We start from the raw sequence: 57671 nt of genomic DNA, 5'->3' as shown, positions 1-57671 counted from the left end.
CCGGCAACAGAGTTTGCACCATGGTTTCCGCAAGCCGGCCTTCATCAAAGGGTTTATTGCGGGGTTCCTGGCAGGTTTGTGGTTTAGACGCTAAAAACGCATCGGTGTGAGTAATTGCACTCAGATCGAGCTGCGACTGTCGCTTAGTGCGACCATCAATTCGCTCTAACAAATCCACACGCCCCACCAGTTCATCGAGCGTGCGCACACCGAGTCGCGCCATCCATTCGCGGGTTTCTTCAGCCATAAACTTAAAAAAGTTCATGGCCATATCGACTGTGCCGATGTAGTGATCTCTGCGCAGTTTCGCGTTTTGGGTGGCAACACCGGTGGCGCAGTTATTTAAATGGCATATGCGCAAATATTTACAACCCAATGCCACCATCGGCGCCGTGCCAAAGCCAAAACTTTCAGCCCCCAACATAGCCGCTTTTACGACATCCAAACCTGACTTTAATCCGCCATCTGTCTGTACCCGCACTTTGCCGCGCAAATTATTTGCGCGCAGCATTTGGTGAGTTTCCGAAAGTCCCAACTCCCACGGGGAGCCCGCATAACGAATTGACGTAATCGGGCTTGCGGCGGTACCACCGTCGTAGCCAGAAATGGTAATTAAATCGGCATAGGCCTTGGCCACGCCAGCGGCAATAGTGCCGACTCCAGGCCGTGACACCAGCTTCACTGAAACCAATGCATCGGGGTTGACCTGCTTTAGGTCGTAAATCAACTGCGCCAAGTCTTCGATGGAATAGATATCGTGATGAGGCGGTGGTGAAATCAATGTAACACCGGGAACGGAGTAGCGCAGACGCGCAATCAGAGCATTTACTTTGCCACCGGGCAACTGACCGCCCTCGCCGGGCTTGGCGCCCTGAGCAACTTTAATTTGAAGCACTTCCCCGTTGACTAAATACTCGGGCGTGACACCAAAACGTCCAGACGCAACCTGTTTGATTTTCGACGTTTTAATGGTGCCATGGCGCGCGGGATCTTCACCGCCCTCACCACTATTGGAACGACCGCCAAGGGTATTCATGGCCTCTGCCAGCGCTTCGTGCGCTTCTGGCGACAGCGCACCTAAAGACATTGCCGCCGAATCGAACCGGCGCACAATATCTGCGACGGACTCCACCTCTTCAAGTGGTATTGGCTTGGCGGCAACTTTTACCTTTAACAAATCGCGCAAAGTAGCGGTTGGGCGCTCGTTAACTAAACCCGCGTAATCGCGCCACACGGCATAGTCGCCCGTCTGGACAGCACGCTGCAAGGTTTGCACCACATCGGGATTGAAGGCGTGGTATTCCTGACCATGCATATACTTCAACAAACCACCCGGCTGAATGGGTTTACGCGCCTTATTGGCGTAAGCCAATAACTTCGACTGATCAGCCTGCAGGTCATCAAAACCCGCACCGGCAATACGCGACGGCGTTTCAGGGAAACACAACTCCACCACATCGCGGTTCAAACCAATAATTTCGAAAAGGTAGGCACCACGATAGGACGCGATGGTAGATATACCCATCTTCGACAAGATTTTTAACAGACCCTTACAAATCGCCGTGACGTAACGTTTCTGTGCGGTGGCGGCGTCATCCAACATTTCACCGGTTTGTATCAGGTGGTTGATGATGGAGTAACTCAGATAGGGGTGAACCGCGGTTGCGCCGTACCCAATCAAACAGGCAATTTGATGTGAGTCACGCGCAGTGGCGGTATCGGCAATGATATTAGAATCGCACCGCAACCCGGTATTTACCAAGCGGGCGTGCACGGCGCCCGTGGCCAATAGCGCGTGAATCGGTAACAAATTTGGCTCTACGTTGCGATCGGAGAGCACCACAATCGCGGTGCCTTCGCGCACAGCAGCTTCAACTTCGTCACACAAATCAACGATTGCCTGACGCAAGTCCTTTTGGGCGGGATCGAAATAGAGTGAAAACTTGCGCACCCGGTAACCGGGCTTATCAAATTTTAAAATGTAATCGCACTTGGCCCAGGTCAATACGGGCGAGGTGAGGATAAGCCGGTCCGCATGATCTTCCACATGTTCAAAAACTGTTTTTTCAGCCCCGAGACAGGTTTCCAACGACATCACGATGGCTTCACGCAGCGGATCAATGGGCGGGTTGGTCACCTGCGCAAACTGCTGCCGGAAAAAATCGTACAAGCAGCGCTCTTTTTCAGACAGCACGGCCATGGGTGTGTCGTCACCCATTGACCCCACAGCCTCTTGACCGCCCTCAGCCAGCGGACGAATGACTTGATCGCGCTCTTCAAAGCTCACCTGAAAAAGTTTTTGATGTCGTAAAAACTCATCCATGGTGAATTGATTATCGATAGCAGGGCCATTGTAATCCGCGCGCAGGCGCGTAGCGCGCTTGGACAGCCACTGCTTATATGGCTGCGCCGACTTCAGCATGTTGTCGATATCTTCACTGAAATACAATTTGCCTTCCCGGGTATCAATCGACAACATTTGGCCCGGACCCAAGCGGCCTTTTGCCACTACGTCCTCGGGCTTATAGCCGTGCACACCGACTTCAGAGGCTACCGTTATAAAGTCGTCCTTTGTGATGACATAGCGCGATGGTCGTAAACCATTGCGATCAAGTGTGCACACTGCGTAGCGGCCATCGGTGATTACCAAGCCTGCGGGGCCATCCCACGGCTCCATATGCATAGAGTTATATTCGTAGAAGGCCCGCAAATCAGGGTCCATATGTTCGACGTTTTGCCATGCTGGCGGCACCAGCATACGCACAGCGCGATGCAGCTCCATACCGCCCGAGAGCAATACCTCTAACATGTTATCGAGACTGGACGAATCGGAACCCGTGCGATTAACGAGCGGCGCAATTTCATTTAAATCCGGCAATAAAGGCGATTGAAACTTTGGCGTACGCGCCACTGACCAATTGCGATTCGCGGTAATGGTATTGATTTCACCGTTATGGGCCAACATGCGAAATGGTTGGGCCAAGGGCCAGCGTGGCATGGTATTGGTAGAAAACCGCTGATGGAAAACACAGATGGCCGTCTCTAATCGAGCATCCGCCAGATCGAGAAAAAAGCGCGGTAAATCCACGGGCATCATCAGGCCTTTAAACGACATGACTTTGCTGTTTAGACTCGAAACGTAAAAACTTTCGTCTCCGGCCAATCGCTTTTCAGCCTTCCTGCGCGCCACAAACAATTTGGCATTGAGCTGTTCTTCAGACAGGTCGCTTTGGGTGTTAACAAACACATTGTAAAAGGCGGGCACTGACTCCAATGCAATAGGACCAAGACAGGCATTATCGGTAGGCATCAATCGCCAACCGACGACGGAAAGAGAAACAGAGGCTAGCTCTTCCTCTACCACGTTGCGCTGCTGTTGGGCCAGAACAGGATCTGTACTCAACATCAATACGCCAATACCGTAGGCGGTTGTGAGCGACGCTCCACACTCCGCTTGCGCCACATCCCGTAAAAAATTGTCTGGTTTTTGCAGTAGCAAACCACAACCGTCACCGGTTTTGCCATCCGCGGCAATGCCGCCACGATGGGTCATACAGGTCAGCGCCTCAATGGCGGTACTTAGCAGCCGATGGCTAGCCTCGCCATTAAGGTGTGCAATCAAGCCAAAGCCACAGTTGTCTTTGAACTCGTCTAACCGGTATAGGCCAGTGCTCATAAACAGTCCTTCAATCGTTGAGAATTTTACGCGCCGTGACCACTAAGGCCTCGCGTTTGTTCTGTAGGAAAACCACTAGCGGTTTCATCAGAGCGCAGTCGGCACCGCGAGTAGTAAACCCGCTAGACAGTGGCGCGCAATGGTGACGTTTGCTGGCGATGCAGAAAATGGCCGTGGTAGCGCGATTAAAATAACTACAGCTAACAACCTACTGTAGACAATTGGCCACCTCAGTGAATCGCTCTCAGGTTCCTCAGACCCCATCTGCCACCCAGCGTGCAGCAGTTTCTGCGGTTTTTGGGGCAAATGGGCGCAGAATGTTACCCGCTAAGACCTAGGCACGCAAGGGCGGCGACGCAACAAACCATCACGGGTAACGCGCACCACAGAAAAATATTGCTTACTTTAGGATTTAATTTTTATTTGCTGCTGCACAGAAGCCATATCGCGCGGCCAAGGGCCACTTTTTTGCAGGGATTTCGGCAATTTTTGAATTGCAGCCCGTGCTTCAGCCTTCGAGACGTAATCACCCAACACCACAACATACCAAGGCTCCCCCTTGCGGAGGGTGCGATAAACGCGCAGAGGCAATGCTTTGTGATTCATTACAAATTGATCAACGCCCGACTTTGAAGCTGCAGCGAGCACTTGCAAGGTAAATCGATTTGCTGGCCGAGCTAACAGGAATTGCTCGTCTTCGGAGAATATTGGCGCGGACTTTGGCGTTTCAACCACAGCCACTAGGGTGTCCTCTTCAGCTTCAGTGGACTTTTGCAACGCGCCACTGTGCATTAAGGGGTCTTCGCGCACAACGGCTTCGGGACTTGCAGCTGGCCTAGATTCTGCCAGTTGCTGGCTCACTGGCTTGCTGACTCTTTCAGGCGAAGCCGGTTTTGCCGCTGCGCCACTCTGTATCGAGTCGGGCGTATCAGTCGATGGTGCATTGAGCACCTGTACTCTGGTTGCCTCCGCGGCCGGTGACAACACAGTCACGGAGTTTGTCGCAGGCTCAGACGATGAATCAAGCCCCAGCCATGCGCCGCCCAATACCACTAACAACAGCACTAATGCCCCCAAATGCCAGAGGGGCAACGCCGTAGCAGGCGACTCCGCTGCAGCCATTTTAGCCAGCAGGCAGATTTCGGCCGAATCAGAAACGCGGTGTAGGTCTCCCGCTGTATTCATATACATTTGCTCATCATCGGACTCGTCAAAGATGGGGGGGCCATCGTACCCCGCGTTCGACATGCGAAAGCTGATATAGTCCGATAAAAATGACGGGGTGACCTCCGGCATTTCAAATTGCTGTGCTGCGCTTGCAGATTCCTGCCGCGAAAATTTGTCGAGCAGTACCTTTGACCCAACAGCGAGTAAGTGAAAGCAATTAGCGGACGCACCAACAGTTAAACTCAACAGGCAATCAATCGCATCGGCAGTCAGTGCCTCGGCATCATCCAGCAGCAGATATACTTGCAAATTGCCGCCACTAAAATCTGACCACTCGGCCAATCTACTTTTAAAATAAGCTTCATTAGCATCGGATTCAACGGCCAACCCTATGCCGTCAGCAATCCGAAAAAGGAGCTCTTCGGCACTACTTAACTCTGGTGCAGAGAAGGTGAACACATAATCTTGCTCTGCCAGCTGGCGCTCTACTTCGAGCAAGAAAGTGGACTTTCCAGACCCGGCTGGGCCGGCTACGAGGGTGGGAGCCTCGGCAAAATGAAGGAGGTGCAACACCTGAGACAATAGCGCCTGCCTACCGTGCGCAGGAAAAAATGCATCATCCGAAGGATCAAAAGGGGGCCGCTGTAAACCAAAATGAAGCATGTAATCGGAGACGCCATCTGGCGTACCTCTACGCAGCGGCGCAGCATCTATAGATGCGCTCGCATCGACTACTGTTCGCTCGGGCACTCCACTCATGTTTTCGTCCCTGTATTATTTTGAGTCAGGCTAACGCCTTTAACGGCGACCAGCAACCCCGCGCGCAATGGAGTTCGCTAACACCTCTCTCAACATTGCATCGGGCACATCTTCGGTAATAACCGCCTGACCTAACGCCCTCAGCAATACAAAACGCATTCGCCCGGTGAGCACTTTCTTATCTACCTGCATATGCCCTATAAATTGATCCACGGTCATTGTGTCGGGCGCATCAACTGGCAGTGCAGCTCGCTGTAATATATCGCGAACCTGCGTCACATCACGGGATGACAGCCACCCCATCGCCTGCGACAGTTCAGCGGCAATCGCCATGCCCGCCCCAACTGCCTCGCCGTGCAGCCATGTGCCGTAACCCATCTGTGTCTCAATTGCATGCCCAAAAGTATGACCCAAATTTAGCAAGGCGCGCATCCCACCTTCGCGCTCATCGGCTGCAACTATCCGCGCCTTGGTTTCGCATGAACGGGCAATGGCATACGCCAGATCACTGTGCTCTAAAGCCATTAAACGATCCATATGATCGGTCAACCAAGTGAGAAACTCGGCGTCCCCTAATAGCCCATACTTGATGACTTCCGCCAAGCCTGCCGATACTTCTCGGGCCGGCAGTGAGGTGAGCATGAGGGTATCTATCAGCACAGCTTTTGGCTGATGGAAGGCACCAATCATATTTTTACCCAGGGGGTGATTGATACCCGTTTTACCACCCACAGAAGAATCCACCTGTGACAATAACGTGGTGGGAATCTGGATAAAGTTCACGCTCCGCTGATAGGAAGCAGCGGCAAAGCCGGTCATATCACCAACGACACCACCACCCAACGCAACTAGCGTTGTGTTCCGGTTGTGCCGGTCCGCAAGTAGCTGATCAAAAATGCGATTCAGCGTCTGCCAGTGTTTATGAGCTTCGCCATCAGGCAAAATCACAACAGAGACGTCATATTCAGTTAACGCGCTTTGAATCGCGGGCAGGTAGAGCGGGGCAACCGTATCATTGGTTACTATGCAGACTTGGCGACTTTTAATATGGGCGGTTAGTAACTTTGTGTTCTGCAGTAGATCCGCGCCAATGTGGATGGGATAGCTGCGATCACCAAGTTCAACATGGAGAGTTTGCATGGACAATTGGCTTGTAGTTAAAGCGGCAACAATAGCAGATTTAGCTATCTACTTCAGCCACAGCGAAACAATTACTTATGGTTTCGCACCAAGTCAGCCATTTCTTGCGCCACCTGACGAGGCGGACGTTTTTCGGTATTGATGATATAAGTGGCCACTTCAGCATAGAGCGGATCGCGAATGGCCAGCAATTCTCGGATGCGAGATTCAGGATCGGCAACCTGCAAGAGCGGGCGGCGTTTATCTTTTGCCGTGCGCTCAAGCAGCTGCTCAGTCGATGCCGTTAAGTAGAAAACAATACCAGACTGCTTTAAACAGTCTCTATTTTCTTCCCGCATAACGATGCCACCGCCGGTGGCAATTACCAGCTGACCTTGCGTCGCTAAATCGGCAAGCACAACGACCTCTCGTTGACGAAACCCAGCCTCGCCCTCTACATCAAATATCCAAGGTATGTCAGCACCCGTTCGATCTTCGATCTCACGGTCTGAATCTTTGAAGGGGTAGCCTAGCTGCTGTGCGAGTTGCTTTCCAATCGTGGTCTTGCCGGCCCCCATAGGGCCGACAAGAAAAACAGGCTGACTCATTGAGTAAAATTGTCCGCCATAATGCGAGGAGTGATGAAAATCAACAGTTCAGTTTTGTTTTCAAAAGTAACATCTCGACGGAAGGCGCGCCCCAGATAGGGAATATCGCCAAGGAACGGAACCTTTGTTTCGCCCTTTATTTGCTCGGTTTCAAAAATACCACCCAGCACTATAGTTTCTCCGTCTGCAGCCAAAACCTTTGTTTTCAATTTGGTAACGTCTATAGACGGTATTCCATTAGTGACAACTCCCACGTTATCCTTGCTAACCTCTAATTCCATGATCACGCGATTATCAGGTGTAATCTGGGGCGTCACATCAAGCTTCAACACTGCCTGCTTAAATGATATAGCTGTTGCACCACTGGAAGCTGCTTCTTGATAAGGAATCTCAGTACCCGATAGGATCGTAGCCTTCTGCTTATCACCGGTAATCACTTTAGGCTGGGAAACAATTTCAGCATGCCCTGAATCTTGTAGCGCTGAAAGCTCCATAGCCAGATAAGTGTCATTAGTAATTATAGAGGCTGCGAAACTTCCCGCCGCGTTCTGCACGCCCAGATCAACGAGCATCGTGTCAAGAATTGAACGCTCATCATCGGTAGTTCCATCGCCATCACTATCAATGAAATTAGCTTCAGGGCCGCTACCTTCGCCAGTCATCAACCCATCTAGATTGCCGGTCCACTCACTTTTGGAGTTGCCATTGATACGAACCCCATCAGTACCCCAGCGTACACCTAGCTCTTCTCTAAAATCCGTATTCGCAATCACGATACGCGCTTCGATTTGAACCTGTCGAATGGGAATGTCAATCTCAGCGATAACTTTCTTGAACTCTGTGATCTTTTCTTCCGTGTCCGTAAGGATAATAGAGTTTGTTCTCTCATCTACTATCGCACGGCCTCGTTCAGACAGCAGTGAGCCCGTTGAGTTTCTATCATCTCCACTGCCACTTGACCCAGACCGAAAGTCTCTAGCGCCAGTATCGCGCTGTCCCTTGAACAGCTCGAATAACTCCTTAGCATTTGCGTAACGCACGCGAATATATTCCGTGCGTAAAGGTGCCAACTCTTGCAACTGACGCTGGGTTTCTAATTCTTGTCGCTCACGCTCAGCAATTTCTGCAGCTGGCGCCACCATTAACACATTGCCGATCTGGCGCTTATCCAATCCTTTGGTTTTGAGCACCAAATCCAAAGCTTGATCCCAAGGCACGTTATCTAGACGCAATGTAATGCGGCCGCTGACTGTATCTGACGCCACCAAATTGAGCTCAGTGAAGTCGGCAATTAACTGCAATACAGAGCGCACTTCGATATCTTGGAAGTTTAAACTCAACTTATCACCCACAAATGCAAAGCGGGCATTTTTATCTTCAAGCTCTTGCTTCGTTAAAGGCTTTAAACTGATCACATACTGGTTATCAGCCTGATAAGCGACGTAGTCATATTGCCCAGGTGCTGCAATAGTGACGACCGTATTTCTACCATCGAAGTCCATATTTACTTCGGTAACAGGCGTCGCAAAGTCAGTAACATCTAATCGACGTCGTAACTCTTGCTCCAAGAAAGTATTAATAAACGTGACACGAACACCACTCGAAACCTCATCCACATCAACTTCAAGGCGGGCATCAGACAGCGTAAACATCAACTCACCGGCCCCCTGTACATTGCGTGTAAAATCAACATCATTGACCTTGACACGGCTATTGTTGGCCTGCTCGGTGTTTGCTAACTTATTCACCGACGATTGAGCCGCAAGCGCAGACGTTTTACTTGCTGCACTTTTCGCTAAATAGTCGGATACATTATTACCACCCACCTCTAAAATAAACGTATTGCCGTCTACACGCGTGCTGTAGGGCGCCAGATCATCCAGCGAAAGAATAAGGCGCGTCCGGCCGCCAGCCGACACAACTGCTGCATTCTGTGCGTTTTCGAAAGATAGGGCGTATTTTTTCTGTGTAAGACCGCTCTCCGTTTCTGGAAAGTCCAGCACGATGCGCGCAGGCTTATCAATCGTATAACCATCTGGCTGAGCAGGTGCCTCATTGAACTGCAAGTGCACCTCAAAACGCTGCCCAGGCAACTCTGCAAAAGTGATATCCTGAATGGTACTGGCCTGAGCCGCCAAGGTTGCAAAAACCATGACTGCAATTGCAGCCATTTTGCAGCCAAGATTAATTAAAGTGTATTTGGGCGTTTTCATGGCTGCTATTCCTTATCCTCAATTCGTAAACTTCTTGGCCGCTCAACCCAACCGTTTAAGCCGTCAGAAACAATTTCAATAAATTCCACCTGCGCCTGATTAACTACTATCACTTGTCCGTGATTGCGCCCTAGGAAATTTCCTTCTTTCACTCTATGCACACCGCCTTGATCATCCGCGATCAGGCCCCATAGAACACCGTCCTTTTTAATGGTGCCAACCATTGCAAGCGCACTAACTGAATAGTTTTCGAGGTGCTCTCTCTCACGATTTAAATCAGGCTGTATTTTTTTACCGGAACTTCTTAACAGCTGCTGTAGTTCTACAACAGGACGATCAAACGGACTCCTTAACAACATGGCTCCGTAATTGAATGCTTCGTATGGGCGAAAAGCGGGCACAGGTTCAATAGGGCCTGCTTGCCTTGCTTTAACCTCGGTAACGTATGCACGAAGATCCGCATCATCCCCTTGAAAGCTACAACCCGAAATTAGTGCTGCCATATTAATAACGATAAAAATCTTCGCCAAAAATTTCATTCGTCTACTCCCCCTGCGACTTGTAGCGATATGTTTTCGCAGAGATATTCATTTCCAGCTGATTTCCTTCTTTACTGGGAAAAATATGATAGTCATGCAGCGTCACAATGCGTGGCATACTCGAGATGCCTGAAACAAAGGCGCCGAAATCATGATAACTGCCCTTCACGGCTATCCTAATTGGAAGCTCAATGTAAAATTCCGCAGCCACTTCGGGCTCAAGCTGAATACTTCCGATCGCCAGACCACTTGACGCACCCTTTTCGTCAATGTCTTCCAACAGGCCAGGCACTTCTGTATCGCTTGGCAACTGTTTTACCAAGGCGCCCAAAGATTGGTCCAGCTCAACCATTTGCTGCCGATAGGCGTCGAGGTTTGCAGCCTGCTGGCTTTTCACCTCAAATGAACGGCGCAACTCCTGCTCTTTGGCAACCACTGCAGCGTTGGTCACTTCCAAGTCTTTAACAAATAAAAAATAAGTAAGCGCTAATATGCCCAGTGCCAACAAAATAGCCAGCATTCCCTTTACCCACGCGGGCCAAATCCCAATCTTGTCCCAATCGACTTCGTTAATATCGAAGTTTTGAATCTGTTCTAGAGTGTCTGCAAGCGCCATTATTTGACTTCCTCTTGCTGCGAGCTCGGCACAGTTGTTCTAACTGACATGCTAAATTCGTTTGCCAATTCGCCTTCCTCGGGTGCGGCTTTTACGCTGGTGAGATTCGGAGCATCGAACCACTCGGACTCATCCAAGTTGCGCATCAACGATGAAACGCGATTATTGGATTCAGCAATGCCTTTAAACTCCACTCGCTCCCCGGTACGCTTAAGATCCAGCAAAAAAACACCATCGGGAATCGCTCGCGCCATTTCATCGAAGTACCGCACAATCACAGGTCGAGTTCCCTGTAACCCTTGAATTACTCGCATTCGATCGAGCAATTCTGCTTTACGTTTTTTCAGATCGCGAATTTCAGCAACTTGCTTTTCTAGCAACTGAATTTCGCGCTGCAATAATGCGTTTCGCTGATTTTGATATTCTATCGCACCCTGCACGCTAGACACCCAAAAGTACGCTAACGCTGCAGTGAGCATGAAAACCCCACCCAGAATGGTGAAGTATTCTTGTTTTTTCTCTTGGCGATATTGGTCTCGCCAGGGCAATAAGTTAATGCGTGACATCAGTCTTCGAAGCTCCTCATTGCCAAGCCAGTTGCGATCATCAGTGACGGGGCGTCAGAGGCCAGCGCGACGGCATTCACCTTTGGCGACACTGACATGCTGGCGAAAGGATTGGCGATGCTGGTTTGCGTTCCCAGCTTTTCTTCAATCAATTCCGCAAGCCCCTCCATAGCGGCAACACCGCCGGCCAACACGATATGGTCAACATCATTGTACTGACTGGATGAAAAGAAGAACTGCAAGGAGCGAGTAACTTGCTGCACTACAGACTCTTTAAATTGAACCAACACATCAGTTTCGTAATCATCTGGCAGCCCACCTTGCTTTTTCGCAAGGCCGGCCTCTTCTGCGGAGAGTCCGTAGCGACGCTGAATCTCTTCCGTTAATTGTTTGCCACCAAACAACTGCTCGCGGGTATAAATTGTTTTACCCTCTAACAGAACGCTCAAGGTGGTCATGGTGGCGCCAATATCCACTATCGCCACGACCTGATCCGAATCATCTTCCAGCTGGCGCGCCACTAGCGAGAAAGCGCGCTCCATGGTGTAGGCCTCGACATCGACCACTTTTGGGATCAAACCCGCTTGCTCCAGCACTGCTGAACGCAGATCCACGTTCTCTCGGCGGCAAGCTGCCAGCAACACTTCTACTTGATCGGGATTGCGCGGCGATGGCCCTTGGACTTCAAAGTCGATGGCGACCTCTTCCAAGGGGTAGGGAATATACTGGTCTGCCTCCAGTGAGATCTGGGTTTCCATGGCGTCATCCGACAAACCCGCAGGCATCTCAATGAGCTTGGTAATCACCGCAGACCCCGCCACCGCTACTGCAGCTAGCTGGGTTTTGCATTTGGATTGTTGCGCCACCTTTTTCACCACGTCTGCCACAACTTCCACATCGGCGATGTTTTTCTCCGATACAGCATTCGGTGGCAGCGCCCGGACGGCGTAACTTTCAACTCGGTAGCGCTCGCCCTGTCGGGACAACTCAAGCAACTTGACGGACGTGGAACTAATATCCAGTCCGATCACCGGTTTCGTCTTTTTCTCGAGAAATCCCAAAATTCCCATTTTTCTATCAATTTCCGTAACTTACGTGCAAGTTATGTTATAGCACTTTAACTTAAGCCTGCAACAATAGTGACAATATGTAAAGCCCGCAAAAGCCCGTATAATGGCCGCCAAATTGACGGGATACCCTAAGCTACTAATTCCTATGGAAAAAATATCCAAGAACTACCGAAAACTCCGGCTGCTGGGCTGGTTTGTTTTAGCCGGATTCAGCGCCACCGCCCTATCTATGGGCGGACTCTACCTCTATCTCAGCCCAAAACTGCCCTCAGTGGAGTCGTTGAAACAAGTGAAGTTTCAAACCCCGCTCAGAGTCTACTCCGCAAATGGCAAACTGATTGGCGAGTTTGGCGAGAAGCGCCGAAGCCCTGTGCGTTACGACCAGATACCTCAAGCCTATATAGATGCCATACTTGCGGCTGAGGACGACCAATTCTACAAACATCATGGCGTCTCCATTAAAGGACTTTTGCGAGCAGCTTCACAAATCTTACAAACGGGTCAGATTCAAGGCGGCGGCAGCACCATTACGATGCAGGTTGCGCGCAACTTTTTTCTAACCTTCGATCAAACCTTTTTACGGAAAGCCAACGAAATCCTGCTCGCCATAAAGATTGAGAACGAACTCACAAAACAAGAAATTCTCGAGCTTTACGTCAATAAAATCTATCTCGGTAACCGAGCCTACGGAATCGAAGCCGCCGCACAGGTTTATTACGGTAAGAGCATAGACCAACTTGACTTGCCAGAGCTGGCAATGATTGCCGGCCTACCGAAGGCGCCCTCGCGCTTCAACCCCATCGCCAATCCGCCGCGGGCAACCATTCGCCGCAACTGGATTATTGGCCGAATGCTCGAGCTCGGCAAAATCACCCAAACTGAACACGATGCGGCCATCAATGCGCCGCTGACAGCGCGCTTCCACGCTCTGGCGCTTGATCTAAGTTCACCTTACGTTGCGGAAATGGCGCGCCAGCAGGTATTGGAATTCTATGGGGAAGATGCTTACGGTGACGGCCTTAAGGTCTACACCACCATCGACACTCGCCTACAGGCCACCGCCCAACAGGCCGTAGTTAATGGGCTGCTAACCTATGACAACCGCCACGGCTATCGCGGCCCAGAAAAGAACTTTGCCAGCGACAATACAGACGCTGAATCGTTGCGACTTCGCTACGTAGAAGAGCTTGCACGCACACCTCATCTCGGTGGCCTGATGCCCGCCATCGTGCTTTCCGTTGCCGAGCAGAGCGCAAACCTACTGCTACCCGACGGCACTGAAACCACCCTCGACTGGGAGCAGGGCTTAGCCACTGCACAGCGCTTTATCAATGAGAACCGCGTCGGGCGAGAACCTTCAAAGGCCAGCCAAGTGGTGACCCCCGGCGACCTTATTCGCCTGCGCACAGACGCCGAAGGCCAATTGCAGCTTGCACAGGTGCCGAATGCGCAAGCCGCCTTTGTGGCACTCAACCCAGAGGATGGTGCCATCGTTTCCCTGGTGGGTGGCTTCGACTTCAGGCAGAGCCACTTCAATCGCGCCATTCAGGCTGAGCGACAGCCCGGCTCAAGCTTTAAGCCATTTATTTACACGGCGGCACTAGAGAGTGGCTTCACCCCTGCCACGCTCATCAATGACGCCCCCATTGTGTTTGAAGATGCAAGCCTAGAAGGCACTTGGCGTCCCGAAAATGACAGCGGGCAATTCTTAGGGCCCACCAGGATGCGCCAAGCCCTCTATCAATCGCGCAACTTGGTGTCCATTCGCATACTGCGCACCATGGGCATTGGCAACACCATAGAAAAGCTCGGCCGATTTGGCTTTGACACGAGCAAGCTACCCAAAGATCTATCGCTAGCCTTAGGTAGCCATGCCTTGACCCCTTTACAAATTGCCACCGGCTACGCCGTTTTCGCCAACGGCGGCTACCGAGTTGAACCCTATTTAGTGCAACGCATAACGGACGCCAACGACCTCATTCTGTACCAGGAAAATCCTCTGCTGGCCTGCCGTGATTGCCCCGAGCGGCAACCCAGCACGCCTCTGGAGGACGCCGCGCCGGTCCAAGAAAATGACGTACAGGAAGCGGAGGATTTGGCGACACTGCTGGCCCAACCGGCAGCCACTGCCACACAAGCACCGGCGCCAACCGCCCCTGAAGTGCGACTGGCGCCACAAATTCTGGACGAGCGCGACGCCTTCCTCATCGACTCCATGTTGCGTGACGTAGTCAAACGCGGGACCGGTCGCAAAGCCATGGCCCTGGGCCGCACAGACCTCGCCGGCAAAACCGGGACCACGAACGGCCCTAGGGATGCATGGTTTTCTGGCTACAACCATTCACTGGTGGCCACCGCCTGGCTTGGCTTCGACCAAAATTTCGACCTCGGTCGCAATGAATATGGCGGCTCTGCTGCACTGCCAATTTGGATTGATTACATGGCGGTAGCCCTGCAAGGGGTGCCAGAGAGCCACCGCCGTCAACCCGAGGGCATTATCACCGTTCGCATTGATGCCAAAACCGGAAAGCGCGCACAACCTGGCAGTAACGGTGCAATTTTCGAAATTTTCAAAGCGGAAAACGCGCCCTCTGAAGTCCAAACCGCCGGCGATGAGGGCACAGCGGACGACGATGAAACCTTGCCGGAGGAGTTGTTCTAACCTTCACCGCGCGCCATTGAGGGTCGGCCAATGTTGCCGGCAATACTGTCGGCAAGAAAATAAAAAAGGGAGCATTAGCTCCCTTTTTTATTGTCCGCGATCGAACACTACACCTTCACCGAGGCCACTCCCGACAATGGATAATGCTTGGGGTATTCCGCCTTGGCTACACCGGTGTCTACTGCGGCACGCGCTACCGCGGCGGCCACCGCACCGAGCAATCGATCGTCGGTGGGCTTCGGGATGATGTACTCAGCACCGAAGCTAAGATCGCCTCCACCGTAAACTTTGCGCACCGCATCCGTTACCGGCTGTTTAGCCAAACTGCGAATGGCCTCTACCGCCGCCAATTTCATCTCTTGGTTAATAATGGTGGCGCGCACATCCAAGGCGCCACGAAACAAAAATGGAAAGCACAATACATTGTTCACTTGGTTGGGATAATCAGATCGTCCCGTGGCCATTATCAAGTCGGAACGCACACTGCGCGCCAGCGCGGGATCAATTTCCGGGTCGGGATTAGAGCAGGCAAACACGACCGGCCGTGCAGCCATTTTTGCCAACTGATCTGCACTGAGCAAATTCGGGCCAGATACCCCTAAAAACACGTCGGCGCCATCCATTGCATCATCCAATGTGCGACGCGGCGTTGCCAGGGCAAATTGACGCTTGTATTGATTTAAATCGTCGCGCTCTGTGTGCACCACACCTTTGCTGTCGAGCATCATGATATTGGCGCGCGCCGCACCGGCCGCCACCATAAGATTGCAACAGGCGTTCGCCGCAGCGCCCGCGCCAAGGCAAACAATCTTGGCCGTGTCTATCTTTTTACCCTGCACTTCTAAGGCATTTAACAGCCCCGCCACCGTGACAATGGCCGTGCCGTGCTGATCATCGTGAAATACAGGAATGTCGCAGCGCTCTTTTAATATGCGCTCTATCTCAAAACACTCCGGCGCCTTAATGTCTTCGAGATTAATACCGCCAAAGCTGATCGCAATATTGGCCACCGTTTCAATAAAGGCCTCTGGCGAAGGGGCATCCACTTCGATATCAATCGCGTTGATGCCTGCAAATCGCTTGAACAACAGCCCCTTGCCTTCCATAACCGGCTTTGAAGCCAGCGGCCCCAAATTGCCCAAACCCAAAATTGCCGTGCCGTTGGAGATGACTGCAACGAGATTGCCTTTACCGGTGTATTTGTATGCATTTTCAGGGTCTTGCGCGATGGCCCGCACAGGCTCAGCTACGCCAGGACTATAAGCCAGCGACAAATCTTCTTGCGTGTCCGCTGGTTTAGAGAGTTCGATACTGAGCTTACCCGGCACTGGGTAAGCGTGATAATCGAGCGCCGCTTGTTTGCGTGACTCAGACATGGATGCAACCGCCGTTTCATTGTTTTTTTAATATAAGGTGCCGAAGCATACAGAGTTGACCGACCCCCCTCAAGACGGAAGACTTCGAATCGAGGCACCGAATAACCAGTATAGAGACTATCTATAACTCAACGTCGTAACGGTTTACATGAAATTTCAGGCATAAAAAAAGCCGCGACATGCGCGGCTTTTTGAGCGAGCTAGGCAACCACTTACTTGGCAGTGGTACGGCCAGCGAAACGCTTCTTGAAGCGATCGATACGACCCCCAGTATCGGCTACTTTTTGCTTACCGGTATAGAAGGGGTGGCACTCAGAACAAATATCGATGTGGAAATCCTGACCCAAAGTTGAGGCAGTTTCGATTTTGTTACCGCAGCTGCAGCTAGCAACGACGGGGGTATATTTTGGATGGATATCAGCTTTCATGATTGAGCTTTCCCATTGTGTGCCGCCACCCGATCTTGTGCCGGGCACCGCACAAAGGTTAATGTTAGCGGTTCGAAGGATCGCGCATACTACCAGAATTCGTTCCCCTGACAAGCGCTTATTGTGTAAATTTTCAACAGGCCCACCCGCCCCCATGCCAACCCGCTACCTGCTCCGCGTCGCCGTTCCCAGCCCAATACGGCGGCTATTTGATTATCTGCCGCCCGCCGACAGCCCGCTGCCAGAGCCGGGGCAACGCCTGCGCGTTCCCTTTGGCCACCAACAGCTTGTAGGCGTCGTCGTAGAACAGGTGCCGCACACAGAGGATGCGCCCGATAAGCTCAAAGCCGCGCTGGCAAGCCTAGACACCGCGCCGCTGTTCGACCCTCTGCAAATGGCGTTTTGCCGCTGGGCCGCGCGCTACTACCAATACCCGCTGGGCGAGGTTTTGAGCGCTGCCCTGCCGGCCCCCCTGCGCAACGGTGACGCCGCTGAACTCCCAAGTCAGACGCGCTGGCAAATCACCATAGAGGGGCTGGGTTTACCCGAAGGCGCCCCCAAGGGCGCGCGCAAGCAGGCGCAGCTATTGACCTTGCTGCGCAAGGGCACTCGCAGCGCTGAGGATATTGCCGCCGCGGGCTTCAGCAAAGCCGTGCTCAAGGCCTTGACTGAAAGGGGCTTGGTAGAGGCCGTGTCACTGGCAGAGTCACAAACATTTGACGGCCCACTGGGTGAGGCGCCACTGCCCCTCAATGCCGAACAGGCCGAGGCGTTGGCGGCCATTCCCGACACCGGCTACTGCGTTAGCTTGCTCGACGGCGTCACCGGTAGCGGCAAAACCGAGGTCTACCTACAGGCGATTCAACGCCAGCTGGAGGCCGGCAGGCAGGCGCTGGTACTGGTGCCAGAAATTGGCCTGACGCCTCAAACGGTGGCGCGCTTTCAGCGGCGCTTCAAGGTGCCGGTGGGCATACTGCATTCGGGCGTGGCCGACGGGGGTCGCAATCAGGCGTGGCTGCGCGCCAGAGCGGGCCTGGACCGCATCATCATCGGCACTCGCTCGGCAGTATTCGCGCCGCTGAAACACCCGGGGATTATCATCGTGGATGAGGAGCACGACACCTCCTATAAACAGCAGGAGGGATTTCGCTACTCGGCGCGCGATCTGGCGGTGTACCGGGCCCATCAACTGCAGGTGCCCTTGGTGATGGGCAGCGCCACGCCCTCCCTTGAAAGTCTCGCCAATGTGGCCGCCGGTCGCTACCAGCGGTTGCGCCTGCGCCAGCAAGCGGCCAATCACCGCGTGGCGCGACTAGAGCCAGTGGACATTCGCAACCAACCGCTACAAGAAGGCTTGTCAAACAAAAGCCTACAGGCCCTAAAGGCAGCGATTCAGCGCGGTGAACAAGTTTTGGTGTTTATCAATCGACGCGGATTTGCCCCCCTGCTGATGTGCCATTTTTGCGGCTGGCAGGCCAAATGCCCGCGCTGTGATGCCCGCATGACACTGCACCACAAGCCCTATCACCTGCATTGCCACCACTGCGACCACCAGCGCAGAGTCCCCCAGCAATGCCCAGACTGCAAAGGTTCAGAGCTCCACCATATTGGGGCAGGCACCGAGCGCACCGAGGCATATTTCAACCAGATACTGCCCGATGTACCGGTATTGCGCATCGATCGCGACTCTACCCGCTCGCAAAAGCACCTCAACGCCATGCTGGATCAAATTCAAACGGGCGCGCCCTGCGTGCTCGTGGGCACCCAAATGCTGGCCAAGGGCCACCATTTTCCGCGCGTATCAACGGTGATCATTCTGGACGCCGATGGCGGGTTGTTTTCGCCGGACTTTCGCGCCACAGAAAAAATGGCTCAGCTGATCATCCAAGTGGCGGGGCGCGCGGGGCGCGAAGACTTGCAGGGGCAGGTTCTATTGCAGAGCCACCACACCGAACACCCCTACCTCAACTTGCTGCTTAGCCAGGGCTACCACGGTCTGGCCCGTCAATTATTGCAGGAGCGGCAATTGGCGGAGCTGCCGCCATTCAGCTTTATGGTGCTGTTGCGCGCCGAATCGAAGCGACCAGAGAACGCCCAGCAATTTTTACAGCAGGCGCGTCAGCAGGCAGAGCTGTTGATACCGGCCAACCCACAATTTCGATACCTGGGCCCACTGCCTGCCGCCATGGAAAAGCGCCAAGACCGCTTCCGCTTTTTATTGCAGTTGCAGGCCCATTCGCGCGCGCAGTTGCAACAGTTTTTACCCCAATGGATCGAGCGAATTGAACAACTGGCGCTCAGCCGGCGCGTGCGCTGGGCCGTGGATGTCGACCCTCAGGAAACCCATTGATGGCACCTAAACGCGCTGCGCCACTGACGCCAGCGCTGCAATCTATTACAATGCCCGCCCAAACACGATGTACACAGAGCCATGACCCAAGATTTCGCTAATCGCAAACGCCGCAAGCAGCCCAGCAAGAAAAAGTCGGACGTACCCGGCTGGGTCTGGCTGTTTACGGGGGCCGTATTAGGTGCCTTTGTCATGTTTCTAGTGTACTTAGCCGAGCAGCCGCCCGCCAAAATAGCCGCGCCTAAGGTTGCCAGCACGACCAAAACACCCGCACCTGAAAAATCCGTTCCGAAGCCGCGCTTCGACTTTTACAAATTGCTTGAAGAGAATGAAGTAAAAGTGGAAATGCCTGAAGAGACGCGGCTGCAATTGCAGTCCCAAACCACCGACAAGATGGAATACCTGTTGCAGGTGGGCTCCTTTCGCAAAGCCGAAGATGCCGACAGCGTGCGCGCCAAGCTGATTTTATTGAACATGGATGCCAAAGTTGAAAAGGTCACCGTCAAGACCGGCGAGACCTGGCACCGGGTAATCGTGGGCCCCTTTACCAACACCTCCGCCATGGCCAATGCGCGCAGCACATTGGTATCCAACCAGTTCGACACCCTACTTTTGAAACGCAAAGCCGGCTGAGCCGGTTGAATTAATCGCATTTCACCCCCACCTTGGAAGTTCTCACGAGCCAAACGAAGGACTTCCCGTGACCACAATTTTATCCGTACGCCGCGAGGGCAAAGTCGTCTTGGGCGGCGATGGCCAGGTTTCTCTGGGCAACACCGTCATGAAGGGCAACGCCCGCAAGGTGCGCCGCCTGTACAAAGATCAAGTGTTGGCGGGCTTTGCCGGCGGCACGGCAGACGCCTTTACGCTGTTTGAGCGCTTTGAAGCCAAGTTAGAAGAGCACAATGGCCAGCTAGTGCGCGCCGCTGTCGAGCTTGCCAAAGACTGGCGCACCGACCGCGCCCTGCGCCGGCTGGAAGCGCTATTGGCGGTGGCCGACAAAGATGCGTCGCTGATCATCACCGGCAATGGCGATGTCATCCAACCCGAAGACGACCTCATCGCCATTGGCTCTGGTGGCCCCTACGCGCAGGCCGCCGCGCGCGCACTGCTGGACAATACCGAACTCGACGCGCGCCATATAGTTGAGCAAGGTCTCACCATCGCCGGCAACATCTGCGTGTTTACCAACAATCACCTGACCATCGAAGAATTGAGCTAAGCCTATGTCGAATATGACCCCCAGTGAAATTGTGCACGAGCTAGACCGCCACATTGTGGGCCAGCAGGATGCCAAGCGCGCCGTGGCCATTGCCCTGCGCAACCGCTGGCGTCGCATGCAACTCAACGATGAACTGCGCGCCGAAGTCACCCCCAAAAATATTCTTATGATCGGCCCCACGGGTGTGGGCAAGACAGAGATCGCCCGTCGCCTTGCCAAGCTCGCCAACGCCCCCTTCATCAAGGTCGAAGCCACCAAGTTTACTGAGGTGGGTTATGTTGGCCGCGATGTAGACTCCATCGTGCGCGACCTGGTGGACGTATCCATCAAATTGCACCGCGAGCAAGCCCAAGAAAAAGTTAAATACCGCGCCGAAGAAGCGGCCGAGGAGCGCATTCTGGACGTGCTGCTGCCACCCGCACGCAGCGCCGAAGGCGAGCCCGAGGCCACCGACTCCAGCACCCGCCAGCTATTTCGCAAGAAATTGCGCGAGGGGCAACTCGACGACAAGGAAATCGAGCTGGAAGTGGCCGCGATGAATGTGGGCGTCGAAATAATGGCTCCGCCCGGCATGGAAGAAATGACCAGCCAATTGCAAAACATGTTTTCCTCCATGGGCAAGCAGAAGCGCAAAAAAGCCAAACTCACCGTCAAGCAAGCCTTCAAGCAGTTGCGTGAAGAAGAGGCCGCCAAGCTGGTTAACGAAGAGGAAGTGAAAGCGCAGGCCATCGCCGCCGCCGAGCAAAACGGCATCGTCTTCATTGACGAAATCGATAAAGTCGCCAAACGCGACGGCACCAGCGGAGCTGACGTGTCGCGCGAAGGCGTACAGCGCGACCTACTGCCGCTCATCGAGGGCTGCACCGTCTCCACTAAACACGGCATGATTAAAACAGATCACATTTTATTTGTGGCCAGCGGCGCCTTTCACCTCTCTAAGCCGTCAGATTTAATACCAGAATTGCAGGGTCGCCTGCCCATTCGCGTCGAATTAAAAGCGCTCACGCCCGAAGATTTCGAGCGCATACTCACCGAGCCACGCGCGTCGCTGACCGAGCAACAAAAGGCGCTGATGGCTACCGAGGGCGTAGACGTCACCTTCACTGAAGACGGTATTCGCCGCATTGCTGAAACGGCCCATCAGGTGAACGAGCGCACCGAAAATATTGGCGCGCGCCGATTGCACACTGTCATAGAGAAATTAATGGAAACCGCGTCGTTCGATGCCGGTACCGTCGAGAAGTCGTTTACTGTTGACGCCCAATTCGTCGATGCACAACTCGGCGAGCTGGCCCGTGACGAAGACCTCAGTCGGTTTATTCTGTAAATCACCACCCACGAACGCCTCGCCGGCTCAGCGCCGGCGGGGCACTGCGCGATTCTAAAGTCTCACCCGTCCCCGCCGTTAACCTATAAAGCCACCCCATTCACGGGCCACTGCGCCCGTGAATGCGCCACAGTGACTACACTTGTCACTCTACGGTCAAACGCGGAAATGCCCATGGATATGCCCCACCACCACGCCCTGACAAGGCAATCGCTAATATTTAGCCTTACAGTCGCAGGCCTTGGGCTCCTTCTGCTCTGGATGTTCATGCCCGACAGCGCCAGCCCAAATGGTTACTGGCTGGGGTTTGCGCTGGTGCTCTGCCTACAGTCCGGCGCGCAGGCGGGCTTTGTATCCCGCCGCATCGGACGCCGCATTGCGCGCATGCATCAATATTTATCGCTGGTAGCCGATCCAAAGCGCGCCCCCACAGAGGCATTGCCCGACCAACACGACGACGAACTCAACGCAGCAAACCGACTGTTAGCGAATTTTGTGGATCATCTGCGCGTCATTCTGGACGGCGCCCGCGAGCACTCCCGCCAACTGGCCGACAATGCCGAACAACTCACCGGCAATATGAAGCAGTCCGCACAAGAAGTGCATACACAGAATCGCGATATCGAACAAATTGCTTCGGTGATTCATCAAATTACCGAAGCATCACAAGCGCTGTCTGAGCGTGGACAGGCCATCACCGATGCCGCCCGCGAAACGGTGGCACTCTTGGCACAGGGCAGCAGCGCCTACAGCGCCAGCCGAGAATCGGTTCAGTCACTCGGTCAGCAAATTCAAACTATCGCCCAGGACATCGACCACCTGAAGCAACAGAGCGGTCAAATTGGCACCGTGTTAGAAGTGATCGGCAGCATTGCCGAGCAAACCAATTTATTGGCCCTCAATGCCGCCATTGAAGCGGCCCGCGCCGGTGAACAGGGTCGAGGTTTCGCAGTGGTTGCCGACGAAGTGCGGGCACTGGCCCACCGCACCCAAGAATCCACTGTGCAAATTCAACAGACTGTGGCACAGCTACAAACCAGCGCCAGCCATGCCGTCGCGAGCATCGATAACTGCTTGTCGCTGAGCCAAGCCAGTCTGGAACAAAGCATGGCGATGGAGCAGGTCATCCAACAAGCCCAGCACTCCACTGAACACGTGAATAAGCTCACAGGGCAAATTGCCGAAGGCACCCAGCGACAGCAGCGCGACACCCATTCCATCGACGACCGCATACACCAAATCAACGACGCCAGCCGCACTGTCAGCGAGCGCTTGAGCAACACCTCACAGCAAACAGATACACAGCGCAAGCTGGCGAAGTCGGTGAATGAGCAGCTCAATAAAATCTGTGTGTAACACCTACATTGGCGAGTGAATCCCCTGCCTTGATATACTTGGCCACTCCTATATCACGCGGTTGAATGGCCATGGTGCCCGAAAAAATCAAACTCCATAAAGGCACGCAGACGTTGGAATTAGTGTTCCAAGGCCAAGCGTTTCTTTTGCCGGCAGAATTTCTGCGAGTGCACTCACCCTCTGCGGAAGTCAAAGGTCACGGTCCCGGCCAAGCCATTCTGCAGACGGGCAAACGCAATGTCGCCCTGGTTAAGGTTGAGCCCGTGGGCAACTATGCCCTGAAATTGATCTTTAACGATGGTCACGACAGCGGCATTTACACTTGGCAATACTTGCACGATCTGGCCCTACACCAAGATCGATACTGGGGCGCTTACCTGCAGGCGCTGCATCAGGCAGGAGCCACCCGCGATCCCGACACCCAAGTGGTGAAGTTCATCTAAGCTCACGCCGACCAGTTCGCTCACATCCGAAGGCCGACAAAGGGCCTGCAACAAGGTAGAATCCGGTCACCAAATACAGACTGTGAAATTCCCATGTCCGATAAACGCACCACCCATTTCGGCTTTGAACAGGTCGCCGTAGAAGAAAAAGCCCAGCGCGTGGCTGGCGTATTCCACTCGGTCGCAGCCAAATATGACATGATGAACGATGTCATGTCCGGCGGCATTCACCGTTTATGGAAACGATTTACCATCGAACTATCGGGTGTCCGAGCCGGCGACAAGGTGTTAGACATCGCCGGCGGCACCGGAGATTTGAGCCATAAATTTGCGCGCCTAGTTGGTCCAGAGGGCCTCGTGGTATTGGCGGACATCAACGAATCGATGTTGCGCGTGGGGCGCGATAAGCTCATTGACTTGGGCGACGTCGGCAATCTGCAATACGCCCAAGCAGACGCCCAATACCTGCCCTTCCCAGACAATACGTTCGACTGCATTACCATTGCTTTTGGCCTGCGCAATGTCACCGACAAAGACCTCGCACTGGCATCGATGCATCGCATTCTCAAGCCCGGCGGTCGACTGCTGGTACTGGAATTTTCAAAGCCTACCAACGGGTTGCTGGAAAAGGTGTACGACACCTACTCCTTCCGCCTACTGCCACTCATGGGCAAACTCATTGCCAACGACAGCGAATCTTATCGGTATCTCGCGGAAAGCATCCGCATGCACCCAGACCAAGAAACGCTCAAGGATATGATGTCCCAAGCGGGGTTTGCTGAAACCCGCTACTACAACATGACCGGCGGCATCGTCGCACTGCACAAAGGCGTTAAACCCTGATGCTCACCATCACGCTGGCGGCACTTGCCGCCGCCGAGAGCTTGATCAACGAGGCCTTGCGCTACGATCCGGCCACCCGTGCACGGCTCAGATCGCTGTCAGGCAAAGTGTTGCACTTGCACATCACAGATCCTGCGTTCGACATCTACCTGTGCCCCAAGGCCGATGGCGTCGACATCCAAAGTCACTGCGAACACGCCGCGCACTGTAAAATTAGCGGCAAACTGGTGGATCTCCTCAAGGTCGCGCTGGGCGAACAACTCAACTTGGCGGGATCTGGCGTACAGGTTGCCGGTCAAACACAATTATTACTGGCCCTCAAAACCTGCCTTGAAGAACTCGACATCGACTGGCGTGACTGGCTGGCGCAATACCTTGGCGATGAACTCACGCAACCTCTGGGCGCCGCCGCCGAACGATTGCATCGCTACGGCAAATCGCAATTGAGCGCCGCGCAGCAACAGCTAGAGCCCTATCTGAGCGAAGAGTTACAGCTGTTGCCGACGCGCACTGCGCTGGCAAATTTTGGCGAGGCCGTAGATCAGCTGGCCCTTGCCGCCGATCGACTCGATGCGCGCCTACACGCGCTGATCGCCTCAACTAATAACACCCGACACTGAGAAACTTGTGCGCGCCCTGACCCGACTGCTTCACATCATTGCCATTGTCCTGCGCTACCGGCTCGACCAGCTACTGCCAGCCAGACGCCCATTTTTGCTGCGGCTTTTGCTGTTGCCACTGGCGCTGTTTCCCACTCCCAAGCAGCCGGCACCGGAGCGACTGCGACTCGCACTCGAGCGACTGGGGCCCATTTTTATTAAGTTCGGCCAGTTGCTCTCAACCCGGCCGGACCTGTTACCCGCGCCACTGATCGCCGAGCTCAGCAAGCTGCAGGATGAAGTGAAACCCTTCGACAACGACACCTGGGTGCAATTGGTGGAGCGCGCCTTGGGACAACCACTGTCGGCGCTATTTCAGTCGGTAGACGCAACGCCCTTGGCCAGCGCCTCCATCGCCCAAGTACACGGGGCAACCCTGCACGATGGGCGCGCGGTTATCGTCAAGGTGGTGCGGCCTGGCCTGCAACCTACCATCGAACGCGACATTGCTCTGCTGCGACTGCTGGCGCGATTGCTGGCGCGCGTCAGCAGTGATGGCCGCCGGTTGCGCCCCGTTGAAGTAGTCGATGACTATCGCCACACCATTACTGACGAACTCAACTTGTTGCGAGAGGCCGCCAACTGCACGCAGCTGCGACGCAATTTCCTGGGTTCGAAATTGCTCTACGTGCCGGACATTCACTGGGACTACTGCCGTGAAAATGTCATGGTGCAAGAGCGCATACACGGCATCGGTGTAAGCGACATCGCCGCACTTGAAGCCCAGCAAACCAACATGAAATGTTTGGCTGAACGGGGCGTTGAAATCTTCTTCACCCAAGTGTTTGAACACAATTTCTTTCACGCCGACATGCATCCGGGCAACATTTTTGTGGCCCGCGAAACGCCAGAAAATCCCTGCTATATCGCCGTCGACACCGCCATAATGGGCAGCCTTACCACCGAGGATCAGTACTATTTAGCCCGCAACCTGCTGGCCATGTTCCGCCGCGACTATCGGCAGGTGGCCCAACTGCATGTGGATTCTGGCTGGGTGCCCGCACACACTCGCATCGCCGAATTTGAGAGTGCCATACGCACCGTGTGCGAACCCATTTTTGAAAAACCCTTGGCGGAAATCTCCTTCGGCCAAGTACTGCTGCAATTATTTCGCACCGCCCGCCGCTTTGACATGGAAGTGCAACCGCAACTCGTGCTCCTGCAGAAAACACTGCTCAATATCGAAGGGCTCGGGCGCCAGCTGTACCCGCAGCTAGACCTGTGGAGCACTGCGCAGCCGTTTTTGGAGCGCTGGATGAAGCAGCGCTACCATCCGAAAACTTTGTGGGCAGAAATTCAACGCTTCGGCCCCGAGTGGCTGGAAAAATTGCCGCACATGCCGCAGAAGTTATACGACGCGCTGACGGGCTTGCAAGACACTAGCGAGCGCTTAACAGCGCTCGAGCAGCGCATCACGACACACCTTGACCGGCAACCGCCAGCAGGCAGCCAACGGCGCCGCTGGGTGCTCGGCGGCGCTTTAATTATCGCCGCGGCCAGTCTCGTGCAACCGCAGTGGCAAGCGGTGCTCGTCGCTGCCCCTTGGGCCAGCTGGGCGCTCGTCGCGGCAGCGCTTTACACCCTGCTCAGGCGCTAATCGCAGCACCCAAAAATTAAGGTACACTAGGACTTTTAATGCCCACGACCATGTCAGACAATTTCCTCGATCACGTCAATTTCGACGGCAATGGCCTCGTCGCCGCCATCGCCCAAGACGCCAACACCGGCCGCATCCTGATGATGGCTTGGATGAATCGCGAAGCTTTGGCTGCCACCGTCGCCAAGGGCGAGGCGGTCTACTTCAGTCGCTCGCGCCAGTCGCTGTGGCACAAGGGTGAACGCTCCGGGCACACGCAAAAAGTGAAAGAGATTCGCTTGGATTGCGATGGTGATATGATCTGCCTACAAGTCGACCAAGTCGGTGGCATTGCCTGCCACACAGGCCGCGAATCCTGTCTGTTTCGCATATTAAAAGACGGCCAGTGGCACACCACTGATACCGTACTCAAAGACCCGAACGAGATGTATTCATGAGCGATTTGCTAAGCCGTTTAACGGCCGTATTGGAAGCCCGAAAAACTGCTGCACCAGACAGCTCCTACGTGGCATCGCTGCACCACAAAGGCCTGAACAAAATTTTGGAAAAAGTGGGCGAAGAGTCGGTGGAGACGATTATTGCAGCCAAAGATTGTGCCACCACTGGCCAAACCAACGAAATCATTAGCGAAACAGCCGATTTGTGGTTTCACACCTTGGTTATGCTCTCGCACTTAAATCTATCGGCGGAGGATGTTCTGCGCGAACTGGATCGCCGCTTTGATCTATCCGGGCTGATTGAAAAAGCCAATCGCCCCAACAACTAAATACATTCTTAGGAGAATTCTATGGGACTCGGCGGCATTAGCATTTGGCAGTTACTGATCATTTTATTAATCGTTGTCTTGTTGTTTGGCACCAAACGTCTCAAGGGCTTAGGCAGCGACATTGGCGATGCCATTAAAGGTTTTCGCAAAGCGGTTGGCGATGAAGACAAAGCGAAGGATGAGGCGGCGAAAAAAGACCCCGCAGCGCTCGCTCAAGACGCCAACCAAAAGGCGCAAGCCAATCAATCTGACGTCAAGTCAGAACCCAAGTAATCCACTGGGTCACGCAGCATGTTTGACATAGGCTTTTTTGAATTGCTGGTAGTGGCCATCGTGGGATTACTGGTTATCGGCCCCGAGCGCCTGCCCGAGACGATTCGCGCCATTAGCTTGTGGGTCGGGCGCCTCAAGCGCAGCATTTCCTCTACCAAAGCCGAACTCGAACAACAGCTGGGCACGGACGATATTCGGCGACAGCTGCACAACGAATCCATCATGCGCGAACTCAATGCCAGCCGTGAGGAAATTGAGCGTGTACTGCGCGACGGCTATGTCGAACATCAAGAACTACCGGATCACGCGCACACAGACGAAGCCACTGCCACCGACCAACCCGACCAAAGCCAAGTGCCACCGCAGGACAAGGCATGAGCGATCAACCCCAACCGCTGGTGCAACACCTCATCGAATTGCGCGACCGACTGTTGCGCATGCTATTGGCGGTGTTGATTATTTTTTTGGGTCTCTTTTATTTTGCCAACGAGATATACACCTTCGTAGCAGCGCCGCTGGAGAAGTTTTTGCCACCCAATGCCAGCATGATTGCCACAGATGTCACCTCGCCTTTTTTCGCGCCCTTTAAGCTCACCTTGTTTGCCAGCGTGGTGGCTGCCATCCCCTACTTGCTGTATCAGCTCTGGGGCTTTGTCGCGCCGGCACTCTATAACAATGAGCGGCGCTTCGCACTGCCCCTGCTGTGCGCCAGTGTCAGCTTGTTTTACGCGGGCATGGCATTTGCCTACTTTGTAGTCTTCCCCCTAGTGTTTGGTTTTTTCACCAGCGTGGGGCCCGCCAATGTCACAGTGATGACAGACATTAGCCTGTATTTAAATTTTGTTTTGAAACTATTTTTTGCCTTTGGCTTGGCGTTTCAAATCCCCGTGGCCACGGTGCTCATGATCACCATGGGCATCACCAGCAGTGCGAGCCTCGCCGGCAAGCGGCCGTACATTGTCGTGTCCTGTTTTGTGGTTGGCATGCTGTTGACGCCCCCCGACATCATTTCGCAGTCGCTGCTCGCCATCCCCATGTGGCTACTCTTTGAATCTGGCGTGCTCGTAGGTCGCATGGTGGAAAAGCGCCACAAGCCACAAAGCTGAATTAGCCGCAAAATTTGTGGGGACATCGGCATTCTTTGGTAGACGAAAGTTCCAAATAGTGCTGACCGCCCCTAACAAAAAATAAATATCCGTGTAGAATCAGGTTAACTGTGCTTGGGTAGTAGTGGATCAACCAAGATTTCTTGAGATCCGGCGGCGCAGGTAAGGTGTCAGTCACGGGTGTGCCAATGGCCCACGCCATGGCCGACAGATTTTAAGGCTCCGCCGTTGGGGCAATTGCAAAAGAAATGGAAAGACTATGTCTGATCAGGTTGAAGGCACTGTAAAGTGGTTTAACGACGAAAAAGGTTTTGGCTTTATCGAACAGGAAGGCGGGAAGGATGTATTTGTCCATTTCAGCGCCATCAACGGCAATGGCCGTAAAACTCTGCACGACGGCCAAAAAGTAACCATGACCGTTACCCAAGGTCAAAAAGGTCCACAGGCTGAGAACGTCAACCCGATGTAATCGCCGTGACACCAATAAAAAAGGGCGCCTAGCGCCCTTTTTTATTGCCAAATGTTACGTCATTTAGGCAAACGAAAGTATTAGAAGCAGCCAGCCTCCGACGGCAAAATAGAGCGACTCCTTCGCCTTATCCCACGCGAAACAGCCGTAAAGGTAGGCGAGTGGCGGCAAAAACAGTGTGGTCAGCCCCCACGTATAGTCATCCTCAAATGACACCTGAAGTAACAGCACCCAGCTCACTCCCAACAAAATCAAACCAAACACAAACATCGCTGCGGAAAGGGGTTCCATGATTCAATCCTCTTATTGTGGTTTTTAATAAACGGATACCCGTTGTATTACATAATATTTTCTGATCCGGCACTAGTGTTGCAGCTCTGCCTGTTGATCGGGGAATTGCTGGCGGATGTCCAACACCTGATCTAGGATCGCGACAAATTCCTGCACAACCTGCGGATCAAACTGAGTACCGCTATTGTCCTTTAGGTAGTCGAGCGCTTTAGCCACCGGCCACGCCACCTTGTAGGGCCGATTGGAGGTGAGCGCATCGAAGACATCGCAAACGCTGACGATGCGCGTGTAAAGAGGTATTTCTTCACCCTTCAAACCCTGCGGATAGCCCTTGCCATCCCAGCGCTCATGGTGCGTTTTCGCGATAATGGCGGCCACTTCCATCAAGCGTGAGTCGTAGTGACCCAAAATTTCCGCGCCGACTTCGGCGTGGGTTTTCATGGTTTGCCACTCTTTGCTGTCGAGCTTGCCCTGCTTGAGCAGAACATCGTCGGGAATCGCGATCTTGCCGATATCGTGCATGGGACTGGCGTGCAAAATTATTTCACACTCCTCTTCGCTCAAACCCATTTGACGCGCCAAGAGTGCCGATGCGTGACTCATGCGCACCACGTGCATCCCGGTATCCGTGTCGCGATATTCTGCGGCCTTTCCCAAGCACTCGATGAGCTTAATTTGTGCCTCGTAGAGCTGGCGCGTGCGCTCGCGTACTTTTTGCTCAAGGTGTTCGCGCGACTCCAACAAGGACTTGTGCAGCATGCGCACTTCCACCAAATTGCGCACGCGGAACAACACTTCGACGCGCTCAAATGGCTTGCTAATAAAATCTTTAGCGCCGGAGCTCAAGGCGAGGTGGCGCGTTTCAGGCGAGTGGTCGGCCGTTAAAACCAATATCGGCAGATAGTCGTTGGGGTGATCTTCTAGCAACTGCTCCATGACTTCGAAGCCGTTCATCTCTGGCATGTGCACATCCAGCAGGATCGCATCATAGTGATGCTCCAAGTACATTTCGCGCACCGCTTTGGCATCGGTCGTGGAATCAATATGTACGAATCCATCTTGGCGCAGGATTTTTTCGACGATGACAATGTTCACAGAATTGTCATCCACTATGAGTATTCGGCCTTGATGCACTTTCATCATTGTTTGTAGCTCACCCGCTTTTTATTTTTCAACACCCAGAAACGCCGAGCTTGCGTCGGCGCCCTCGCGCTGGCCTGCGGTTTAGGTGTCGCGCATCTCTAGCATAAAGGTGACCGGCCCATCGTTAGTCAGGCTGACCTGCATATCCGCACCAAACATACCACAGGCCGTAATTTCATGTCGCTCCTGTACTTGCTGGCGCACATAATCGTACAAGCGTTCAGCTTCATCAGGTGCAGCAGCTCCAGAAAATCCGGGCCGAAGCCCTTTGCGGGTATCGGCTGCCAGGGTGAACTGCGATACCAGCAGAATCCCCCCTTGCACGTCGCGGACACTGAGATTCATCTTGCCGTTGGCGTCCGAGAAAACGCGATAGGCCAGAAGTTTGTCAATCAACTTGTTGGCGATGGCTTCCGTATCGTCCCGCTCAACGCCCAGCAACACCAATAAGCCTTGATTGATTGCGCCTACGGTGTCGCCGCCAATGTCGACGCGCGCCTGACTCACCCGCTGAATCAATGCTTTCACTCGCCCCTGCCCCACTGCCAAAAATGCACAGTGTACCCCAGTCAGCCAGAGCTAACCGCAGTCTGGTGGGCGGGCGCCGCAGGCGTCGGCAATGTCCGCTTGGGCCTTAACCACCGCGTCAACCATGGCCGCCTCTCGCAGTGAGTGGCCGGCCTCGCGAACGATGTGAATCTTCATATCGGGCAACACACCCTGCAAATGCAACACTCCCGACAAGGGGGAAATCATGTCGAACCGACCGTGCACGCAGGTAATGGGCAGCGATTGCAATGCACCCAGCTGCGGCACGACGCCGGTGGGTTGATCGCAATCCCATTGGCGGCTCATGTACGCCACCTGTAAACTGGCGTGCGACAGCACCACGGGCGGTTCGAGATACGCCTTTTGCAGCTCAGTCTGGGGCTTGAGGCCCGCACACTGAGACATCCATTGCCCCCAGTGGCGCGCAATGGCCATGCGCTCAATTTCGTTATTGCCCTGTAAGAGCGTTTGCGTTCGCTCTAGGAGCGCCATCGCCGGCAAGCCCTCGGTAACTTTTAGGGCTTTACACAGGTGGTGATAGGCCTCTGGGAACACCTGCGGCGCCCCCTCCTCCAGCAGCCAAGCAAGCTCCTGCTGACGCCCCAGCCCGGTGCCGATCAATAACACGCTTTGCACCCGTTCGGGCTCACGCAACGCCAGGGTCAACGCCAGTAAACCGCCCCAGCCGACGCCCACCAGAACCCACTGCTCAATGCCCAACTCCTGCCGCAGTGACATCAAATCACCGCACAGCGCCTCCCGTTGATTATCAGCCAAGGCGAGGTGCGGGCGCGAGCGACCACAGCCTCGCTGATCGGGCAGAATCATGTGAAACCGCTGGGGATCGAAGAGCCGCCGATCGGCCGCGTGGCAGCCGAGACCAGGCCCATCGTGCAGAAACAACAATGGTATGCCCGTGGGCTGCCCGGCCTGCTCCACATAGAGTTGATGCCCGTTTATCGAAAGGGTGTTGCGGGCGAAGGGGCGAATATCAGGGAAGGCCTGATGCATGGCGCTCTAATCATCTCCTGCTGATTGAAAGACTCCACCGCGCATGATGATGCGGCCGTATTGGCTGCGATTGTCATACACCACGTGCACCCAGGTGGCATCGCCAGCAGCGTGCCAAAATATCGGCTTTTTCATGCCGCGCAGGCCGTTATACACCGCTTCAGAAACGATGATAATGTCATTGGTGGAATCGTAATATTGCTCTACCGGGGCCCAGGGCGGTAAGTCATTGGTGCGGCGGATAAAACCATCGCGAATCACCTTTTCTGCAAAAAATGACACCAGCGGTATCAGCTCGGGCTCGTGCACGATGAAAGGAAGGTGCTCAACCAGCACGCCCTCGTACAGATACACTTCGCGGCCATCCTTGTTGACGATGCGCAACACCACCGTCGCGTCACGGCAGGGATCTCCCGCCACCGTTACCGACAAGGTGTCCACCGCGTCTTTGCCGGTAAACGCCACCTGCTCAGTGCGCGTGACATCGCAGCCCTCCGGCGATTGCGCCATGGCCCCACCGCACGTGAACCACAGGAGCAGACAGCAACTCTGTAACCGCGCTAACCTCATCGTTTTCACCCAGCCAAAATAGAATCCACAAAGTGTAGACGACACTCGCCCACTGGCGGCAAACTAGCCATTAATGGAGGCCAAAATCATGCAAGACCCTCGCTGCCACTGGTGCCACGGCGACGCCCTGTACCAGCAATACCACGATCAGGAATGGGGTCGGCCACTGTTCGATGAACAATCGCTGTTTGAATTTTTGCTGTTAGAAGGTGCTCAGGCGGGGCTCAGCTGGATCACGGTGCTGCGTAAACGAGAGCACTATCGAGCGGCCTTCGACGGCTTTGACCCCGTCAAAATTGCCCGCTATAGCCCCGCAAAAATTGAAAAGTTGCTGCAAAACCCGGGCATTATTCGCAATCGCCTCAAGGTCAGCAGCGCCGTTAAAAATGCCCGCGCATGGCTCGACCTAAAAGAGTCGGGCCAAGATCCAGTGGCCTTTTTCTGGGATTTTGTCGATGGCCGCCCGCTCCAAAACAACCGCAAAAAGATGGCGGACATACCGGCGAGCACGCCCCTGTCTGATCGTCTGAGCAAAGCCCTGAAGCAGGCCGGCTTCAATTTTGTGGGGTCCACCATTTGTTATGCGCACATGCAGGCCACCGGCATGGTGAACGATCATCTGGTCAGCTGCCCAGCGCACGGGGAATGCCTAGCCCTTGCCAAGGCGCTTTAGCGTTCGACGTGTCGGAATTATTTACAGCTGCCTGTTTGATAACATAGCAACCGGTTGTTTTTAAAGGGTTTTTCTGAATGGCCCAAGTATTGCTAGCAATGATTGAGACGACACATTGACTGTGTCCGTGGTGGCGCTGAAGCAGCGCCCCTCATTATCCTGACATTTACAAGGACGCTAGCCCACGATGAACCAGCTTATAAAAGCGACTGCCCTCACACTGCTTGCCAGCCTGCCCATGACCGCCTCCGCCAGCCTATTGAGTGTTTGGGATAGCGACTGGCAACAAATGACCCCAACATCCGGCAATGGCGACGGCCCTGTAGGCCCAGGCGTTGGCGGCCAGCCCTTTGACGTTGAATTTTTAATGTACAAATTTGACGCCAGCACCAACACCCTGCATGTGGGCTTGCAAACGGGCTTCGATATTATCGATGCCGACAACAACGGCTACACCCACACGGATGGCAAAACCTATTACAACGGCGACTTGGCCCTGTCGTTTGACGGCAGCACCAGCCGCTACGAATACGCCCTCGATTTTGGCAATCTAACCAAGGGTTACTACGGCACCAACTTAGGTACTGACGCCGCCGGCTTGTATCAGGTGAGCAGCTGGAACACCGAAGTCTATTCCGGCCACGGTGTGTCCAACCCCTTCGCCATGGCCAGCGGCACGTTAAAAGTTGCGGGCAATAGCAGCAACTTTACTGAAGGTTTCGCAACCGGTGCAGATGGCAAGAAGTCTTACTACAACATGTTCAGCTTTAACATTGGCGCCATTGGCCTGCTCGGTGATTTCGGTCTAGACGCCCATTGGACCATGTCCTGCGGCAACGACTACCTAGATGCCCACGCCGATGTATACGTACCAGAACCCGCACCTTTTGCCCTGCTGGGCCTGGGCTTGCTGGGCTTGGGTTTCATGCGTCGACGCGCAGCCCAATAAGCATATCGTCACCCACAAAAAAGGCGCCTTTGGCGCCTTTTTTATTGCCTTCACAACTGCATTTCTGCAACTGCATTTCCACATCTACAATTTGCGGCCCAACTTGCGCTCTACCAATTTGCGCTCCCAGTCGGCGCTGCCAAAGCGGATCACCTCAAAGGCACTCAGGCCGTGCACCAGCACACCCACGCCCCAGCCCGCAAAACCCCAGATCATTAAGCTAGACAGCTCTTTGCCCACCACCAAAAACGCCACGCAAAAAATCACGTACATAAACGCATGGCTAAAAAATTCTTTGACGCCCTTGATGTACTCCACGGCGTCGTTCTCTTGTTGCGTTACGTTAGTTTCGGTTGTCATAGTCGGTGCTCCGTCCTGAAAAATTGAATGCTCGACCTCAAACACCGCCGCCAATGATTTTGCCGTTTCCAAACCCGGTTGATGGCCCCGCTCCAACCGTTGAATGGTGCGCACAGTGACACCCGTCATTTCGGCCAGTTGTTCTTGGGACCATCCGCGCTGCAGTCTGAGCTTGCGTAAAATCATTGTGTTGCCTTGTGTGTTGAGGTGAGTAAATCTTCCGTGAAAACAGACAGTTGCAACACGAAGTCTACCTGAAAAACACCTGAAATTGACCCGAAATCAACCTGAAACCGACCCGAAATCATCGCCCATTACGGGTTCTCAGCGGCCGCATGCACCAAGACATCAATATCTCTCAAGATCCACTCAAGAGGCACATCGCGCCCGGCAAAGTAAGCATCTGCTGGCCACGCCACCGGCACATCGGGCTGCAGGCCCGGCGTGGCATGGTCCGTAAAACGGTATCGGCGCTTAGAGACCATCACCTGCCAACCGGCATTGGGCAGGCGAAATGAATCGGCGTCTTGGTAGCCCACGGGATTAGCACCTGTGGGCTCACCCACCAACCGAGCATTTAAAATTTGTCGATATTGCGCCGCATTGCTCATAGCCGCGGAATAGGTGTGACGTCCTATCAGCACATACACGCCCTGCCGCCAATCCAGTTGATCGAGCAGCACCAGCCCATGCGCCAGTACCAAACCCACAAAGAAGTCGCCGCCGCCATTGTTGCGCAGATCGATTATCACTCGCCTAACCTTGTGCTCGGCGAGCGACGCGTTCAGCGCCTCAGCCCATGCTCGCGCTTCGCCATAGGGCGGGTAGTGATCAAATTGCAGATAGGCGGTGGCAGTGTCCGAGCGAAGATAGGTAGATAGCCCCGGTACAGAAGGTGAGATGGGTTGAAAACCATAGGTTTCCCAGCTGGGCGCCACCGCTAAATCCTCGCCCGCTTGTTGCCACGGCAATGTGAGTGAAACGAGCTTGCCTGAGGCTAGCTCTACCTCCACCTCAACGCCAGCGTCTGCCACTGCTACTCCCGCGCCCGCGAGTACTTCCGCCACTGAGGCGGCGCGCGCATAGGCCGCGCGCGCTGAATGAACATTTTCTACGGACGGCAAACACCCGGTAAGCGCAGCTGACAGGGCCATTTCCGTCAGGCCGCCAATGCGCTGCAGTCGCGCGCCCAACAAATGCCCATACGCGGAGCTGGTCTTTACCACGCGCAGGCCATCCTCAAACCAGCGCCAGCGCAGGGGTAAATTGCGGTGTGTACGGCCCCAGTAGTTGACCTGCGTATGGCCATCGCCGATAGCCGCCGTTAAACACATTAGCTCCCGCAAAATACCCACCTCGCTTATATTCGGCAGGCGATCGCGGAGCTGCCGCACGCGATTATTGAAGTCCGACTCGGGCAATTGATGAAATAAATCGATATGGCGCTTGCGCAACGACTGCTCAAAACTCACCAAGTCCTCACGCCAAGCTACAACCTGTTCTGGTTCGAGGGTTTGCGCGCCGAGCGGTGTGGCAATGACTCCCACAAGGGCTAGCAACCGCCCCACCCAACACGTCAATCTCATAACATTCATCGCACAATCTCCGCTTTTTTAAGGAGCGGTGAGCTTGGCAGCTAAAGACGTCAGTGGCGTTCGCAATCTGGATTGCGAACGCCGGTTGCGGGCCGGCGCTGGTATTGACTGGGCGTACAACCCGTCACTTTTTTAAAGGCCGTGTTAAAACTGGTTTTAGAGTTGAAGCCCTGCGCCAATCCCAACTGGAGCAGTGAAGATACCGGCTCGCGAGCTGCGTGTAAGTGCTCACACACCGCCTGCACCCTAAGTCCGTTGATATAATCGCAAAAACTTTGGCCTGCACCGGCGTTGATTGCCCACGACACCAATTTTTCCTGCAACCCCAGCTGTTCTGCCACATCGCGCAGCGACAAGCGCGGCTGGCGAAAACAGCCATGGCTGCGCAGGTGGGTATCGATGGCATCAAATATGGGCGCAGCATCTGCGGTGTCTGGCGGGTGATCCGGATTCCCCGCTGGGGCCTGCACCAAAGAAATACCCGCAAATAGCGATGGCTGGTGGACGGCTTTAAGCACCAAATAGCCCGTCATGAATGCATACAGCGCGCTATTGAGCGTGTACCAAGGCAACAATATCCCGAGCGGCAGCTGCCCCTGCAAATGAAGTCGAACGTGGTCTTGCACTTCCATCACAATCCAAAAACACAGCACGTTGCGCAACCAATAGAGGGCCTGCTCATCCGCGTCGGATCGCTGCTCGCGCGACTGCTGATGATAGCGCCTCAACAGACTCAGGGCCGACAGGGTATACAACAATTGGCTCAGGCTGGCCGCCACTAACACCCACTGGGGCCAAGCGGTAAAGGGCAGCGCCAATAGCACGGGCGCACCGTGCAGGGCCCATTGCCTGGGCGGCATAGTGGATGCACCCACCACTTGGCGCGTGAAAAAATACAGCGCTGGGCCAAACCCAAGCATTAGCGCCGGAGTCACTAACGGGCCACGCCAGAGCGCGAGCTCCTCGGACAGGTTAAATAGGTGCAGCAGCGCCTGCAGGCCCAACAACAGCCCCATGGCCCGCAGGCGACGCTGCGGCCACACAATGGCAATACCAAGCAGGCACCAGGCCAGCGATACGATCTGAATGAGATTGACCGGTAGAAGGCTGAAGGACATGGAACAATAAATTCATCGCGGAAATAAGAGTCGCTAGGCTAGACGCTCCGAAGGCATGTGCCAAGGACCGCGTGCGCAAAACGTCTGGAGCCATGCAGTAGGTTCGCTCGGGCAGAGCATCGGCCGCGCGCAGTGATGTAAAGCGGCGCCTCCGGTGCGCAAGTCGAATTCCCTCCAATTTCGATTGCCCAAAAAAAAACCCCGCCGAAGCGGGGTGAATCTGACGCTATCTGAACAAGTTCAGAGGGGTAAACTGTGCCGCTCACGGCAAGTCGGGGGAGAGCATCCCCCGCGCTCAACACACCTTACGGCATGCATTGTCGAGCAGATTAATTCACACAGTGATATTCTGCTACTGACTTATCTTCACACCATATATGAATTTTATTCACACCCATGAATATCGACCAGCTCGCTCGCCTCGACCTCAACTTGCTAATTACCCTGCATCTATTGCTAGAGGAGCGGCAGGTATCGCGTGTGGCGGAGCGGTTACATGTCACCCAATCGACGGTTAGCAAAGCGCTGGCGCGCTTGCGCTCGGCACTTGGCGACCCGCTGTTTACCCGAGGCCCACAGGGATTAACGCCCTCGCCCATGGCGCTGGCTATGGCACCGGCACTGGCCCAATGGCTGCGCGATGCCGACCAGCTACTACTGCCCCAAGGGTTTGACAGCCGCAGCTACCAAGGCCAATTCAAATTGGCACTGGGTGAATATTTGGGCGTTGCGGTCATGCCGGCATTGGTGGCGCGCCTTGCCGCACAGGCGCCCGGCATCTGCCTGAGTGCCGCCGCCCACGAGTCCAACCCACTCAAGCAATTGGCTGAGGGCGAGCTGGACTTCGCCGTACAATTGGAGCGCCAGCATTACGGCGCCGGCTTTGAAGTCACCCCCTTGGGCAACATTCAGCCCTGCCTATTGATGCGGCGCGACCACCCGCTGGCGCGCCCTGCACAGGTCAGCTGGCAGGCTTTTACGCAATACCCGCAGGTGCGCCTGTCGGTGGGCGACTTTCGTCAATTGCATTTTTGGCAGCAGGATGCGCGCCTGGCCGACTACGAACGGCAGCTGCACTATGTGCTGGAAACCAGCCATTTGATGACCGCGGTGGAAGTCCTGCTGCGCACCGACGCGGTGATGCTCGGCCCGCCTATGCTGGCCGTGAGTCCGCGCCTGCGCGATCTGTTGGTGGGCCGCGATATCCCCAGCGCCGACGCGGCCCCACTCAACACCCTAATGCGTTACGTGCTGGTACAACACCGGCGCACCCAGCGATCTGTGCCCCACGACTGGCTGCGCGAGCAATTGCTGAGTGTCTGCGATTTATTGAATTGAATGCGATCAACGCCCTAGTGCAGTCCTCCGCCACAGGTGCGCGTTGTTAATGGTGCTATTTATCATTTGTCATGTGCCCGATTGCGAATTGATTGCCAGTAAGCTTTTCATCTGCCAAAAAAAAAGCCGGTACAGAGTACCGGCCTTTACTGAGTCAACTACCGCAATTACCGCACGGCGTTGCCATCCACATCGAGCACTTTGATGTCGCCGAGATTGAGCGACTTAATGCCCGCTTCAATCTTGCTCAAGTCGCCCACAATTACCCAGGTCAATTTATCGGGAGTCATATTGGTCTTGGCCACTTGACGCACTTGATCAACAGTGAGCGCTTTGACGCGATCGGCATAGGTCACCACATAATCGTCCGGACGATCAAAACGCACTTGGCTGCTCATGGCTCCCAAAACCGCGTTCATGGTTTCGTAGCTGCCGGGCAACTTCGCCACTTCATTAAGCTGGTAGCGCTGCAATTCCTCTGCTTGTGCGGGATTTTTGCCGAGGTATTCCTGCAGCTCGCGCGCAACTTCCTGAACCGACTCTTTGGTCTTATCGGTTTGCACCGGGGCATAGGCCATCAACGGCTGCTGCGCCACGGCGTCTACCATGAAGGTATAGGCGCCGTAAGCCCAGTGCTTGTCTTCACGCAAGTTCATGTTCAAACGCGCGGTGAAAGCGCCACCCAAAATGGTGTTGGCCATGTCCAGCGCCAAATTGTCAGCTGACTTAGCCGAGCCCACCAATTGCCCCGCAAAAATAATCGACTGCTCAGCACCGGGCTTGTCAATCAAGTAGACGCTCGCCTTGGCGGGCGGCTGTACCGATTGCATTTGCTTGGCACCCTTGTCCGCCGAAGGTGCTTTCCATTTACCAAAGGCGCGCTCCAGTTCTGGCTTCAATTCCTCCATAGACATGGCACCCACTGCCACCAGTGTGGCGTTGTCTGGACGAATCCAGCGCGCGTGGAATTGCTTCATGTCGTCGATGCTAATGCTATTCACACTGGCCTCGGTGCCTGAACCGGTCAGGGGAATACCATAGGCGTGCTGATCGCCATACAACAGCGGCGGCAGTGTGCGCAGCGCCATAGACACCGGCTGTGATTTTTCTTGTGCGATACCGGCCAGCGTCAAAGCGCGCTTGCGCTCAACATCGCCTTTGCGGAACGCAGGGTTTTGCAAAATATCGGCATAAACGTCGAGGGTGTCGCGCAGATTGACGGTCAGTGCTGACACGTTGAAACTGGTCACATCCACATTGTTATTGACGCTCCACACGGCGCCCAGCGCTTCGAGTTGCTCGGCAATTTCCAGCGCATCGCGCTTTTTGGTGCCCTCTAACATGACGCTACTGGTGAACTTTGTGATACCCAGTTTGCTGCCAAAATCGGCCGCGTAACCGGCGTCAAACATCAGCGACATGTTCACCTGTGGCACTGTATCGCGGCGGGCGTAAACAACGTTTAATCCATTCGCCAATTCCGTGCGCTCAATGGCTGGGAAGCTCAACTGCGGCACGTCACCGGCATCGGGGATTTTTGAGCGGTCTGCATCTTTTCCAGAGGCCGCTAATTTCGGAAAGGGGGTCACTTCCAACACCAAATCGCCTTCAGACAACCAGCGCTTGGCCACCTTCTGCACGTCTTTAGTGGTGGCCTCTTCCATGGTTAACAGGCTCTTCTTAAAGGCGCCCGGATCATCCATGTACACAGCGTTAGACGCCAAAATGTCAGACTTGCCGCCCCAACCACCGACTTTTTCAGAGCCGCGTACAAAGCTGGCAAACAGGCTAGTGCGCACGCGCTCCAGCTCTTTTTTGTCCGGCCCTTTTTTCAAAAAGCGTGCGATTTCTTCGTCGATCACTTGCTCAACCTGTGCCAACTCAACGCCGGGTTTAGCATCGGCCACAAGGGTAAAGAGGCTCGCCAATTCGAAGGGCCAGTAGGCCACACTCACACTGGTGGCGATTTGATCTTCGTGTACTAAGCGCTTGTACAGGCGCGAATTTTTTCCACCGGCCAGCAGCTCGGCCACGATCTGCATGACATCGCTGTCGCTGTTGGCCAGCTCGGCGGTGTTCCAAGATTTATAGAGGCGCGCTTGTGGTACGCGATCTTGTGTTTGTACGCGCTTTTGCTCGGTGCGCTTAGCAACCCACGCCTTGGGGCGATCCAGGGGCTCACCGGGCGAGACAAAGCCAAAATATTTTTCTGCTTTTGCTTTTGCGGTTTCCACGTCGATATCACCGGCCAAGACGACCACCGCATTCGAAGCACCATAGTACTCGTGGAACCAGGCTTTTACGTCCTCCAGTGACGCCGCATTCAAATCTTCCATTGAGCCAATGGTGCTCCAGGAATAAGGATGCCCTTCGGGAAAGGCCGCCTCCTGAATCATCTCCCAGGATTTGCCATAGGGCTGATTTTCACCTTGACGCTTTTCGTTTTGCACTACACCGCGCTGCTCATCCAGCTTGGCCTGATCGATGGCACCCAACATGTGGCCCATGCGATCCGACTCCATCCACAGCGCCATATCCAGCGCGGGCGTGGGCACGGTTTCAAAGTAGTTGGTGCGATCCAACCAAGTGGTGCCATTCATGCCAGTGGCACCGGCCTTTTCGAAGGGCTCAAAAAATTCGCCAGGGGCATTCTCGCTGCCGTTAAACATCAAGTGTTCAAATAGATGCGCAAAGCCGGTTTTACCCGGTTTTTCATCCTTGGAGCCCACGTGATACCACACGTTCACCGCCACCACCGGCGCCTTGCGATCGGTGTGTACCACCACGCGCAAGCCGTTATCTAGGGTAAAGGTTTCATAGGGGATTTTGACGGAATCGGTGAGGGGGCCAGCATAGGCACCCGCAGCAAACATCATGCAGGCAGCGGCCAAGGGTTTTTTGAACATGGGCAAACTCCATTTGTGGATTATTCTGGCGCCGGATCGCGGCGCCGGACAAATGTAGCATCTTTACCCAGCCAACCCTACCCAACAAGCATCTTTGTCGCAGCACGAGGGGCACTTACCGCACTATTTGGTGTTGCCTGTTTATTGGCAAAACACGCCACACACGCACGCAACCATCAGGTGCCGGCGAGCATGGCCGCGGCAGTGCAGCTCACTTGTCAATTTGCATCCTGGGCACTAGAACCCCTTGGCCAAGGTGCGTCGTAACGCGAAAAAGCTCAACACCAGACCGGTCAAGACAAATACAAAAGCCAGCCATGCGAACACGCGAAGCAGTGTGTTATTGAAATCTTCGCCTTCGCCATAATCCATGATGTGCAAGCGCCAGAGCGCGTCGTACCACACCCAGTAATCAGAGCGCACCAATCGATAATTTCCCATGGGGCCAAAGTACAAGCGCACGCCATCGAACTCCGCCAGCCACAAGCCCGCTCGACCACCGGTTTCATCCACTAGCCCCAGCAGGCGCGATTCAGGTTCCGCCAACCACCGCACAGTCACTGGGGCATCCGGCCCGATGTATAACTGGCGCGCAAAGTCGGCAATCTGAGCCTCGGTCGCGTGCGGTGCGGGCCGACCATCGGCCTGCATCCAGCTGTCGCCCTCAGCGTACTGCGCATGCATGAGCACACCCTGGGCACTGGCCACCGCACTGAGGCTGTGCAGCGGCGGCAATCCCTGCGCACCCTGCTGCCAATTGGCAGGCAATTCGGCGGCCGCGGGGGGCGCCACGAAGTCGCCACCCTTTACCAGTGACTTAAACGGCACCGTGGCAAAAAATATTCCGCCCAGCACCCATAAAAAAATCTGCAAAAACACAAAGTAAGACAGCCACTTGTGCATGCTCCACACGGTTTTTCTAAACTTTACGGCCATTGTTTTTATCTACACTCGTCAATAAGAATTTTTATTGTGCAAACCTGCGCGCTACACACCAATTATTCCAATCCATTGCGAGCGCCGATCCACGGCGCATGTGATTGCGTCGTTGAGACGCAGCGCAACGGCGAACAATGACAGGTTTTCATTGCGGCGTTAAGCCCCTAAACTGCCGCCTTCATTTACCGGAGGCACCCCATGAGTTTACGCATTTTGTTCCCCGCCCTCATCGCCATCGCACTCACGGCCTGCGCAACACCGCAGCCCGAAGATGCCGCAACGTCACTGCGCGAACACGCGCTGCAAGACCAGGCCGGCTACGCGTTTGTGCGCGATCTCACCACTGAAGTCGGCCCCCGCATGGGCGGTACCGAGGCCGACGCCCGTGCCGTGGCCTGGACCAAAGCGCGCTTCGAGCAAATGGGCTTCGACAAGGTGTGGACCGAACCCGTCACCTTCCCCCAGTGGCAGCGCACGCACGAGCGCGCCCATGTACTGGGTAAGTTCCCGCAGCCGCTACACATTACCGCGCTCGGCGGCTCGGTGGGTACCGATGGCGAACTGCAGGGCGAAGTGGTCATGGTGGATGACTATGCCGCGCTCGTCGCAACGCCCAGTGCCCGCGTAAAAGACAAAATTGTGTTCATTAAAAATCGCATGCGCAAACACAAAGAAGGCGCGGGCTATGGCGAAGCTGTGATCGCGCGTGGCAAAGGCGCCCTCGAAGCGGAAGCGAAAGGCGCAAAGGCGTTGTTGATTCGCTCTATCGGCACCGACAGCCACCGCTTCGCCCATACCGGCATGATGAGCATGAGTGCCGGCAGCCCGCAGATTCCCGCTGCCGCACTGAGCAACCCCGACGCCGATCAGCTGGAGCGATTGATTGCCAAAGGCAAGGTGAACCTAAGCTTGGACATCAACGTCGGCTGGACCGGCGAATACACGTCCCACAACGTCATCGCAGAAATTACCGGCAACAAAAAACCCGACGAAATCATTGTCATCGGCGGCCACTTAGACAGCTGGGATTTAGGCACGGGCGCGCTGGATGACGGTGCGGGAGTCGCCATTACCGCCGGCGCAGCCTACCAATTCATCAAGCACCGCCTGCGTCCCGGGCGCACTATTCGCGTGGTCGCATTTTCCAATGAAGAACAGGGCTTAGTGGGTGCCAAAGCTTACGCCAAGGCACACGCCAATGAATTGGATCGCCACATTGTGGCCTCTGAATCCGACTTCGGCGCGGGCCCCATCTGGGCACTTAAAACGCGCTTGAACAATGCCGACGAAGCCTTCATTGCGCGTGCAACCGCACTGCTAAAACCACTCGGTATTGAATACTTAGGGAACGACGCCACCAGCGGCGGGCCAGACATTATTCCTCTGGCTGAAAAGGGCGTGCAACTGTTCCAGTTAAAGCAAGATGGCACTGACTACTTTGACTATCACCACACCGCCGACGACACCTTGGACAAAATAGATCCCGTGGCGTTTAACCAAAACATTGCCGCCTGGACGGTGATGCTGCATTTATTTGCCAATGAATGGCAAATGGATCAATAAATCTTACCACTAGCTCAGCTCTACAATAAAAAGGGCCAGCAATGCAGGCCCTTTTTATTGCTTAAGTCTCAGCTAGTTTTTGCGCGCTGCAAAAATGGCGTTTAGCTTGCCCGCCAAGCGAATTCCCGCCTGCTGCATGCGCAAATTGATGGTCGCTTTATTGCGAAAATTGTAATCCCAACTCAAGGCGATATCCGCGCCTTTTTGATCGCCAAAATCGTAAACCTGCGCGCGCAGAGCTTTCGATTCTGCGGCCCACTCACCATAGCTTGCAGACTGCCAGCGCCCGATTTGTTCCGGCGTTATGGTATCCAAAAACACGGTGTATTCGGTGTAACTCAACTGCTCCAGCTGAATCATTTCTGTATCCCACACCTTGTGCAGATTAGAGGGCGCACCCTGCCACAAGAGCTTTACTGTATTGCCGCCCAGATCATCGCCGTTTCCCACATGCAATGGCTGATGCACATCGCCAACAAAATGTGTAAAGAATGCCAATGCCTGCCACTTAGCTTCGGCACTGGCTGATCGATCGCGCAGCACCGCCTCAAATTTGGGCAGTGCTTGCAGCACATCGCCGGCTTTTTCGCGGGGGTAGTTATCTACCGTAAACTCATCTCTGATGGTGACAAAATGCCAAGGCGTGGCGCGCGTCCAAGTGGAATCTGAATATAAAAAATCAGGCCAAGTGGATAACTGCGCAAGAGGCTGGCCCCGTGTGATTTCGTTGACGGCGGCGCGGGCCTCGGGCGTCAAATGGTATTCGGCCAACTGCGCCACGATGCGGTGACCATTTGCGCCCAACGCCAAGGCGTGTGTGGCAAAACCACTGAGTACGATTGCCAGCGGCAATATAAAACCTAGCTTCATCATTCAGTCCAGCAACTAAAAAAGGGGCATACTTTCGACAGCGTATGCACGTATAAATGACAGTGATTAGATATCGTTGAGTTGCGCATGCAAGGCTTCTAATTCAACCTCAACCCGCCGATATTCCCGCTTGAGCCGCTTGCGCTCATCGCGGTGATTTTTAATATCCAACAGCGCCTTCACTCGATCATCCGCGCTGCTTTCAGCACTCACAATGACAGCTTCAGAATCGGCAATGAACTCATCCTGCTGTAGCATGCTGTGCTCGATGTCAGCCAGCTCAGACTCCAGTGCTCGAACCGACTGCTCAAGTGCGTAGCGCGCCTGCCCGCTCATGTGGCCCTGACTGTATTCTGGATAGCGCGCCTCGGGGCAATTGCGATTCATCCCATGACCGCGCATTGCCGAGTCGTAGCCACTTTCGTAAGTGCAATAACGGCTCACACCCTCTTGATAACCGGAGGCAAAGTCCTCATAGCGTCGGCTTGAGCACTGGCCATTGTAGTTACTGCCCGAGCTGCCCAGCCGCAGGCCCGTTTCATAACTGCAATACTCGTCGAGCCCCGCCTGATGACCGCGCTTGAAGGCACCGAAATCCGCTTTGATATTGTGATCAGCACAATCCGCCTGATATTGATTAAAGCTGGTGGCACTCTGCCCCTGTGCGCCGTGCTTGTAGCCCACTGCCTGCCAATCGGCCAGCTGGCACTCCTCTTTATTCATGGTGGCACAGCCGGAGATCAGCAGGATCAAACCCAGACAAAGGTACTTATTCATTTTCGCGCTCTCGATTTTCAGATATTCAAATATTTATGGCGATCGGGTCAGTGTGCGGACCACAGGCCCGATCACTGGCAGTAAATATCCAGCATAGCGGACCCTAGCTGAATATTGTGTGAACGAACACTGCAAGGCTCACCGTTTCACGGCCCAGTGGTCAGCTGCCCCATTGCGTAAACACGCCCACGGCCAACTCTGCCCATAACACTAAAAAGATAATGGCGAACGCAGCAATAACCTGCACGCGGTAATGTTTAGCCACATTATTCAGCACCAACAACAGCAGACTGCCCAGCCCTAGCAATAATCCACCCATCACCAGAAAATCCAGCCCTTGCCAGTCAACCTCCTCTGTAAACTGCATGGCAATCAAAGGCACCGAAAGCAGGGCAGCGGTTGATAGTACAAGCCCCAGCAACGCGTGGCGCGAAATACCTGAAAGTTGAATCTGCATAGGCCCCCTCAGTGTCCTATCAGGTCAAGCAGCGAAGAAACCACTATATTAACTGGGGCATGATGCGTCTACTATTTCGCACAGCGTCACCTTGCACTGCTCGCCCATGGCGAAAGAACCCATCGCGCGCTACTCGCTGATAAAGATCTGCCGCTAATGGCCCGAGTGAATTACCAAGGAAAATATCGCTTGGTCTCAAGCTCACTATTGTATTGCACTTGATGACCAGCACCGCCATCACAATCGGGCCGCGTACATTTAGCGCGGTTTCGCGCTCTTTTATTCACACATAAAAAAAGCGGCCGAAGCCGCTTTTAACATTTGCGCAATATTATTTCGCAGACAATCGCTCGAAGTAGCGATCGCGCAGCATGGTCGCGCGCGTCACCATGGGCGCCACTTTACCGGCGGCCATGACCAGTTCAGGCTCACTGGTGACTTCCAGCGGATCGCCGCTCCACAGCACCAAATCAGCGGGGCCGCCCTGAATGACATCGCCAGCCACGGGCGCGTTAAAAATGCGCGCGGGGTTGGCGGTCATGGCGGCAATGGCTACGTGCTTGTCGAGGCCATTGGCCACGGCATTGCCCGCAGATTGGCGCACCAGATAGGCACTGTGGGTGTTGTGCCAGCTCATGCCCGTGAACATCAAGGTAATGCCCGCCTTGTGCAACATCACCACATTGTCCAAACGCGAACCGAGTGACTCATAACCAGAAGGCAAGTTGTTGATGGGATCGATGATGACCGGCACCTTAGCGCTGGCAATATCTGCCGCCACCATCCAGCCCTCTTCAACACCACTTAAAATCAACTTGAGCTTGTAGGCCTTGGCCAATTTTAAAATGGCGCGAATGTCGGCGGCGCGCTGCACTTTTACAATTAACGGCTGCTCACCCTTTAACACCGGCACCAAGGCTTCGGCATCCATCAAGCTGATGCTGTAGGTGCGACGATCGCCGGCAAGGGCGGCCGCTTTATTCGCGCTGTAGTCTTGCACGTCGGCAAATGCTTGACGCAACAATGCCAGTGCCGAGGCCCGCGACCCGCCCGCCAACTCGACGCCGTGCTCGCTGAAGTCCACCGCCACGGCCACACTTTCATGCACCACACGGGGGGTGTTGCCCAGCTGCACCAGGGCCACTTGTCCGGCAAATAACCCGGTGGCCGCGCGCGGCATCACCAACGCATGGGTTAATCCGTGGGCGCGGTTGTGCGGCAATAACGTGGAGTTGGGATTGAACGCATCGGCCACTTTGAATGCCGCGGTGATGTCGGTGCGCGTGGTCATTGAATCAACGGTTTGCTCAATGGCCGCCACTTCAACCACACCCAATTGGGTCTCGCTGTTAAACAGGCCGGCGGTAATGGACTTGCCGCGGCCATCGATGGTGCGATCGGCTTTGTAGGTCAGGTTGCTGCCCAAGGCCTCAATGCGGCCGTTATTGACGAACACATCCGTTGCCGGCAATAGCTTTTGCGCGGTGTAAACATCCGCACCTTTAATCAATACCGATTCTGCCGACACGCTGGCGGCCAACACCAATCCAAGGGCGGTAGCGAATGGCTTCACGAAAGTTTTGCTGAATAGGTTCATGGGCGCACCTCCCCGGCTTCCAAAATTCCCAAATTAAAATCGCTGGTGGGCGCGACGCTCGCATCATTGCGGTCGAAGCGCAGCACGCCGTCGATCCACACTTTCTCTGCGTGGGCGTAAACGCTCATGGGGTTTGCATCCCACAGCACGATGTCGGCATTTTTGCCCGCTTCCAGCGATCCTATTTGATCCTCTAAGCCGAGCGATTTAGCGGGGTTGAGCGTGGCCCATTTGATGGCATCGCCCGCGGTGAGCCCCAGGCCTAAACGGTTGCCTGCACTCATGGCCTTGGCCACTTCTTGGTTCAGCCGCTGCACTTGAATGGGGTCGTCGGAGTGAATAACAGCACAGGCTTTGGCGTAATCCACCAGTGCGATATTCTCGCGCACCATGTCGAAGGCCTCTTGCTTAAAGCCCCACCAGTCAGCCCACATCACCGCACAAATGCCTTCTTTGGCCAGCATCGGGGCAGCTTTGTAACCTTCGATGGCGTGGTGGAAGGCGGCAATTTTGTAGCCGAATTCTTTCGCCATGTCGATCATCTGCGCCATTTCGTCAACTTTGTAGCAGTGATTGTGAATGCGAATGTCGCCTTCCAACACACCGACCAAAGTTTCCAAACGCAAATCGCGCGTGGGCGCATCGGCCTCTTCACCGGCTTCCACTTTTTTGATGTAGTCGTCCCAGCTTTTTTTGTAACCCGCGGCTTCAATCCACGCGCTCCGGTAGCCCGCCATGTTACCCATGCGGGTGGAGGGCAACTGGCCCTTGCCGCCGTAAAAGCGCTTGGGGTTTTCGCCGCAGGCCATTTTCAGGCTGTAGGGCGCGCCCGGAAATTTCATGGCCTGCACGGTTGTGGCGGGCACGTTTTTCAAGGTCACGCCGCGGCCACCAATCAAGTTACCCGAGCCCGGCAAAATCTGTACGGTGGTCACACCACCGGCCAAGGCTTTCTCAAATTGCGGATCTTCCGGCCAGACCGAGTGTTCGGCCCACACCTGCGCCGTCACCGGCGATGTCATTTCATTGCCGTCGGCGTGGTTGGCGGTACCCGGTGCGGGGTAGACACCCATGTGCGAGTGCACATCGATCAATCCTGGAGTCACCCACTTGCCTTTGCCGTCCACAATGGTGGCGCCATCGGGCACTTGCAGCCCTTCACCCACGGCTACAATTTTGCCGTCTTTGACTACAAGATCGGTGGCCTCGGCTTGCTCACCGTTACCGATGAGTAAATTGGCACCCTTAATTAATAAAGTGCCAGCGGCATTGGCTTGATAGGTAGAGGGAAAGGGGTCTTTATTGGGCAATTCTAGCGTGGGCTTGGCCTTTTCAGGTTCACCGCAGGCACCCAAGGCGAGTGCAATGGCGGCGGCCAGGCCGGTAGAGAGTAACCGGTTCATCGCGCGTCCTTTGTGTTATGGGGGTGAAGATATGAGACGATGCTGCCGCCTAATGCCGCAATGGGCTCTGCCCGAGCGCGTCACAGCGCCACAAAAAAGCCGGCTGAATAGCCGGCTTTTCAACAAAAGATAAGAGGCAACACTAGAAGCTATAGCGCGCGCCCACAGATCCATTCACACCGTCTTGGTAGAAGCCCTGCACCAAGGTGTAGTCCTTATCCAACACATTGTTCACCTTGGCTTCCAGCACCAATTCGCGCGACAGATTCCACGCCAAACGCGCATTGAGCAAACCATAGCCCGCCAATGACAGGGTGTTGGCGGCATCGGCATAGCGCTTTGAACGCGCCTCCACAGCCAAGGCCAAAGTTAGGTCGCCTAGGCGCCGGCTGATATCGGCATTGAATAACTGCGCGGCGCGATTGGGCAACGCCTTGCCGCTGGCATCGTCTTCGGCATCGAGCCAGGTGTAATTTGCCGCCAACTGCCATTCGCCCAGCGCGGCGTCGAACTCCACCTCTGCACCCAAGATGGTGGCCTTGGCCACATTGCTTGGCTGCCAATTGCCGCTCATTGTGGGCGCCCACGCAATTAAATCATCCACCTTATTTTCAAACACATTGACGGCCAGCTGCACGTTGCCGCGCGCAAAACGCGCGCCCACTTCCACGTTGGTCGATGTCTCTGGCTGCAAATCGGGATTGCCCGCGTTCGGCCAATACAAATCGTTAAAGGTCGGGGCTTTAAACGCGGTGCCGGTGCTGGCGAGCAAGGTCCAGCTATCGCTGAGCTGATAGCCATAGGCCAAGCTGCCGGTATTGGCAGTGCCAAATTGCGCGTTGTCTTCCGTGCGCGCAGAGGCCACCAGATCGTGCTCTCCCACGCGTGCCTGGTATTGACCAAACACACCCGTGCTGGCGCGATCATCCACGTCATAACCCACAAACTCAACGCTATAACTCCAATCGGGCGCGTAGATGCGATTTTCAAGCTGCCCATCCACTTTGTCGTTCAGATAGTCCACGCCCAAGGTGAGCATTTGATCTTCAGTCAGAGCGAAGTCATTTTGCCAGCTCGCGGTTTCGCGCTCCGTTTCAATGCGGTTGCGACCGCCCCAATTGGCAATTGCAGCGGCGCGGATGTGATCATCTTGCTCACTTTTATCCTGTGCAAAACCTAGGCGCAGCTGACTGCTCCAGATGTCCGTCAGCTGTGCCTGCAGGCCTAGGTCGGCACTGCCATTGGCAAAGCGCGCAAAGGGGCGACAATCGATCACACAGAATGCGCTGTCGGTATCGGCCTCACCCTCTTGATACTGAAGATTGGCCGACAGGCTAAGCGCATCGGCCAACTGATGCCCGGCACTCAGGGCCACGCGATTGGCGGAGTAGCCATCGTCGTCACCGCTTAGACCGCTATCGTCCACCGAGCGATCGAAACCATCGGTGCTGTTGTGGCTGAACACCATGCGCAGGTGGCTGCGTTCCGTTTTATAACCGAGCGTTGTGCGCAAATGCTGCTCATTGTGTGAGCCGTAGCTGCCCGCCACGCCCATTGTCAGGCCGGGCTCAGATGCCTTGCGGGTAAAAATTTGCAGGATGCCGCCAATGGCGTCGGCGCCGTACAAACTGGAGCGCGGGCCGCGCACCAACTCGATGCGCTCAATGGCCGCGGGATCGAGCGTCTCTAGTGCGGCAATACCCAAGGTGGCCGAGCCAACGCGCACACCATCCACCAGCACCAACAAGTGCCCCGCGTTGGTACCGCGCACAAAGGCGCTGCTGTTTGCACCGCGCCCACCGCGCTGAATAATGTCCACCCCAGTAAAACCTCTGAGCAGTGCCGGCAAATCGGGCGCCTGTAGCGCGGCGATATCATCCGCGCTCAGCACACTCACGGGCGCCAGAGTTTCGGTCAACGGCTGCGCGGTGCGCGTGGCTGTCACCAACACCTCTTCGGTTTCAATTTCCGTCGTCGCGTCAACGCCTGCGGCATCGGCGGCCAGGGCGTGAGCGTGCACGGCGAATGCCAGCGAGGCAATAAAGCCAGATTTAATCAGTGTCATAAAAACTCCCCAATCACATGAATTAAGTGTTGAGGGAGGGAGAAGAGTGGGTGCGAAACGGCGGCGCAAGCCTGCCCGAAAAAGACATCCACCGATGCAGCCCTCCGCTACGTCGTGTTCCCGCCACATCAAGGCATGAGCGGGGCAGCGCAAAGTGGCTGGTATCGGGCTTATGACGCTGACAATTCAGGTCAATCACCGTTGCGGGGGCAGCGCCGGAATACCGGCTTCCCATTTATCCCGTATCAAACTCGGATAGCTCACCGAGTCACACAGGCACCATTTGCGATGGCGCGCAGTTTACGCCTATCGACGCGCAGGTCAAGGCGCATCCCATGCAGGCTAAAGAAGAAAATACGCTAGTGCTCTTTATGGTGGACAGTTCAAGTTCGCCCGCGACCACTAAATTCCCGCCGGTCACCTGTGGTTTTCGGCAGAGTCCAGGATACCTAAAAAGTAGGAGTGGGTGCGGTGGCGTAAAGTTTGGGGCCTACCCTTTTTTCAAGCTATTTTAAAAATACTCCGCCTATCCTCATAACATACCAGCCGTCCCCAAGAGAAATAGTGCAGGCACCAGATGAAAATGATTCACGACATTGCTCTACACTTCCAAGACCCTCAACTCCCCGATGGATACTATACTCAACCCATCGCAACCCTTCTTCCTTTGCGCCGATGCGTATCCTAAACACTCCAGCACCAAAGCTCCCAGTATATACACCCAGGGAACTAAGCGTAGCTACAGCTTCAGCAATAAAACCTTCAGGACAAATTTCCTTTTCCGATATGGAATCTTCAGTATATAGACACGTATCCACAACCCAACGGAAATAAGTACGACGGGCAACGTTTTTTGATTTATCGCTTAATAGATTTAAGACATGTTTGTTTGTTTTATAAAAGTCGATGACTAAATCATCACTAAGCTCTTCACTCTGACAAGAAAGCGAGAAACAGACCGAAACAACCAACAACACCCTACTTAACATTTTCCTACTCACCTAAGACATCCATCATAAGCAACTATCAAGGATCAAGGGGTCACCCTTTAGCCAAAAAGCGTAGGCGGTAAAATCTTCCTCCGAGGCGAAACACGCTTGGCGGTTAGTACCACGCTGAATGATATGTAGTGGAATGCCGGGCAAACACAGGCGCGGTAAGCGAGCCATAGATCGTCCTTGATCATTGGTTAGTTTGATTAAGTAACAATAACGGCTAGTGGGACTTTTTCAAACTGTTAGGGAGTTTTTACACTGACCCCAAACTTCCTTTACTTCACTCTAGCCCGATTGATTACTTCGAAATTTACCTTACTGTTTTAAAGTAACTAGCAATGCCTGTATCTTCATCTATAAAATAGACTTCACCACTAAAAGTCGTAGCCAAAACACTCCCATCCTTTGCTCTAGTCAGACCAACGAAAACATTTGAACTGTCTTGCCATCGAACTCTATCTGATACTCCTGACCTCCACAGCAACTTACCTTCCTTAGAGTACTTATGAACCCAGATGTCGGAAAAGTTCATTAGCTCACTTGAACTCTGCGACGGCCTAAACAACACATAGTAACAATCATTCATATCCAATCGTTGAACTTCTACTTTCTCACTCATACAACGTCCAAATATCTCTATGAAGTTTTGGGTCAGTGCAATAACTCCCGCCCCAACATTCGACTATTTTGACCTACTATCCGGGCCTCGCTTCACCGGATCATGTGGTAAAGGGGTCGGAGTAAATTATATCAATTGCAAACTAGATTAATTCACTCCGACCCGTTTATTAAGCACTTACAATACTTCTAGCGATGCACTAAAAAGCAGAGCACATTAACGCCGTGCTAAGCATCGCCAACATCACGGGGTCAAAGGTAGGTTCACATCGACATCAACCCAATTATATACCTGATCTTTAATACGCTGATTTTTCGACTCGAAAGTAAGCACAACCAAGATGTATTTGTTCTCAACAACACGCTGGTATATCTCATAAGTCAAATCGCCACCTTCATCCAAACAAGTATTGACAACGGAATCAAACCCCATCTTGTGCGAAAAACCGCTTGACACTTTCTTACCTACCGGGCATTCAAAACGGTCACCCTCTAGTCTTTTCGAAACATCCTCCAGCATAACAATCTCAGTAAATGTTGTTACACTTACATCAAACGCACCTCCATTTACACCAACCGACTTAAGCCTTGACCGAAAAACGCCCCTCGTTTTTTCAGGCTTCTCAAGTCTAACAGTAATAGTATCACTGACATTCACCTGCACCCCCTGAAGATCAAATTCATTTGACTTCTTCGCGCACCCAAGAATGAAGACGAAGATCAGAGAAACCTTTAATAAATACGATTTACTTTTGAAATTTTTCATTGGCTTCTAGCTTACGCTTCAACTCTTCCAATTCAATTCTTTTTTGAATAAGCTGCTTTCGTAGCTAGCCTCTAAACTTATGGATCAATGGGTCCACGGAATCACAGATGGTAAAGGGGTCGGAGTAAATAATATCAATTGCAAACTAGGTTAATTCACTCCGACCCGTTTATTAATGCACTACAAAGTAGAGCACATTAACGCCGTGCTAAGCACCGCCAACATCAAAGCCTGTTAGGGCCGAAAGCAGCGCTGTGATGAACAACAGAGCAAAGAATACAGCAATGTTTTTAAATGCCTTTTTTCTATACATTCTTCCTTGCTCATTTAGTCCATTTCTTACCCAAAGAACATTGGTTTTATTAAATGAAACAAAGCTGTTTCTTTTTACTGTCTCGCTGGCTGCATTCGATGCAGCCCTAGACATGAAATATAAACCTTTAAAAAAGCATACCACGCCAACAACTAATGTTATTGCAAAGCTCAATAGAGTGAGTGCTACTCCGACGATTTCCATAATAGTACTTAACGCAAAACTGTGGGGCGGCTGGAGCGCAGTGTAAGCCGTCCCAGCCACGATAGTGGCGACAACAGCGCCTTGTTATGTGTATTTAAAAGCTGCATTGTATTACCAACCACACAGCAATGTTTTTAACCGACTAACAAATGTAGCGGGTCTAATATTTTCAATATCTGAACTTTCAAAGTCATACTTACCGCCACCCTCTCCCGATGCAGGAACAAAAGCCTTGGCTGAATGTACCGATAAACCACGGATGACCCTACCACTTTTTAACCTGACATCTACCCGATAAAAGTCCCAATGTAGATTGCGGCCACATTTTTTCTGCAGGTGACTAGGGATAGATATCGAAATGTCAGGATTCACAGAACTTCCTTAAACATATAACGCCTTGCTAACCGGCAGCCGTGTGCGAAGCACGCTTTAGGCTGTCCAGTGGAGGCCGCTTTTTGGCCGGAACGGTGGTTGAGCAACTTGTTATGTGTGGGTGCTGGCACTAACCACCACCCGGCATGCCGCCACCAGATTCTTTAGTATAATCTTGGCCGCTTTCACTAGACCAAAACCTTGGTAAAATACGTTTTGGTACGAGAAGCACCCCTAGCAATGGAATGAACCAAACAGCTAAATATAATAAAGCACGCTCCTTTGATGATGCAGAAGAGCGTGAAATATCAATGGTAACTTTAATGTTCACGTATATTACGAGAAGCAAAAAGATACCTGATATTGCTAGCAAAATTTCCATACTCATTTACACATAACGCCGGTGGCAAGGGCGAGCGAAAGCGAGTCCCGCGGCGATAGCCGCGAATTGGCCACCCTTGTTAGTTTTGATCAACATGTATAAGGCCGCTTTGTCTACACATAAAAGGACCATCCTTTGCCGCGATTCCACATGCTAGTGAACTATAAGATGAATTTGGCAAGAACTCTATGACACATTCAATCGATAGAACCTTTACATGTCCGAAGCCAAATGTGTTACCTCTGTCTTTGATGTAAAGAATCGCACCATCTTTAATAGCATCTGGTAGCCTTGGATAGTCTCTATATTCAGCATTAGGGCTCTCCAAATGCTGGTAATACTCAACCAATTCATCAAACATCAATCTAAGTGAATCCGCAATCTTATCAGGACTACCATTGCATTTGGATGGTTCACTTGCAGTGACCGTACAGTTGAAAGCCAGCGTAAGGACCAGAATAAGAATCGAAAATATCTTCATAAAAAACTAACGCCTCAAACACCGGCTTGGTGAAGCTGGCGGCTTTTTTGGAACAAAAAAGGTGACAGCTTTACCAAGTCCGCGTGCTTTGACTTGTTATGCGATGACACTCCTAAGCCCCTTTATATGGTTGATAGTTTTCATACTCCCAGTGCATAAATTGGGATAATTGCCCTGAAACACCTGCCCAATTTATGCCCTGGCATTGCTCTAAAATAGACTCTACTTCAGCTATCACTTTTGGCCATGAATACTCATTTAGAATAATTGCGTGCTTCGCAGAATCTTTGCCATGAAGGTTATTTGGAGTAACGATACGAACTTGAAAATTATCCCCAGCTTCACTATCTGGACCGATGGTAAAGTTCATCCAAAAATCGACATCAAAAACATCATCAGGTACCCACTTATCAATCGGGTCATGATCAGTGGAATCGTAGCTAATGATGATTGGTTTCATCTGTTCTCTCTGAGCGCATAACAGCCTTATTCAATGCCTCGGAGGCGTAATATATTACGCCTCCGAGGCACATATCCAGAGCTGGACCTTCGTGCCAGCCCAAACTCCCGTTTAATTTCAGTAACTTACCACATTTAAATTCAGCGGGCGTAAAATAATACGCCTCCGAGGCATATATCCTAGTAACGCATTTTTCCCAGCGTTATTAAAGTCACCCACCCTAACAAAACATTCCCAGTCACCACTACAACGGCAAATCTACAACCACCCACCACACTCCAAAAGGCCACTCCCCCCAGCACTTCGCAAGCCACAGGGATGTGGCGCGAGCGACTCAATGCAGGGACGCATTGATGGAGCGGTGAAGTGGTGGGGGGAGTGGGCGCCTGCGCGACACTTTTGCGGCCCTGTCAAAAAATCTGGGCGTTCGATATAGAACTGCAATAGTTACCGAAGGCTAAGTTCAGAAAAAATAATGACGCTTAAAAAATATTCTGTGCTAATCAGAAAATGAAATGATAAAAAAGCAAACCGAAGCCTCACCTCGATCTGAGCTACAACCCCTCACAACACACCCGCCACGCATACAAACACGCCTTCGCTAAATCCGTGTGGTGCGGCAAGTGCGCCACTTGATCTTTGCTCGGCACGGGCATGGTTTGCAGTTCGCCTTCGGCTTTTTCTGCGCGCGCGCAGATCAATCAGATCAATGGGGTCAGAGTCATTGATCCTCGCCTTTCCTGAGTGATGGATCTCCCCATGGTGTGTTAGGCTCTACCCATCCTGCAATTAACGACAAGGATGTCGGTATCAGCAATCAGATTTGCCAATCACCAAGCCAGAATTTCAAGGAGGAAATGAATGGCCCGCTTACCCCGCTTGTATTTTCCCGGTTGTGCACAGCATGTGATTCAGCGCGGCAATAATCGCAGCGCGTGTTTCTTCGACGAATCAGACTACAAAGCCTACTTGAGCTTTTTGAAAGAAGCTGCTGAGAAGTATTCGGTGGCGATTCACGCATTCGTGTTAATGACCAACCATGTGCACTTGCTGGTGACGCCGGCCGATGCCGAAGGCGTGAGCCGCATGATGCAGTCTTTGGGGCGCAAGTATGTGCAATACGTCAACTTTACCTACCGGCGCACGGGCACCCTGTGGGAGGGGCGGTATAAATCCACATTGGTAGACGCCAATCATTACTTGTTAACGGTATATCGCTACATTGAACTCAACCCCGTGCGCGCGGCCATGGTGGATCACGCCGCCAATTACCCCTGGTCAAGTTTTCAGGGCAATGGGTTGGGGAAGCCGGTTCAGTTGCTCACGCCCCATGCGCTGTATCAGCAGCTGGGTGCCACTGAGGATACACGCCAGCGCGCCTACCGGGCACTGTTTCGCGGGCGCATGGCAGAGCGTGATCTGACCGACATACGAACGGCCATCAACTCGGCTTGGGTGTTGGGCAATGACCGGTTTAAAGCTCAGATTGAAGCGCACTTGGGTCGACGGGTAGAACCTAAAGCGCGCGGCGGTGATCGGAAATCAGAGGCTTTTAGGGAGAGTCGGGGTCAATGACTCTGACCCCATTGATCGCATTGATCGCACTTGGGTCGACGGGTAGAACCTAAAGCGCGCGGCGGTGATCGGAAATCAGAGGCTTTTAGGGAGAGTCGGGGTCAATGACTCTGACCCCATT

At 53.8% G+C, this 57671-nt stretch carries 55 protein-coding genes and 1 riboswitch (1 of these 56 running past the window's edge); of the genes, 21 read left to right on the top strand and 34 right to left on the bottom strand.

All coding sequences use genetic code 11. The features are described 5' to 3' along the window. From gltB to FHS30_RS01925, 9 genes are all read right to left on the bottom strand, one after another. A protein-coding gene (gene gltB / locus FHS30_RS01965) for a glutamate synthase large subunit (protein ID WP_183907768.1) crosses the window boundary here: on the bottom strand, nt 1–3676 show its 5' portion. The gene continues 776 nt to the left of window position 1, outside the view; the window shows 3676 of its 4452 coding nt (coding positions 1–3676); the start codon lies at nt 3674–3676; the stop codon falls past the left edge of the window. A gap of 405 nt (nt 3677–4081) precedes the next feature. After that, nucleotides 4082–5602: an SPOR domain-containing protein gene (locus tag FHS30_RS01960; protein WP_183907766.1), complete on the bottom strand. Its 1521-nt coding sequence runs from the start codon at nt 5600–5602 to the stop codon at nt 4082–4084. Between the two features lie 39 nt (nt 5603–5641). Beyond that, entirely contained in the window at nt 5642–6742 is a 1101-nt protein-coding gene (gene aroB / locus FHS30_RS01955; protein ID WP_183907764.1) for a 3-dehydroquinate synthase, read from the bottom strand. A gap of 71 nt (nt 6743–6813) precedes the next feature. Further along, the gene (gene aroK / locus FHS30_RS01950; RefSeq protein ID WP_183907762.1) at nt 6814–7329 is read right to left on the bottom strand and encodes a shikimate kinase AroK; all 516 of its coding nucleotides are present in this window, start codon (nt 7327–7329) and stop codon (nt 6814–6816) included. Continuing rightward, nucleotides 7326–9542 carry a type IV pilus secretin PilQ gene (locus FHS30_RS01945; RefSeq protein ID WP_246341113.1) on the bottom strand — a complete coding sequence of 739 codons (2217 nt, stop codon included), beginning with the start codon at nt 9540–9542 and terminating at the stop codon, nt 7326–7328. Before FHS30_RS01945 ends, aroK begins: the two co-directional genes overlap by 4 nt. 5 nt (nt 9543–9547) lie before the next feature. After that, complete coding sequence (locus FHS30_RS01940) at nt 9548–10081, bottom strand: pilus assembly protein PilP (RefSeq protein ID WP_246341112.1); 534 nt, start codon at nt 10079–10081, stop codon at nt 9548–9550. A 4-nt stretch (nt 10082–10085) separates the two neighbouring features. Beyond that, entirely contained in the window at nt 10086–10697 is a 612-nt protein-coding gene (locus tag FHS30_RS01935) for a type IV pilus inner membrane component PilO (RefSeq protein ID WP_183907760.1), read from the bottom strand. Continuing rightward, entirely contained in the window at nt 10697–11263 is a 567-nt protein-coding gene (locus FHS30_RS01930; protein ID WP_183907758.1) for a PilN domain-containing protein, read from the bottom strand. Before FHS30_RS01930 ends, FHS30_RS01935 begins: the two co-directional genes overlap by 1 nt. Then, nucleotides 11263–12333: a pilus assembly protein PilM gene (locus FHS30_RS01925; RefSeq protein ID WP_183907756.1), complete on the bottom strand. Its 1071-nt coding sequence runs from the start codon at nt 12331–12333 to the stop codon at nt 11263–11265. The genes FHS30_RS01930 and FHS30_RS01925 overlap by 1 nt, the downstream gene beginning before the upstream one ends. Before the next feature lie 145 nt (nt 12334–12478). On the opposite strand from FHS30_RS01925, the gene FHS30_RS01920 reads away from it, so the two are divergent. Next, entirely contained in the window at nt 12479–14995 is a 2517-nt protein-coding gene (locus tag FHS30_RS01920; protein WP_246341111.1) for a penicillin-binding protein 1A, read from the top strand. Between the two features lie 107 nt (nt 14996–15102). Here FHS30_RS01920 and FHS30_RS01915 read toward each other — a convergent pair whose 3' ends face one another. Both FHS30_RS01915 and rpmE read right to left on the bottom strand, forming a co-directional pair. Beyond that, nucleotides 15103–16371 carry a malic enzyme-like NAD(P)-binding protein gene (locus FHS30_RS01915; RefSeq protein WP_183907752.1) on the bottom strand — a complete coding sequence of 423 codons (1269 nt, stop codon included), beginning with the start codon at nt 16369–16371 and terminating at the stop codon, nt 15103–15105. 212 nt (nt 16372–16583) lie between these two features. Further along, nucleotides 16584–16799, bottom strand: coding sequence for a 50S ribosomal protein L31 (gene rpmE / locus FHS30_RS01910; protein WP_183907750.1), 216 nt, complete (start codon nt 16797–16799; stop codon nt 16584–16586). Nucleotides 16800–16953: 154 nt separating this feature from the next. Between rpmE and FHS30_RS01905 the strand changes: the two genes are divergently transcribed. From FHS30_RS01905 to FHS30_RS01835, 15 genes are all read left to right on the top strand, one after another. Continuing rightward, nucleotides 16954–19149 (top strand): primosomal protein N', encoded by a 2196-nt coding sequence (locus tag FHS30_RS01905; RefSeq protein ID WP_183907748.1) that lies wholly within the window; start codon nt 16954–16956, stop codon nt 19147–19149. Nucleotides 19150–19230: 81 nt separating this feature from the next. Further along, complete coding sequence (locus FHS30_RS01900; RefSeq protein ID WP_183907745.1) at nt 19231–19782, top strand: SPOR domain-containing protein; 552 nt, start codon at nt 19231–19233, stop codon at nt 19780–19782. Between the two features lie 67 nt (nt 19783–19849). After that, entirely contained in the window at nt 19850–20371 is a 522-nt protein-coding gene (gene hslV / locus FHS30_RS01895; protein WP_183907743.1) for an ATP-dependent protease subunit HslV, read from the top strand. Nucleotides 20372–20375: 4 nt separating this feature from the next. Beyond that, complete coding sequence (gene hslU / locus FHS30_RS01890) at nt 20376–21698, top strand: ATP-dependent protease ATPase subunit HslU (protein ID WP_183907741.1); 1323 nt, start codon at nt 20376–20378, stop codon at nt 21696–21698. 174 nt (nt 21699–21872) lie between these two features. Then, the gene (locus tag FHS30_RS01885; protein ID WP_281368175.1) at nt 21873–23054 is read left to right on the top strand and encodes a methyl-accepting chemotaxis protein; all 1182 of its coding nucleotides are present in this window, start codon (nt 21873–21875) and stop codon (nt 23052–23054) included. 71 nt (nt 23055–23125) lie between these two features. Continuing rightward, nucleotides 23126–23497: a gamma-butyrobetaine hydroxylase family protein gene (locus tag FHS30_RS01880; RefSeq protein WP_183907739.1), complete on the top strand. Its 372-nt coding sequence runs from the start codon at nt 23126–23128 to the stop codon at nt 23495–23497. A gap of 93 nt (nt 23498–23590) precedes the next feature. Then, on the top strand, nt 23591–24340 hold the full coding sequence (gene ubiE, locus FHS30_RS01875) for a bifunctional demethylmenaquinone methyltransferase/2-methoxy-6-polyprenyl-1,4-benzoquinol methylase UbiE (protein ID WP_183907737.1): 750 nt from the start codon (nt 23591–23593) through the stop codon (nt 24338–24340). Beyond that, on the top strand, nt 24340–24960 hold the full coding sequence (locus FHS30_RS01870; protein WP_183907735.1) for a ubiquinone biosynthesis accessory factor UbiJ: 621 nt from the start codon (nt 24340–24342) through the stop codon (nt 24958–24960). Before ubiE ends, FHS30_RS01870 begins: the two co-directional genes overlap by 1 nt. A gap of 7 nt (nt 24961–24967) precedes the next feature. Then, the gene (gene ubiB / locus FHS30_RS01865; protein ID WP_183907733.1) at nt 24968–26596 is read left to right on the top strand and encodes a ubiquinone biosynthesis regulatory protein kinase UbiB; all 1629 of its coding nucleotides are present in this window, start codon (nt 24968–24970) and stop codon (nt 26594–26596) included. Between the two features lie 38 nt (nt 26597–26634). After that, nucleotides 26635–27033: a phosphoribosyl-AMP cyclohydrolase gene (gene hisI / locus FHS30_RS01860; RefSeq protein WP_246341110.1), complete on the top strand. Its 399-nt coding sequence runs from the start codon at nt 26635–26637 to the stop codon at nt 27031–27033. Further along, nucleotides 27030–27362, top strand: coding sequence for a phosphoribosyl-ATP diphosphatase (locus FHS30_RS01855; RefSeq protein ID WP_183907731.1), 333 nt, complete (start codon nt 27030–27032; stop codon nt 27360–27362). Before hisI ends, FHS30_RS01855 begins: the two co-directional genes overlap by 4 nt. 21 nt (nt 27363–27383) lie before the next feature. Next, nucleotides 27384–27635, top strand: a complete 252-nt coding sequence (gene tatA / locus FHS30_RS01850) for a twin-arginine translocase TatA/TatE family subunit (RefSeq protein WP_183907729.1) — start codon at nt 27384–27386, stop codon at nt 27633–27635. A gap of 18 nt (nt 27636–27653) precedes the next feature. Next, a complete protein-coding gene (gene tatB / locus FHS30_RS01845; RefSeq protein WP_183907727.1) occupies nt 27654–28013 on the top strand; it encodes a Sec-independent protein translocase protein TatB in 360 nt (119 codons plus the stop codon). Continuing rightward, entirely contained in the window at nt 28010–28741 is a 732-nt protein-coding gene (gene tatC, locus FHS30_RS01840; RefSeq protein ID WP_183907725.1) for a twin-arginine translocase subunit TatC, read from the top strand. The genes tatB and tatC overlap by 4 nt, the downstream gene beginning before the upstream one ends. Before the next feature lie 259 nt (nt 28742–29000). Then, nucleotides 29001–29210 (top strand): cold-shock protein, encoded by a 210-nt coding sequence (locus FHS30_RS01835; RefSeq protein WP_183907723.1) that lies wholly within the window; start codon nt 29001–29003, stop codon nt 29208–29210. 63 nt (nt 29211–29273) lie between these two features. Here the strand turns inward: FHS30_RS01835 and FHS30_RS01830 are convergent, their stop codons facing one another. The 5 genes from FHS30_RS01830 to FHS30_RS01810 all read right to left on the bottom strand — a co-directional run bounded on the left by FHS30_RS01830 (nt 29274) and on the right by FHS30_RS01810 (nt 32714). Further along, the gene (locus FHS30_RS01830) at nt 29274–29501 is read right to left on the bottom strand and encodes a hypothetical protein (protein ID WP_183907721.1); all 228 of its coding nucleotides are present in this window, start codon (nt 29499–29501) and stop codon (nt 29274–29276) included. Between the two features lie 72 nt (nt 29502–29573). Beyond that, a complete protein-coding gene (locus FHS30_RS01825) occupies nt 29574–30644 on the bottom strand; it encodes an HD domain-containing phosphohydrolase (RefSeq protein WP_246341109.1) in 1071 nt (356 codons plus the stop codon). An 81-nt stretch (nt 30645–30725) separates the two neighbouring features. Further along, nucleotides 30726–31172 (bottom strand): D-aminoacyl-tRNA deacylase, encoded by a 447-nt coding sequence (gene dtd / locus FHS30_RS01820; protein WP_183907719.1) that lies wholly within the window; start codon nt 31170–31172, stop codon nt 30726–30728. Nucleotides 31173–31223: 51 nt separating this feature from the next. Further along, complete coding sequence (locus FHS30_RS01815; protein ID WP_183907717.1) at nt 31224–32204, bottom strand: alpha/beta fold hydrolase; 981 nt, start codon at nt 32202–32204, stop codon at nt 31224–31226. A gap of 6 nt (nt 32205–32210) precedes the next feature. Further along, nucleotides 32211–32714 carry a hypothetical protein gene (locus tag FHS30_RS01810; RefSeq protein ID WP_183907715.1) on the bottom strand — a complete coding sequence of 168 codons (504 nt, stop codon included), beginning with the start codon at nt 32712–32714 and terminating at the stop codon, nt 32211–32213. Between the two features lie 148 nt (nt 32715–32862). Here FHS30_RS01810 and FHS30_RS01805 point away from each other — a divergent pair, with 148 nt between their 5' ends. Together FHS30_RS01805 and FHS30_RS01800 are read left to right on the top strand one after the other, a co-directional pair. Then, nucleotides 32863–33447: a DNA-3-methyladenine glycosylase I gene (locus tag FHS30_RS01805; RefSeq protein ID WP_183907713.1), complete on the top strand. Its 585-nt coding sequence runs from the start codon at nt 32863–32865 to the stop codon at nt 33445–33447. 187 nt (nt 33448–33634) lie between these two features. After that, a complete protein-coding gene (locus tag FHS30_RS01800) occupies nt 33635–34396 on the top strand; it encodes a PEP-CTERM sorting domain-containing protein (RefSeq protein WP_183907711.1) in 762 nt (253 codons plus the stop codon). A gap of 84 nt (nt 34397–34480) precedes the next feature. Here the strand turns inward: FHS30_RS01800 and FHS30_RS01795 are convergent, their stop codons facing one another. The 3 genes from FHS30_RS01795 to FHS30_RS01785 all read right to left on the bottom strand — a co-directional run bounded on the left by FHS30_RS01795 (nt 34481) and on the right by FHS30_RS01785 (nt 37469). After that, nucleotides 34481–34942 carry a helix-turn-helix domain-containing protein gene (locus FHS30_RS01795; protein WP_183907709.1) on the bottom strand — a complete coding sequence of 154 codons (462 nt, stop codon included), beginning with the start codon at nt 34940–34942 and terminating at the stop codon, nt 34481–34483. A 128-nt stretch (nt 34943–35070) separates the two neighbouring features. Then, complete coding sequence (locus tag FHS30_RS01790; RefSeq protein WP_183907707.1) at nt 35071–36351, bottom strand: S41 family peptidase; 1281 nt, start codon at nt 36349–36351, stop codon at nt 35071–35073. 50 nt (nt 36352–36401) lie between these two features. Next, complete coding sequence (locus FHS30_RS01785; protein ID WP_183907705.1) at nt 36402–37469, bottom strand: helix-turn-helix domain-containing protein; 1068 nt, start codon at nt 37467–37469, stop codon at nt 36402–36404. A 396-nt stretch (nt 37470–37865) separates the two neighbouring features. Here FHS30_RS01785 and FHS30_RS01780 point away from each other — a divergent pair, with 396 nt between their 5' ends. Beyond that, nucleotides 37866–38807: a LysR family transcriptional regulator gene (locus FHS30_RS01780; RefSeq protein WP_183907704.1), complete on the top strand. Its 942-nt coding sequence runs from the start codon at nt 37866–37868 to the stop codon at nt 38805–38807. A 167-nt stretch (nt 38808–38974) separates the two neighbouring features. Here FHS30_RS01780 and FHS30_RS01775 read toward each other — a convergent pair whose 3' ends face one another. Both FHS30_RS01775 and FHS30_RS01770 read right to left on the bottom strand, forming a co-directional pair. Beyond that, nucleotides 38975–41713 carry a M16 family metallopeptidase gene (locus tag FHS30_RS01775; RefSeq protein WP_183907702.1) on the bottom strand — a complete coding sequence of 913 codons (2739 nt, stop codon included), beginning with the start codon at nt 41711–41713 and terminating at the stop codon, nt 38975–38977. A gap of 237 nt (nt 41714–41950) precedes the next feature. Then, nucleotides 41951–42649 carry a hypothetical protein gene (locus tag FHS30_RS01770; RefSeq protein ID WP_183907700.1) on the bottom strand — a complete coding sequence of 233 codons (699 nt, stop codon included), beginning with the start codon at nt 42647–42649 and terminating at the stop codon, nt 41951–41953. 201 nt (nt 42650–42850) lie between these two features. Between FHS30_RS01770 and FHS30_RS01765 the strand changes: the two genes are divergently transcribed. Beyond that, on the top strand, nt 42851–44215 hold the full coding sequence (locus FHS30_RS01765; protein ID WP_183907698.1) for a M28 family peptidase: 1365 nt from the start codon (nt 42851–42853) through the stop codon (nt 44213–44215). A gap of 72 nt (nt 44216–44287) precedes the next feature. On the opposite strand, the gene FHS30_RS01760 is transcribed toward FHS30_RS01765, so the two are convergent. From FHS30_RS01760 to FHS30_RS01700, 13 genes are all read right to left on the bottom strand, one after another. Continuing rightward, complete coding sequence (locus tag FHS30_RS01760; RefSeq protein WP_183907696.1) at nt 44288–45085, bottom strand: S1/P1 nuclease; 798 nt, start codon at nt 45083–45085, stop codon at nt 44288–44290. A 66-nt stretch (nt 45086–45151) separates the two neighbouring features. Continuing rightward, nucleotides 45152–45862, bottom strand: a complete 711-nt coding sequence (locus tag FHS30_RS01755; RefSeq protein ID WP_183907694.1) for a DUF2799 domain-containing protein — start codon at nt 45860–45862, stop codon at nt 45152–45154. Nucleotides 45863–46022: 160 nt separating this feature from the next. Further along, nucleotides 46023–46319, bottom strand: coding sequence for a hypothetical protein (locus FHS30_RS01750; protein ID WP_183907692.1), 297 nt, complete (start codon nt 46317–46319; stop codon nt 46023–46025). Between the two features lie 331 nt (nt 46320–46650). Beyond that, nucleotides 46651–47916 carry an amidohydrolase family protein gene (locus FHS30_RS01745; RefSeq protein WP_183907690.1) on the bottom strand — a complete coding sequence of 422 codons (1266 nt, stop codon included), beginning with the start codon at nt 47914–47916 and terminating at the stop codon, nt 46651–46653. Beyond that, nucleotides 47913–49319 (bottom strand): amidohydrolase, encoded by a 1407-nt coding sequence (locus tag FHS30_RS01740; protein WP_183907688.1) that lies wholly within the window; start codon nt 49317–49319, stop codon nt 47913–47915. Before FHS30_RS01740 ends, FHS30_RS01745 begins: the two co-directional genes overlap by 4 nt. 142 nt (nt 49320–49461) lie before the next feature. Continuing rightward, nucleotides 49462–51384, bottom strand: coding sequence for a TonB-dependent receptor domain-containing protein (locus FHS30_RS01735; protein WP_183907686.1), 1923 nt, complete (start codon nt 51382–51384; stop codon nt 49462–49464). 139 nt (nt 51385–51523) lie between these two features. Beyond that, nucleotides 51524–51678: riboswitch (cobalamin riboswitch) on the bottom strand. Nucleotides 51679–51890: 212 nt separating this feature from the next. After that, nucleotides 51891–52385: a hypothetical protein gene (locus tag FHS30_RS01730; RefSeq protein ID WP_183907683.1), complete on the bottom strand. Its 495-nt coding sequence runs from the start codon at nt 52383–52385 to the stop codon at nt 51891–51893. 856 nt (nt 52386–53241) lie between these two features. Beyond that, entirely contained in the window at nt 53242–53763 is a 522-nt protein-coding gene (locus tag FHS30_RS01725; RefSeq protein ID WP_183907682.1) for a hypothetical protein, read from the bottom strand. Between the two features lie 208 nt (nt 53764–53971). Next, nucleotides 53972–54280 carry a hypothetical protein gene (locus FHS30_RS01720; RefSeq protein WP_183907680.1) on the bottom strand — a complete coding sequence of 103 codons (309 nt, stop codon included), beginning with the start codon at nt 54278–54280 and terminating at the stop codon, nt 53972–53974. Between the two features lie 111 nt (nt 54281–54391). Further along, complete coding sequence (locus FHS30_RS01715) at nt 54392–54652, bottom strand: hypothetical protein (RefSeq protein WP_183909286.1); 261 nt, start codon at nt 54650–54652, stop codon at nt 54392–54394. A gap of 130 nt (nt 54653–54782) precedes the next feature. Further along, the gene (locus FHS30_RS01710) at nt 54783–55034 is read right to left on the bottom strand and encodes a hypothetical protein (protein ID WP_183907678.1); all 252 of its coding nucleotides are present in this window, start codon (nt 55032–55034) and stop codon (nt 54783–54785) included. A 79-nt stretch (nt 55035–55113) separates the two neighbouring features. Next, nucleotides 55114–55515: a hypothetical protein gene (locus tag FHS30_RS01705; RefSeq protein ID WP_183907676.1), complete on the bottom strand. Its 402-nt coding sequence runs from the start codon at nt 55513–55515 to the stop codon at nt 55114–55116. A 112-nt stretch (nt 55516–55627) separates the two neighbouring features. Further along, nucleotides 55628–55975 carry an Imm8 family immunity protein gene (locus tag FHS30_RS01700; RefSeq protein WP_183907674.1) on the bottom strand — a complete coding sequence of 116 codons (348 nt, stop codon included), beginning with the start codon at nt 55973–55975 and terminating at the stop codon, nt 55628–55630. An 861-nt stretch (nt 55976–56836) separates the two neighbouring features. Between FHS30_RS01700 and FHS30_RS01695 the strand changes: the two genes are divergently transcribed. Then, entirely contained in the window at nt 56837–57550 is a 714-nt protein-coding gene (locus FHS30_RS01695) for a transposase (protein ID WP_183907672.1), read from the top strand. The last annotated feature ends 121 nt before the right edge of the window (nt 57551–57671 follow it).

Source organism: Simiduia aestuariiviva, from assembly GCF_014192475.1.
Lineage (GTDB): Bacteria > Pseudomonadota > Gammaproteobacteria > Pseudomonadales > Cellvibrionaceae > Simiduia > Simiduia aestuariiviva.
This window is presented reverse-complemented; position numbering and strand designations above follow the sequence as displayed.

Coding starts and splice junctions, on each gene's coding strand:
- FHS30_RS01960 (WP_183907766.1), bottom strand. CDS start 5,602: ATGAGTGGAGTGCCCGAGCGAACAGTAGTCGATGCGAGCGCATCTATA.
- aroB (WP_183907764.1), bottom strand. CDS start 6,742: ATGCAAACTCTCCATGTTGAACTTGGTGATCGCAGCTATCCCATCCAC.
- aroK (WP_183907762.1), bottom strand. CDS start 7,329: ATGAGTCAGCCTGTTTTTCTTGTCGGCCCTATGGGGGCCGGCAAGACC.
- FHS30_RS01945 (WP_246341113.1), bottom strand. CDS start 9,542: ATGAAAACGCCCAAATACACTTTAATTAATCTTGGCTGCAAAATGGCT.
- FHS30_RS01940 (WP_246341112.1), bottom strand. CDS start 10,081: ATGAAATTTTTGGCGAAGATTTTTATCGTTATTAATATGGCAGCACTA.
- FHS30_RS01935 (WP_183907760.1), bottom strand. CDS start 10,697: ATGGCGCTTGCAGACACTCTAGAACAGATTCAAAACTTCGATATTAAC.
- FHS30_RS01930 (WP_183907758.1), bottom strand. CDS start 11,263: ATGTCACGCATTAACTTATTGCCCTGGCGAGACCAATATCGCCAAGAG.
- FHS30_RS01925 (WP_183907756.1), bottom strand. CDS start 12,333: ATGGGAATTTTGGGATTTCTCGAGAAAAAGACGAAACCGGTGATCGGA.
- FHS30_RS01920 (WP_246341111.1), top strand. CDS start 12,479: ATGGAAAAAATATCCAAGAACTACCGAAAACTCCGGCTGCTGGGCTGG.
- FHS30_RS01915 (WP_183907752.1), bottom strand. CDS start 16,371: ATGTCTGAGTCACGCAAACAAGCGGCGCTCGATTATCACGCTTACCCA.
- rpmE (WP_183907750.1), bottom strand. CDS start 16,799: ATGAAAGCTGATATCCATCCAAAATATACCCCCGTCGTTGCTAGCTGC.
- FHS30_RS01905 (WP_183907748.1), top strand. CDS start 16,954: ATGCCAACCCGCTACCTGCTCCGCGTCGCCGTTCCCAGCCCAATACGG.
- FHS30_RS01900 (WP_183907745.1), top strand. CDS start 19,231: ATGACCCAAGATTTCGCTAATCGCAAACGCCGCAAGCAGCCCAGCAAG.
- hslU (WP_183907741.1), top strand. CDS start 20,376: ATGTCGAATATGACCCCCAGTGAAATTGTGCACGAGCTAGACCGCCAC.
- FHS30_RS01885 (WP_281368175.1), top strand. CDS start 21,873: ATGGATATGCCCCACCACCACGCCCTGACAAGGCAATCGCTAATATTT.
- FHS30_RS01880 (WP_183907739.1), top strand. CDS start 23,126: ATGGTGCCCGAAAAAATCAAACTCCATAAAGGCACGCAGACGTTGGAA.
- ubiE (WP_183907737.1), top strand. CDS start 23,591: ATGTCCGATAAACGCACCACCCATTTCGGCTTTGAACAGGTCGCCGTA.
- FHS30_RS01870 (WP_183907735.1), top strand. CDS start 24,340: ATGCTCACCATCACGCTGGCGGCACTTGCCGCCGCCGAGAGCTTGATC.
- hisI (WP_246341110.1), top strand. CDS start 26,635: ATGCCCACGACCATGTCAGACAATTTCCTCGATCACGTCAATTTCGAC.
- FHS30_RS01855 (WP_183907731.1), top strand. CDS start 27,030: ATGAGCGATTTGCTAAGCCGTTTAACGGCCGTATTGGAAGCCCGAAAA.
- tatA (WP_183907729.1), top strand. CDS start 27,384: ATGGGACTCGGCGGCATTAGCATTTGGCAGTTACTGATCATTTTATTA.
- tatB (WP_183907727.1), top strand. CDS start 27,654: ATGTTTGACATAGGCTTTTTTGAATTGCTGGTAGTGGCCATCGTGGGA.
- tatC (WP_183907725.1), top strand. CDS start 28,010: ATGAGCGATCAACCCCAACCGCTGGTGCAACACCTCATCGAATTGCGC.
- FHS30_RS01835 (WP_183907723.1), top strand. CDS start 29,001: ATGTCTGATCAGGTTGAAGGCACTGTAAAGTGGTTTAACGACGAAAAA.
- FHS30_RS01830 (WP_183907721.1), bottom strand. CDS start 29,501: ATGGAACCCCTTTCCGCAGCGATGTTTGTGTTTGGTTTGATTTTGTTG.
- FHS30_RS01825 (WP_246341109.1), bottom strand. CDS start 30,644: ATGATGAAAGTGCATCAAGGCCGAATACTCATAGTGGATGACAATTCT.
- FHS30_RS01815 (WP_183907717.1), bottom strand. CDS start 32,204: ATGCATCAGGCCTTCCCTGATATTCGCCCCTTCGCCCGCAACACCCTT.
- FHS30_RS01810 (WP_183907715.1), bottom strand. CDS start 32,714: ATGGCGCAATCGCCGGAGGGCTGCGATGTCACGCGCACTGAGCAGGTG.
- FHS30_RS01805 (WP_183907713.1), top strand. CDS start 32,863: ATGCAAGACCCTCGCTGCCACTGGTGCCACGGCGACGCCCTGTACCAG.
- FHS30_RS01800 (WP_183907711.1), top strand. CDS start 33,635: ATGAACCAGCTTATAAAAGCGACTGCCCTCACACTGCTTGCCAGCCTG.
- FHS30_RS01795 (WP_183907709.1), bottom strand. CDS start 34,942: ATGATTTTACGCAAGCTCAGACTGCAGCGCGGATGGTCCCAAGAACAA.
- FHS30_RS01790 (WP_183907707.1), bottom strand. CDS start 36,351: ATGAATGTTATGAGATTGACGTGTTGGGTGGGGCGGTTGCTAGCCCTT.
- FHS30_RS01785 (WP_183907705.1), bottom strand. CDS start 37,469: ATGTCCTTCAGCCTTCTACCGGTCAATCTCATTCAGATCGTATCGCTG.
- FHS30_RS01780 (WP_183907704.1), top strand. CDS start 37,866: ATGAATATCGACCAGCTCGCTCGCCTCGACCTCAACTTGCTAATTACC.
- FHS30_RS01775 (WP_183907702.1), bottom strand. CDS start 41,713: ATGTTCAAAAAACCCTTGGCCGCTGCCTGCATGATGTTTGCTGCGGGT.
- FHS30_RS01770 (WP_183907700.1), bottom strand. CDS start 42,649: ATGGCCGTAAAGTTTAGAAAAACCGTGTGGAGCATGCACAAGTGGCTG.
- FHS30_RS01765 (WP_183907698.1), top strand. CDS start 42,851: ATGAGTTTACGCATTTTGTTCCCCGCCCTCATCGCCATCGCACTCACG.
- FHS30_RS01760 (WP_183907696.1), bottom strand. CDS start 45,085: ATGAAGCTAGGTTTTATATTGCCGCTGGCAATCGTACTCAGTGGTTTT.
- FHS30_RS01755 (WP_183907694.1), bottom strand. CDS start 45,862: ATGAATAAGTACCTTTGTCTGGGTTTGATCCTGCTGATCTCCGGCTGT.
- FHS30_RS01750 (WP_183907692.1), bottom strand. CDS start 46,319: ATGCAGATTCAACTTTCAGGTATTTCGCGCCACGCGTTGCTGGGGCTT.
- FHS30_RS01745 (WP_183907690.1), bottom strand. CDS start 47,916: ATGAACCTATTCAGCAAAACTTTCGTGAAGCCATTCGCTACCGCCCTT.
- FHS30_RS01740 (WP_183907688.1), bottom strand. CDS start 49,319: ATGAACCGGTTACTCTCTACCGGCCTGGCCGCCGCCATTGCACTCGCC.
- FHS30_RS01735 (WP_183907686.1), bottom strand. CDS start 51,384: ATGACACTGATTAAATCTGGCTTTATTGCCTCGCTGGCATTCGCCGTG.
- FHS30_RS01725 (WP_183907682.1), bottom strand. CDS start 53,763: ATGAAAAATTTCAAAAGTAAATCGTATTTATTAAAGGTTTCTCTGATC.
- FHS30_RS01720 (WP_183907680.1), bottom strand. CDS start 54,280: ATGGAAATCGTCGGAGTAGCACTCACTCTATTGAGCTTTGCAATAACA.
- FHS30_RS01710 (WP_183907678.1), bottom strand. CDS start 55,034: ATGGAAATTTTGCTAGCAATATCAGGTATCTTTTTGCTTCTCGTAATA.
- FHS30_RS01705 (WP_183907676.1), bottom strand. CDS start 55,515: ATGAAGATATTTTCGATTCTTATTCTGGTCCTTACGCTGGCTTTCAAC.
- FHS30_RS01700 (WP_183907674.1), bottom strand. CDS start 55,975: ATGAAACCAATCATCATTAGCTACGATTCCACTGATCATGACCCGATT.
- FHS30_RS01695 (WP_183907672.1), top strand. CDS start 56,837: ATGGCCCGCTTACCCCGCTTGTATTTTCCCGGTTGTGCACAGCATGTG.